This is a genomic window from Halovenus rubra (assembly GCF_026586665.1).
In the GTDB taxonomy this organism is placed as follows: domain Archaea; phylum Halobacteriota; class Halobacteria; order Halobacteriales; family Haloarculaceae; genus Halovenus; species Halovenus rubra.
The window spans coordinates 114,191-157,105 of the sequence record NZ_JAODIY010000008.1; the positions used below are offsets into that span (position 1 = coordinate 114,191).

48 protein-coding genes, 1 tRNA gene and 1 pseudogene (1 of these 50 running past the window's edge) are annotated in these 42,915 nt (G+C 54.3%); 22 read left to right on the plus strand and 28 right to left on the minus strand.

The genetic code is table 11. The features are described from left to right. Nucleotides 1-114, plus strand: partial view of a proteasome subunit beta gene (locus N5098_RS06740; protein ID WP_267636964.1) — the end only. It extends 588 nt beyond the left edge of the window; only the last 114 of its 702 coding nucleotides appear in the window; its start codon lies off the left edge, out of view; its stop codon occupies nt 112-114. Then, complete coding sequence (locus N5098_RS06745) at nt 114-824, plus strand: archaeal proteasome endopeptidase complex subunit alpha (protein ID WP_267636965.1); 711 nt, start codon at nt 114-116, stop codon at nt 822-824. Before N5098_RS06740 ends, N5098_RS06745 begins: the two co-directional genes overlap by 1 nt. Nucleotides 825-854: 30 nt before the next feature. On the opposite strand, the gene N5098_RS06750 is transcribed toward N5098_RS06745, so the two are convergent. The 8 genes from N5098_RS06750 to glmS form a co-directional block, all read right to left on the minus strand. Next, complete coding sequence (locus N5098_RS06750; RefSeq protein ID WP_267636966.1) at nt 855-1,094, minus strand: DUF8151 family protein; 240 nt, start codon at nt 1,092-1,094, stop codon at nt 855-857. 74 nt (nt 1,095-1,168) lie between these two features. Then, the gene (locus N5098_RS06755) at nt 1,169-2,158 is read right to left on the minus strand and encodes an ArsR/SmtB family transcription factor (RefSeq protein ID WP_267636967.1); all 990 of its coding nucleotides are present in this window, start codon (nt 2,156-2,158) and stop codon (nt 1,169-1,171) included. Between the two features lie 72 nt (nt 2,159-2,230). Then, nucleotides 2,231-3,598: a sodium-dependent transporter gene (locus tag N5098_RS06760; protein WP_267636968.1), complete on the minus strand. Its 1,368-nt coding sequence runs from the start codon at nt 3,596-3,598 to the stop codon at nt 2,231-2,233. A 191-nt stretch (nt 3,599-3,789) separates the two neighbouring features. Further along, a complete protein-coding gene (citE, locus tag N5098_RS06765; RefSeq protein ID WP_267636969.1) occupies nt 3,790-4,821 on the minus strand; it encodes an L-malyl-CoA/beta-methylmalyl-CoA lyase in 1,032 nt (343 codons plus the stop codon). Between the two features lie 18 nt (nt 4,822-4,839). Continuing rightward, nucleotides 4,840-5,928 carry a 2-methylfumaryl-CoA hydratase gene (mch, locus tag N5098_RS06770; protein ID WP_267636970.1) on the minus strand — a complete coding sequence of 363 codons (1,089 nt, stop codon included), beginning with the start codon at nt 5,926-5,928 and terminating at the stop codon, nt 4,840-4,842. Continuing rightward, the gene (locus N5098_RS06775) at nt 5,921-7,192 is read right to left on the minus strand and encodes a methylaspartate ammonia-lyase (RefSeq protein WP_267636971.1); all 1,272 of its coding nucleotides are present in this window, start codon (nt 7,190-7,192) and stop codon (nt 5,921-5,923) included. The genes mch and N5098_RS06775 overlap by 8 nt, the downstream gene beginning before the upstream one ends. Continuing rightward, the gene (locus N5098_RS06780; protein ID WP_267636972.1) at nt 7,182-8,684 is read right to left on the minus strand and encodes a methylaspartate mutase subunit E; all 1,503 of its coding nucleotides are present in this window, start codon (nt 8,682-8,684) and stop codon (nt 7,182-7,184) included. The genes N5098_RS06775 and N5098_RS06780 overlap by 11 nt, the downstream gene beginning before the upstream one ends. Nucleotides 8,685-8,729: 45 nt before the next feature. Then, nucleotides 8,730-9,176, minus strand: coding sequence for a methylaspartate mutase subunit S (gene glmS, locus N5098_RS06785; RefSeq protein ID WP_267637030.1), 447 nt, complete (start codon nt 9,174-9,176; stop codon nt 8,730-8,732). Between the two features lie 153 nt (nt 9,177-9,329). Between glmS and mct the strand changes: the two genes are divergently transcribed. Beyond that, complete coding sequence (gene mct, locus N5098_RS06790) at nt 9,330-10,523, plus strand: succinyl-CoA:mesaconate CoA-transferase (RefSeq protein WP_267636973.1); 1,194 nt, start codon at nt 9,330-9,332, stop codon at nt 10,521-10,523. Nucleotides 10,524-10,691: 168 nt separating this feature from the next. Beyond that, nucleotides 10,692-11,684, plus strand: coding sequence for a radical SAM protein (locus N5098_RS06795; RefSeq protein ID WP_267636975.1), 993 nt, complete (start codon nt 10,692-10,694; stop codon nt 11,682-11,684). A gap of 86 nt (nt 11,685-11,770) precedes the next feature. Here N5098_RS06795 and N5098_RS06800 read toward each other — a convergent pair whose 3' ends face one another. After that, nucleotides 11,771-12,730 (minus strand): DMT family transporter, encoded by a 960-nt coding sequence (locus tag N5098_RS06800; RefSeq protein ID WP_267636976.1) that lies wholly within the window; start codon nt 12,728-12,730, stop codon nt 11,771-11,773. Between the two features lie 157 nt (nt 12,731-12,887). Between N5098_RS06800 and N5098_RS06805 the strand changes: the two genes are divergently transcribed. Beyond that, nucleotides 12,888-13,370, plus strand: a complete 483-nt coding sequence (locus tag N5098_RS06805; protein WP_267636977.1) for an Lrp/AsnC family transcriptional regulator — start codon at nt 12,888-12,890, stop codon at nt 13,368-13,370. Here N5098_RS06805 and N5098_RS06810 read toward each other — a convergent pair whose 3' ends face one another. Continuing rightward, nucleotides 13,371-14,045, minus strand: coding sequence for an HAD family hydrolase (locus tag N5098_RS06810; RefSeq protein ID WP_267636978.1), 675 nt, complete (start codon nt 14,043-14,045; stop codon nt 13,371-13,373). It abuts the gene before it with no gap. A gap of 392 nt (nt 14,046-14,437) precedes the next feature. Here N5098_RS06810 and N5098_RS06815 point away from each other — a divergent pair, with 392 nt between their 5' ends. The 4 genes from N5098_RS06815 to N5098_RS06825 are packed head-to-tail and all read left to right on the plus strand — an operon-like array spanning nt 14,438 to nt 15,971. After that, nucleotides 14,438-14,749: a hypothetical protein gene (locus N5098_RS06815; protein ID WP_465261595.1), complete on the plus strand. Its 312-nt coding sequence runs from the start codon at nt 14,438-14,440 to the stop codon at nt 14,747-14,749. A 51-nt stretch (nt 14,750-14,800) separates the two neighbouring features. Then, a complete protein-coding gene (locus tag N5098_RS06820) occupies nt 14,801-15,046 on the plus strand; it encodes a ferredoxin (protein WP_267636980.1) in 246 nt (81 codons plus the stop codon). A gap of 49 nt (nt 15,047-15,095) precedes the next feature. Beyond that, nucleotides 15,096-15,188, plus strand: coding sequence for a hypothetical protein (locus N5098_RS17685; RefSeq protein WP_438267326.1), 93 nt, complete (start codon nt 15,096-15,098; stop codon nt 15,186-15,188). Then, complete coding sequence (locus N5098_RS06825; RefSeq protein ID WP_267636981.1) at nt 15,189-15,971, plus strand: DUF7089 family protein; 783 nt, start codon at nt 15,189-15,191, stop codon at nt 15,969-15,971. A 10-nt stretch (nt 15,972-15,981) separates the two neighbouring features. On the opposite strand, the gene N5098_RS06830 is transcribed toward N5098_RS06825, so the two are convergent. Continuing rightward, the gene (locus N5098_RS06830) at nt 15,982-16,764 is read right to left on the minus strand and encodes a class I SAM-dependent methyltransferase (RefSeq protein ID WP_267636983.1); all 783 of its coding nucleotides are present in this window, start codon (nt 16,762-16,764) and stop codon (nt 15,982-15,984) included. Nucleotides 16,765-16,799: 35 nt separating this feature from the next. Continuing rightward, entirely contained in the window at nt 16,800-17,513 is a 714-nt protein-coding gene (locus N5098_RS06835; protein WP_267636984.1) for a queuosine precursor transporter, read from the minus strand. Nucleotides 17,514-18,035: 522 nt separating this feature from the next. Here N5098_RS06835 and N5098_RS06840 point away from each other — a divergent pair. Next, the gene (locus N5098_RS06840) at nt 18,036-18,812 is read left to right on the plus strand and encodes an HpcH/HpaI aldolase family protein (protein ID WP_267636985.1); all 777 of its coding nucleotides are present in this window, start codon (nt 18,036-18,038) and stop codon (nt 18,810-18,812) included. Nucleotides 18,813-18,817: 5 nt separating this feature from the next. On the opposite strand, the gene N5098_RS06845 is transcribed toward N5098_RS06840, so the two are convergent. Together N5098_RS06845 and N5098_RS06850 are read right to left on the minus strand one after the other, a co-directional pair. After that, nucleotides 18,818-19,945 (minus strand): ORC1-type DNA replication protein, encoded by a 1,128-nt coding sequence (locus N5098_RS06845; protein WP_267636986.1) that lies wholly within the window; start codon nt 19,943-19,945, stop codon nt 18,818-18,820. A 311-nt stretch (nt 19,946-20,256) separates the two neighbouring features. After that, nucleotides 20,257-22,239, minus strand: coding sequence for a MutS-related protein (locus tag N5098_RS06850; protein WP_267636987.1), 1,983 nt, complete (start codon nt 22,237-22,239; stop codon nt 20,257-20,259). A 98-nt stretch (nt 22,240-22,337) separates the two neighbouring features. Here N5098_RS06850 and N5098_RS06855 point away from each other — a divergent pair, with 98 nt between their 5' ends. From N5098_RS06855 to N5098_RS06875, 5 genes are all read left to right on the plus strand, one after another. Continuing rightward, complete coding sequence (locus tag N5098_RS06855) at nt 22,338-22,598, plus strand: DUF7577 domain-containing protein (RefSeq protein WP_267636988.1); 261 nt, start codon at nt 22,338-22,340, stop codon at nt 22,596-22,598. Nucleotides 22,599-22,778: 180 nt separating this feature from the next. Next, entirely contained in the window at nt 22,779-23,465 is a 687-nt protein-coding gene (locus N5098_RS06860) for an RAD55 family ATPase (RefSeq protein WP_267636989.1), read from the plus strand. A 65-nt stretch (nt 23,466-23,530) separates the two neighbouring features. Next, nucleotides 23,531-23,956, plus strand: coding sequence for a DUF8057 family protein (locus N5098_RS06865; RefSeq protein ID WP_267636990.1), 426 nt, complete (start codon nt 23,531-23,533; stop codon nt 23,954-23,956). A gap of 53 nt (nt 23,957-24,009) precedes the next feature. After that, nucleotides 24,010-24,783 (plus strand): PHP domain-containing protein, encoded by a 774-nt coding sequence (locus N5098_RS06870; RefSeq protein ID WP_267636992.1) that lies wholly within the window; start codon nt 24,010-24,012, stop codon nt 24,781-24,783. A 159-nt stretch (nt 24,784-24,942) separates the two neighbouring features. Continuing rightward, complete coding sequence (locus N5098_RS06875; protein WP_267636994.1) at nt 24,943-25,491, plus strand: hypothetical protein; 549 nt, start codon at nt 24,943-24,945, stop codon at nt 25,489-25,491. A gap of 45 nt (nt 25,492-25,536) precedes the next feature. On the opposite strand, the gene N5098_RS06880 is transcribed toward N5098_RS06875, so the two are convergent. The 5 genes from N5098_RS06880 to N5098_RS06900 all read right to left on the minus strand — a co-directional run bounded on the left by N5098_RS06880 (nt 25,537) and on the right by N5098_RS06900 (nt 29,676). Next, nucleotides 25,537-26,376 (minus strand): ABC transporter permease, encoded by an 840-nt coding sequence (locus N5098_RS06880; RefSeq protein WP_267636996.1) that lies wholly within the window; start codon nt 26,374-26,376, stop codon nt 25,537-25,539. Further along, nucleotides 26,376-27,455 carry an ABC transporter ATP-binding protein gene (locus N5098_RS06885; protein WP_267636998.1) on the minus strand — a complete coding sequence of 360 codons (1,080 nt, stop codon included), beginning with the start codon at nt 27,453-27,455 and terminating at the stop codon, nt 26,376-26,378. Before N5098_RS06885 ends, N5098_RS06880 begins: the two co-directional genes overlap by 1 nt. A gap of 177 nt (nt 27,456-27,632) precedes the next feature. Next, on the minus strand, nt 27,633-27,977 hold the full coding sequence (rpl12p, locus tag N5098_RS06890) for a 50S ribosomal protein P1 (protein ID WP_267636999.1): 345 nt from the start codon (nt 27,975-27,977) through the stop codon (nt 27,633-27,635). 3 nt (nt 27,978-27,980) lie between these two features. Then, nucleotides 27,981-29,036 carry a 50S ribosomal protein L10 gene (locus N5098_RS06895; protein WP_267637000.1) on the minus strand — a complete coding sequence of 352 codons (1,056 nt, stop codon included), beginning with the start codon at nt 29,034-29,036 and terminating at the stop codon, nt 27,981-27,983. A gap of 1 nt (nt 29,037) precedes the next feature. Continuing rightward, on the minus strand, nt 29,038-29,676 hold the full coding sequence (locus N5098_RS06900) for a 50S ribosomal protein L1 (RefSeq protein WP_267637001.1): 639 nt from the start codon (nt 29,674-29,676) through the stop codon (nt 29,038-29,040). A 193-nt stretch (nt 29,677-29,869) separates the two neighbouring features. Between N5098_RS06900 and N5098_RS06905 the strand changes: the two genes are divergently transcribed. After that, nucleotides 29,870-29,943 (plus strand) — tRNA-Phe (locus tag N5098_RS06905). A gap of 428 nt (nt 29,944-30,371) precedes the next feature. Continuing rightward, nucleotides 30,372-30,767, plus strand: a complete 396-nt coding sequence (locus N5098_RS06910; protein WP_267637003.1) for a ribonuclease HI family protein — start codon at nt 30,372-30,374, stop codon at nt 30,765-30,767. A gap of 174 nt (nt 30,768-30,941) precedes the next feature. On the opposite strand, the gene N5098_RS06915 is transcribed toward N5098_RS06910, so the two are convergent. From N5098_RS06915 to N5098_RS06935, 5 genes are all read right to left on the minus strand, one after another. Next, nucleotides 30,942-31,637, minus strand: coding sequence for a hypothetical protein (locus N5098_RS06915; RefSeq protein ID WP_267637005.1), 696 nt, complete (start codon nt 31,635-31,637; stop codon nt 30,942-30,944). Continuing rightward, on the minus strand, nt 31,627-31,857 hold the full coding sequence (locus N5098_RS06920) for a hypothetical protein (protein WP_267637007.1): 231 nt from the start codon (nt 31,855-31,857) through the stop codon (nt 31,627-31,629). Before N5098_RS06920 ends, N5098_RS06915 begins: the two co-directional genes overlap by 11 nt. A gap of 169 nt (nt 31,858-32,026) precedes the next feature. Further along, entirely contained in the window at nt 32,027-32,971 is a 945-nt protein-coding gene (locus N5098_RS06925; RefSeq protein WP_267637009.1) for a phage NrS-1 polymerase family protein, read from the minus strand. Further along, nucleotides 32,968-33,621, minus strand: a complete 654-nt coding sequence (locus N5098_RS06930) for a hypothetical protein (protein WP_267637010.1) — start codon at nt 33,619-33,621, stop codon at nt 32,968-32,970. Before N5098_RS06930 ends, N5098_RS06925 begins: the two co-directional genes overlap by 4 nt. A 361-nt stretch (nt 33,622-33,982) precedes the next feature. Next, nucleotides 33,983-34,996: a tyrosine-type recombinase/integrase gene (locus tag N5098_RS06935; RefSeq protein ID WP_267637012.1), complete on the minus strand. Its 1,014-nt coding sequence runs from the start codon at nt 34,994-34,996 to the stop codon at nt 33,983-33,985. 569 nt (nt 34,997-35,565) lie between these two features. On the opposite strand from N5098_RS06935, the gene N5098_RS06940 reads away from it, so the two are divergent. Continuing rightward, complete coding sequence (locus N5098_RS06940) at nt 35,566-36,168, plus strand: hypothetical protein (RefSeq protein ID WP_267637014.1); 603 nt, start codon at nt 35,566-35,568, stop codon at nt 36,166-36,168. 162 nt (nt 36,169-36,330) lie between these two features. On the opposite strand, the gene N5098_RS17545 is transcribed toward N5098_RS06940, so the two are convergent. Together N5098_RS17545 and N5098_RS06950 are read right to left on the minus strand one after the other, a co-directional pair. Then, nucleotides 36,331-37,689, minus strand: coding sequence for a transposase (locus N5098_RS17545; protein WP_267637015.1), 1,359 nt, complete (start codon nt 37,687-37,689; stop codon nt 36,331-36,333). Beyond that, nucleotides 37,649-38,080, minus strand: coding sequence for a hypothetical protein (locus N5098_RS06950; RefSeq protein ID WP_267637017.1), 432 nt, complete (start codon nt 38,078-38,080; stop codon nt 37,649-37,651). Before N5098_RS06950 ends, N5098_RS17545 begins: the two co-directional genes overlap by 41 nt. Nucleotides 38,081-38,300: 220 nt before the next feature. Between N5098_RS06950 and N5098_RS06955 the strand changes: the two genes are divergently transcribed. From N5098_RS06955 to N5098_RS06970, 4 genes are read left to right on the plus strand one after another with little or no spacing between them, the layout of a single operon-like run. Continuing rightward, nucleotides 38,301-38,684, plus strand: coding sequence for a holo-ACP synthase (locus N5098_RS06955; RefSeq protein WP_267637018.1), 384 nt, complete (start codon nt 38,301-38,303; stop codon nt 38,682-38,684). Then, nucleotides 38,674-40,281, plus strand: coding sequence for an amino acid adenylation domain-containing protein (locus tag N5098_RS06960; RefSeq protein WP_267637019.1), 1,608 nt, complete (start codon nt 38,674-38,676; stop codon nt 40,279-40,281). Before N5098_RS06955 ends, N5098_RS06960 begins: the two co-directional genes overlap by 11 nt. Beyond that, a complete protein-coding gene (locus N5098_RS06965) occupies nt 40,274-41,461 on the plus strand; it encodes a formyltransferase family protein (RefSeq protein ID WP_267637020.1) in 1,188 nt (395 codons plus the stop codon). Before N5098_RS06960 ends, N5098_RS06965 begins: the two co-directional genes overlap by 8 nt. Then, complete coding sequence (locus N5098_RS06970; RefSeq protein WP_267637021.1) at nt 41,458-42,246, plus strand: AAC(3) family N-acetyltransferase; 789 nt, start codon at nt 41,458-41,460, stop codon at nt 42,244-42,246. The genes N5098_RS06965 and N5098_RS06970 overlap by 4 nt, the downstream gene beginning before the upstream one ends. A 94-nt stretch (nt 42,247-42,340) precedes the next feature. On the opposite strand, the gene N5098_RS06975 is transcribed toward N5098_RS06970, so the two are convergent. After that, on the minus strand, nt 42,341-42,646 hold the full coding sequence (locus N5098_RS06975; protein ID WP_267637031.1) for a winged helix-turn-helix domain-containing protein: 306 nt from the start codon (nt 42,644-42,646) through the stop codon (nt 42,341-42,343). After that, nucleotides 42,632-42,802, minus strand: a pseudogene (locus tag N5098_RS17550) (DUF4910 domain-containing protein); the annotation flags it as partial. The gene N5098_RS06975 and the pseudogene N5098_RS17550, both read right to left, overlap by 15 nt. Nucleotides 42,803-42,915: the final 113 nt, after the last annotated feature.

A 42,915-nucleotide genomic window follows, 5' to 3' on the forward strand; every position in this document is an offset into this window, starting at 1 on the left:
CTGGCCGCAAGCGAACGAGATACAGCGAGCGGGAACGGCGTGACCATCGCAACTATAACCAGAGAGGGCGTCCAAATCGGTGATGTGACCGATATGAACGGAGGTGCGAGCTGATGGAGCCGAACAACCAGCAGGCCTACGACCGGGGAAGTACGATTTTCTCTCCGGATGGCCGACTCTACCAGGTTGAGTACGCCCGCGAGGCCGTAGAACGGGGCGGACCAACGGTGGGAGTGACAACCGAGGATAGCGTGGTATTCGCGTCGTATGGAAACGCCCGGTCGTCACTGGTGGTGCCAGAGAGCATCGAAAAGCTGCGAGATATCGACGGACAGCTTGGTATCGCGACGGCTGGTCACGTCGCTGACGGCCGTAGGCTTGTCGAGTACGGCCGGCGATTTGCTCACCAAGAGCAACTCCGGTACGATGAACAGCCAGGCGTCGAAACCGTCTCGAAGGCACTCGCCGATTTCGTTCAGGAATCGACACAGGTCGGCGGAACCCGCCCGTTCGGTGCCGCAGTCCTCGTAGGTGGGTTCGTCGAGACGCCACGGCTTTACGGGGTCGACCCCTCGGGGACACCAACCGAGTGGGCAGCAACCGCGATTGGAAAAGACAGCGGCGACATCCGAGAGTCCCTCGAAGCCGAGTACGAGACGGGACTCGACGAGCACTCAGGGCTAAAAGTCGCCGTGCGCGCGCTAGCATCTGAGGACCGCGAGCTGACAAGCGAGACACTCGACGTGGCTGTGACCCGCGAAAGTGGGTTCGAGCCCTTCGGGAGTGAAAAACAGGAAACACTGCTTGAGGAAACAGAGTTCTGACGGTCGCCGAAAACAGGTTGTTTGAGCAGATTAGGAGTGTGCCAGTCCAAGTCGCTGTGTGAGTCTATCTTTGGTGACGCGGAGCGATGCATTGAGAGCAATCAGGCCGACTACGGCCGCCCAAAGCCCGATAAACAGTTTGCCGCCGCTTAGGAACAGGTAGCTTTTGTATTCAAACAGGAACCCGAGTCCGGCAAACAGCGTCGCCATAACAGTGTATAGGCCTGTTAGGGCAAACGGAAGTAGTAAGTCGAATGCTTCTTCGTACATGCAATGATATAGAACAGTTTATCTTTATAACGTTGTTGGCTGCGGTGTCATACAGTCACAATCACGACACAAAGTTAGGCTGCAGCGTCGTCGCCACGCTCACCTGATTCGGTTGGGACATCAGTCGCGTCGGCGGGTGCGCTGGCGTCCTCAGACCGTCGGCGGTGTTCGTGGACGGCTCCGTCACCGCCAATAAACAGTTCGAGCACCTCGTCGTCAAGTTGGGTCTGAACGAGCAGACACCACGGCTCCGTCGAGAGCACGCGCTCGCGCCATTCAGGTCCAGCGTTCCAGACTGGGCGCTCTGTGATGTTCTGTCCATGGTCATCATAGAAAGAGACAACTGCCGGGTGGTCGAGTACCGACAGCGTTGCCGGACAGTCAAAGCTAGCCGGACAGCGGGTACACGAACAGGCAAGCTGTGCTGTCAGGGGGTCCCCGTTGGCCCCGTCTGACCCCACGAGTTCCGGGCTCGTCTCGACAGACCCACCACAGTCGGGACAGACGCCGTCGACAAACGTACGGATACGGTTTCTGTGGTAGGTATCAAGTGCCCCTGGAAGGTCGTCCTCGTCACGGATATGTCCGCTCGGCGGGAACGATAATCGCATCACTGACTCTCCACAGCCACTACAGGCAACCTCTGCAGTACTCCGCGATACCGAAAGCGTCAGTGCCCCTTCGTGACAGAGCGGGCAGGGCTCAGAGAGTGTGACCGCGTCGTGGTCGACGCCACGAGTAAACTCCCCGGAGACGACTGTGCGTGCAGCCTCTCGGCCAGCAGCAGTCAGCTCCCAGCGCTCGTCGGCTCGCTGGCGGACGAACCGGTCGTCGAGTTGCCGAAGGTGATAGGCAAATCCCGCAGAGGTGTCGCTGTCGCTGGCCTCAAACAGTGTCGAGAACGAGCACGGACCGTCAGCAGTCAACAAGCGGAGGATATCCACGCGAGCTTTGTTGCCTAGCTGCTGGAATGCCGCCGCAGGTGTCGGGTGAAGCTCCGTCGCCGAGTCGACACTACTTCCGGGAGGAAGCAGCGAATCATCAGATGCCGGGCCTCCAGTCATTGCAGTAACCTTGGCTTCGGTAAATAAGGATTTGTTGGCTACGGCAGCCTCCGTATCTTGTGGCTATGACCGTTACAACTCGCCCAGCCAGTCGGCGAAGTCGCCAGTAAGGAAATCAACGTAGTCGAGAATGCCAAGCCAGAGAGAGACCAGTAACACGGCGATAACGGGGATACGAACCAGCCAGACCCAGGTTGGCCCGAGCGGTCCAAGGTCGCCGACTCCATTTTCGAGTTCTTCGAGTGCCTCATCGGACCAGCCCCATGAGACATAGACGGAGATAAGTAACGCTCCAAGAATCAGCAAAATCCCGTCCATGAGTCCGTCGTACAGCGAGAGCAGGACGATATCGTAGGCGGGCGCCAAGCCGAGGACAAAAAGCAGTGCACAGACAAGGACCGTCGCCCGGAGTCGCGGAATGTCGTGTTCGTCAACCGCATAAGAGACGACGACCTCGGTAAGGCTAATCGCACTGGACAGCGCCGCGATAATAACTGTGCCAAAGAAGACCGCTCCCGCAACCCCACCAAGCGAAAGGTCGCCAAAGGCCGCTGACAGACTCACGAAAATAGCACCCGGACCGGGTTCGCCGGGGTCGACACCTGCAGAGAACAGAATGGGAAACACGATAAGCCCCACAAGCACCGCAATAACCGTATCAAAGCAGATGATTATCGCGCCGTCAGTGGCGAGATTTCTGTCTTCATCGATATAGGAAGCATAGGTAATCATGATACCAAATCCAAGCGAGAGCGTAAAGAAAGCCTGACCGGCCGCAGCCGGGAGAATCGAGGTCCAGTCAGCCATAATCCGACCGAGGTCGGGCGAGAGATAAAACGAGTAGCCTTCACTAGCCCCCGATAGCGTCGACGCCCAAGCAGCCAGACCGAGCACGATAGCGATGATTGCCGGGACCATCACCTTGACTGCGAGTTCGATACCGCGCCGGATGCCCAAGCCGACGATGGCGATGATAGCGAGCAAAAAGAGGCCATGAAGGGCCATCGCTTCGAGCCCAGACGACAGTTGTCCGAACTGTTCGCCTGCGGCGGCAATATCTGCTTTGTACCCGTCCTGCAGACCAAGCACTGTATAACGAATTGTCCACCCAGCGATGACGCTGTAGTAAGACATGATGACGAACGTCGTGACGACAAACACCCAGCCGACGTACTTCCAGATTCCGTGCCCAATTTCACGCATCGCGCCAACGGGGTTACGGTCGGTTTTGCGCCCGATGACGAATTCGACAAGTATCGCTGGAAAGCCCACGATACCGATGAAAAGCAAGTAGACGAGCAGGAATCCTGCCCCACCGTTTTCCCCTGTGATAAACGGGAACCGCCAGATGTTCCCGAGACCGACAGCACTTCCCACTGCTGCCAGAATAAATGCCACTCTGGTCGACCACCCCTCTCGTTTAGACGGTTGTTCCGACATATTCAGTCGTGTACGGACGGTACTCAAGAAAGTTCCGTAATGAGTCGAGAACGGGACTCATTCAGTCTCACACGGTGCTATGTTTCATCGTGTAGCCCTGTTTTGAATAGTTTCGTATGGGTCAAACAGATTGTACGAGTCGGAGAAATCGTGTGACTTGTCTACAGCCCCTGTGACCAGCGCGACCAGTTCTAGAGTTCGACCGCTCTGGTTCGGTCAAGAAGCGCGGCGTCGTAGTACTCACCGGTCTGCGAGGGGTGTGTATCGTCGATAGCCCGGACCGTCGCGACCGTGTTGGCGAAGTTCTTGTAGGTCGCTTCATCGACCATCTGGCCGTTGATAATGACCGCGCCAGTCCCGTCGCGTTTGGCGTCGTTGAACTGTTCGATATTTCCAACTGCCCGGTCGAGTTCATCGGCGGTTGGCATGTGAATACGGTTTGCCTGCGCGGTCTGTTTAGGATGAAGTGACCACGAGCCATCGAAGCCGATGCGTGCCTCGTGTTCGATCTGGTCGGCGTAGCCGGGTGCATTGTAGTAGGTGACGCCCGCTCGTTTGTCAAACAGTCGGTCAAACGGACCACCAATAGCAACGATTCCACCGGCTGATGCTTCGTTCGATAGCCGTTCAAGCACACCGTTCCAGCGTGGGCGCTCGTTGTCCATCGCCCGCCCTCCAAGGTCCGCCGTGTAGTCGACAGGACCGAAGACAAACGCCCCGAGACGGTCGTTTTCGCCGAGTTGTGCAATCGTATGAAGGTCCGACACCGCGGCCGCCGTCTCGACAATAATCGCAACCTCGATTGACCCGTCATCATAGCCGTGTTCGCGTTCAGCCTCTGCAACGGCACGGTTGGCTGCTTCGACATCAGCTAAACGGCCAACTTTCGGCACAACAATTCCATCCAACTGGTCGCCGACCTGCCCGACAAGCGTCGTAATTTGTTCACGACCCCGCTTTCGTAACCGCTTGCTGTCGTGAGCCCACTCGATTCGTGGCCAGATTTCGCCACCGAATGACGGCGCAAGTGTTGACAGGCGGTCGACGGTGTTCTCGATAGCCTCGGCTTTCATCTCCGGTGCGGTCCCGTCCTCGATATCCGGAACGAGCCAGTCGGGTGCCTCAAATCCCTCAGCAGTGAGGCCAGATTCGAGGTACTTCGCCGAATTCTCCTTGGGAACGGCGGCCGGTGCAGTTTGGAACGTGCGACAGAGTCGTGTCATGGTGTGAAGTTGTCTGTTTCAATCACGGGTACGGTCGATGAGTGCTGTACGAGTCCCCGAGTAAACGGGCCGCCTGTCGCCGGTGAAAGCGACGTGTTCGAACGTGACAGCGCCGGCACGTGGCGGCCCACGGTCACCATCGGCATCGACGACGTGGGTGAACCCAAAGACGGTGTCGCCGGCAGTCACAAAGTCGTGGAAACGCTCGTCCTCGTAACGGAGTTCGTGGTATGTCTGCTCGTCCGAGCGGGCATGGCCCAGCGCGACCGAGCGGGTGACATCACCGTACGCAACGGGTTCACTGGATGGCGAGTCGGCCATCGCGGCTGCGTTATGATGTTGGCGGGCAGTGTTCAGCGTCGCCAGCGGGAGCGTTGCGACCATCACATCATCCATCGTGCGTCCGCGCTCGTGTTGATATGCAACTGTTGCATCCTGGCCAGCGGCACGGTCGAGAGCTTCCTGAAAGTGCTCGAATGCTGTCCCTTTGGGCGTGAGAAACGTCTCTGGGAGGTCGACAACTGAGTCAGCTGTTCGGTCCGACGAGTCAGGGCTATCGTCAGTCGCTCTGGAATCCCCACCGTCGGTAGCCGCCTGCTCACGGCGTGGTATCATGTTCGTCCGTTCGTAGGATACAAGCACTTCGCCGGAGTTGGCGTCGATGCCTTTACTCTCCCAGGTGACAATCCCGTATGCCGGCCGCGACGAGGAAATCTGGGTCGCCGTGACAGTTGATTCGACCCGCAGTTGTGTTCCGGGAGCGACACCGTGTTCGTGATACTGGACATCGTCCCGACCAAGAAAGTATCCGCCTTTCTCGCTCAGGTCTTCGACCGATGGGCCCATCACGCAGGCCAACAGGTAGTCCGGGTGAATCGGCGGTTTATCGAAGCCACGGGTGTTTGCAGCGTCCGGCCGCCAGTAAGCCGGGTCGTGGTTGAGCGTCTGGCTCATCCACTGTTCGTTGCCGTGTCGAGTCAGACGAAGCCCCGGCGTGTGTTCAATGTGTTCGCCCTCATCGAAGTCCTCGAAGTAGTTGCCCTTCTCGCGGACATCGGCACGGTCAAGCGCCGCGCCGAATGTCTCAGGGTCAGTCCAATCAGTCATTGAGGGCTGCCTCCGGACTCTGTGGCTTCTCTCGTGCCAAGGTACGTCGCATCTCGTTTGTGACAATCATGTATCCCTCATCGAAACCCATTCCGGGCTTGGCAAGCAGTTGTGCGGCATTAGTAGCAAGTGCAACATGAGCACAGGCCCGGGCTGAGACCGCCGTTTCGTTGCAGGTTCCGCCTAGGTAGGCCCGTGTGTCAGTTCCCTTACACTCCATGACAGCCCGGGCACTGCGATGGAGGCCACCAAGGTCAGGTGTTTTCACCTGCACTACGTCCGCAGCACCGGCGTCAACGAATGCACAAACGTCTTCGAGGGTGTTACACCACTCGTCGGCTACGATATCCACATCGACTCCAGCAGTCGCAAGTCCCTCACGAAGCTCGGTCATCGACTCGATTTGTGCGGTGTGTCCACCAGCGTCCATTGGCCCCTCAACCTGAAGCGAGAACGGCGCTGCCGCTTTACAGAGACGACCGAAGTAGCTAGTGACTTCAGCACGGTCGTAGGGAGGTCCAAACAGTTCGCCAATCAGACCGTACACATCGACGTGGAACCGAGGATTGTACTCCGCCGAACCGACGTCTCGTGCACGGTCTGAGAGCCACTGGAGGTACTCGACAAGCCCCTCGCCATCTGTCCCGAGTTTCTCCTCACTGTTGAACAGACCATGAGGGAGGACTGGGACGCCTTTCAGGAGCATCTTTTCGGCGTTTTGATATCTGTCATCGCCGGACTGCCCGAAGACGGGTACCGGCTCAGTCGCTGGGTCCACATCAAGTTCGTCGGCGAGAACAGCTGTCGGTGTAACCCGTCGAGCATGAGCAGCCGCGAATAGGAGCGCTTGTGAAACGCCGTACCTGACAGCGGTATGCAATTTCTCACCATCGCTACGCTGGCCCGGTAGTTCCTCAATAGCGGTCGCGTTGTCGAGGAATGCGTCGGGGTCACAGCCGACGAGTCTGTCTGTGACTGTTCGTTCAACGACCGGCACGTAATCAGCGGCACGAAACAGTGGATCACGACCCCCAGTGCCAGAATACTGGACTGCCCCACAGTCACCCCGGATGGCCGTTCCATCCGAGAGTTCCAGTTCTACCAGAAGCGCCTCGCCGGCCTGACGGACAGCATCAAACCCATCAGTAACGGGGTCGCCTGCGTAGCCAAAACCGTCTTCCGATGCGCCGGCCTTGATTGCACGCTGGTCGTCGAAATAAAACCCCGAAACGCCCGGAACGGCCCGAACTGACTCAATCTGCATCACCTTCACCCCCAATTGTGTCGGTACCGTCAGTGGCCCGACCCGACTCTTCAGAGTCACTCTCGCTGGCTGTCGGACGACCAATCAGTTTGCCGTCACTAATTGCGTCGACATCGTCTGCGACCATGCGGAACGAACGCGAACGGCCTTCGGTACGAGCGCGTTCGTCGAGACGAGCGTCGTGGATATCCCTGATTTCTTGGTCGACTGCAAGGTCGCCCCACTGGAGTATCCGGACTCGTCCATCATCGTCACGCGCCGGGAGAACATCAGCCTTGGCGCTGTCGCTGGGTGCGAAGGGAACATCCAGCGCACCCGAGTTGAACGCTGCGACAACACCGCGTGCCACGTCGCCGTCGCCGTGGTCAAAGACTGCGTCTAGCAGCGACCGGGCAGTCCGTTCGATTAGTTCCTGTTCTTTGTCGATGCCATCAATGATTATCTCCTGTTCGGCCATCATATCAATAAGCTGTCTCGTCGTTCGCAAGCCAGCGGCGTTTGCTTCCTGTGTTGGAACCCCCTGGAACTCCTGTGGTGATTTGGTTATCACTTTATCAGGTTGTGCCAGCGCCGCCGTTGCGCCGCCGAGTCCAATGACGCCGTTGGCCCGCGCTTCGTCGGGCGGGAACCCGCCCATCCACTCGTGGAAAACCGTCGTGACGACCACGTCGTTTGGCAGATATTCCTCGCCCAGTTCCCGAAGCGCCCGGAGTGCGGCAACATCTTGAACGACGTTTCCGACTTGGCCATACCCTAGCGTGAGCGAGCGGACGCCCTGTGTTGCCGCGAGCAGTCCTTCAACGACCATCACTGCGATGGCGATAGACGGTGGGACGAGCGTCCCGGTTAGGGGCCCAAACGGTTCGCGGTTAATCCGGACTCCGCGTTTCGTGTACGCGCCACAGAGGCGGTCGATAAACTGCCAGTGTTCGATTGTCTCTTTGAGGTCGTGTTCTTTGGTGTAGGGAATGTTGTACGAAATTGGGCCACCCTCAAAGCTCTGGAACCCCCCAGCAAGTGTGATGATTGCAAGCAGGCGGGCGTCAGGGGTTCCGTGGCGGACCTCAATCGGTGCATCGACTGCCTCAACTAGTTCACGACAAGCTTCGACGCCGTGATTCACCGCGGGGAAACCATTGAGCGTGTCTTCACCGGATTCACGGGCTTCCTCCAGTCCTCGCTGGGCCTTTTCGTACTCGTTGTCCCGGGTATAGGAGTCGATTGTCGTCGGCAATAGGTCTGCACCGCCCTCCTTGTCGAGATACCTGAGCAGTTCGGTCTGGTCGTCAAGACAGGGCACGCCAGCACGCGGCTGAAGAAGTGGCTGGTCGGCCGATTCGAGAGCATCCGCAAATCGTTTGGTTGTCGGGAGTGACTCGTGGTAGGCAATAGCCGACTCGAACTCTGCATCTGCGCCGGTCGGCCATCGCTCTCTCAGCGCTGATTCGACCTCAATCAACTCTTCATCGGGGATGCGTTCGTCGCGAAGCATCTACGCTCCCTCGGGGTTGTGGTCTCCGCGTTCGTCGGAGAACATTTAGCTATTCATCCTGACCCGTTGGGTCTCAGGTTCGGCTGTCCTGTGGTCTAGGTCACGTTCGAGCGCGCTGACGACGGCTGATGGGTCTGTTTCAGCGTCGAACACGCGGTTGAAGCCAAGCTCCCGGAAGTGCTCGCGAGTATCGTCCCAGTCGTCCTGTCCGACCGAGAGGTTGCCACCGATGTACGTGACTGCGTCGCACTCTGTGTCCGCGAGTTGTTTATGAAGTCCCTGACAGTCCTGTCTTGCGTGCCCGTACAGTGACGATACAAGCACCGCCCCAGTGTCGTGTTTCTGTGCCGCCGAAACGAACTCGTCTTTCGAAGTCTGGACTCCCAGGTTCTTCACGTCGAACCCGGCAGCCGAAAGCGCCTGTTCGAGGATTGTGATTCCGACGACGTGGGCGTCGGACCCTATCACACCGAGGATGACTGTCTGTCCCATGTGGGTATCGTATCCGAGAATCTCCACCATAATAAATATAATGATTATTCATTATAGTTTGGTAGAGAGTCTCAAACCCAAACATACAACACTTTCAGGAAATATAATGAATAATAGGGAACTTTTTTTACAGGCCGTGACTGACGGGAATGTATGAGTGCGCTGTCGGACCTGCGGGTTGTTGATTTGACGCAGGTGCTGGCCGGGCCGTACTGTACGATGTTGTTGGCGGATATGGGTGCAGATGTAGTAAAAGTCGAACGGCCGGGTGGTGACCTCATCCGCTCGAACCCGCCGTTTGTCGATAGTTCAGATAACGAGGCCTACGGTGGCTACTTTCAGAGTGTTAACCGGGGAAAGCAGTCCTTGGAACTGGATTTCGGTGATGAAAGTGACCGCGAAGACTTTCTATCACTCGTCGAAACGGCTGACATCGTCGTTGAGAATTACCGTGCCGGCACGATGGAGTCATTCGATCTTGGCTATGAACGACTCCGTGAACGTAACCCACAACTCATCTACTCGTCAATCCGCGGGTTCGGTGACCCCAGAACAGGTGAAACTGACCGGCAGGGACAGCCCTCCTTCGACCTGATTGCCCAAGCATTGGGTGGTGTCATGGAAACGACCGGCCAATCCGACGGGCCGCCAACGAAAGTTGGGCCGGGAGTTGGTGACCTCTTTACGGCCGTGCTCAACGCTGTGGGCATCCTCGCCGCAGTTCATTACCGTGAACGAACGGGTGAAGGCCAGTACGTCGACACTGCAATGTACGACGCGATGGTTTCGATGTGTGAGCGGACAGTCTATCAGTACTCGTACACAGGAGACGCGCCGTCCCGTCAAGGGAACGCCCATCCGACTCTGTTTCCTTACAACGCGTTCGCGACGGCTGACGGTTACGTCGTCATCGCGGCGTTTTCGGATGGACACTGGCGTAGCCTCTGTCAAGAGATGAACCGACCGGATCTGGTTGCCGACTATCCGACCGCATCGGATCGTCTGGCCGAGCGCGACATGTTGCGACGTGAGATTGCAGAGTGGACGCAGTCTCGGTCATCGGCTGCGGTCATCGACGTGCTCAGAGGGACAGTTCCGGTCGCACCCGTCCAAGACACGAGTGATATCTTCGACGACCCACACATCCAAGACCGCGACATGCTCACGAACGTCGAACAGCCGGGGGCCGACCACGAGGTGACTATCGCTGGCTCCCCTATCAAGATGAGCGAGACACCGCCGTCAGTCGAAGGCCGTGCTCCACTTCTGGACGAACACCGCGAAGAGCTCCTCAACTCATTGGAAGCCAAAAACACAGACGCAGGACACGCCGGGAGTGACGACTGAAACGATAGCTAGCATCTCTCATTGCTGTTTATTGAACACTCAAAGCGAATGTTTGTGATTCAACGTGTGGAGACAGTCGCGGCCGAAAACGAATGCAATTCTGTCTCATGACCGGGACTCACACCGTATCGGACGGTTTTTACTCTTTCATCGTGTAGCACTGGTTGAATGATATCGAAGGGCTGTGAACAGTGTGCGGAAGGAGGCAAGATGGTGATGTTTGTCTATGGCTACTGTGACCAGCGCGACTGTTTTTACTGTCCGCTTGGCGAGAACCGCAAGAACGTGACCGACGTGTACGCCAACGAGCGGAAGGTCGAATCCGACGAGGATGTTATCGCAGAAGCCAAACGGATGGACGCACTCGGGACCTCGATAACCGGGGGCGAGCCACAGGAAGTGCTTGACCGAACGTGTCGTTATCTCAGTTTGCTTAAAGACGAATTTGGCGAGGAACACCACACGCATCTCTACACCGGTATCACTGGTGGCCGTGAGAACATGCGCCGCCTTGCAGAGGCAGGTCTAGATGAGATTCGGTTCCACCCGCCCTTCGAGCAGTGGGGCGACCTCCACGGGACAGAGTGGGAAGATATCCTCTACATCGCTCGTGAGGAAGGGCTAGTTCCTGCCTTCGAGATTCCGGGTATCCGCGCCGAAGAAGAGTTCCTACAGTTCCTCGATGAGGGGGCTGCTGACTACTGTAATATCAACGAGTTCGAGATGAGCGACGGTAACTTCCGGCGAATGCAAGAGGAAGGTTTCGAGCGCAAAGAAGGACACATGAGCGCCGTGGAGGGGAGCCATGAAATCCTCGACGTGATGGGCGACCACGAAAAAGTCTACTTCTGTACCTCCGTGTTCAAGGACGCCGCCCAGCACCGCAATCGGATGAAGCGGATGGCTCAAAACGTACGGCGACCGTTCGACGAAGTGACCGAAGATGGTACGCTCGTCTACGGCAAGGCATGGACTACTGCCCAGCGCCTTGACGAACTCGGCGTCCCAGCGGAGTACTACGCTGTCAAATCAGACCACGTTGAGGTTGCCTGGTGGCTCCTCGAAGAGATGCTCGATGATGGCGACATCGACGAAGGCGAAATAATCGAACAGTATCCAACTGTCGATGGGACTGTTGTCGAGCGGACACCGCTGGCGTAGAAACACCGGATAAAACGGAGCGAGGGCCGTGTTTTTGCTGTAGAAGCGTCGAACGTAACTGCGCTGTCTGGTAATCTAAACCGAGTTTACACGTCGATTACCCAGTTAACTCGTGTAACGCCATGGTTTTCTAGCGTACTAGCGACCCTCTCTCGGCTAACCAGCACAAACCCGGTTGCAACAGCGAGGAATCCAAGGACAGTGCTGAAAGCGAGCGTGTGACCGAGAAATAGAACCGAGACCAGCGTCGCAAACACCGGTTCGAGGTAGGCGACAAGTGTCGTCTCGGTCGCCCCCACACGACGGACCAACCCGAAGTAGAGGAGATAGCCAGCCGCACCGGCAGCGAGACTGATGTAAATCAGCGAGCCAAGAGCCGCTGGTGAGAGAGTCGACGGAGCCGGCATCGACTCGCCGCTTAGTATTGACCCGGAAAACAACAGTGTCGCGCCGACGAGCATCGCCCACCCCTGGAGCGCTTCTAGTGGCAGGCCACCCTCGACAAGCTGGATAGTAACGGAGCCGACCGCGAACATAGCCGTCCCACCAAAGACGAGACCGACACCGATGGCCGTCGAAGAAAGCACGTCAGAACCGGGAGCTGGCTGTGCGATAACTACAACCCCAGCCAGACCAAGCACGAACCCACACGCGTCGAGCAATCCGCTAGATTCGCCAAGCAATGGGACGGCAATAACCGCAGCCACGACCGGCGACATTGACACGACGACCGCAGCGACTGCGCCGGAGACGTACTGTGTTCCGATGAACAGCGCGCCCTGATACCCGCCGAACATGAACGTCCCGACACAAGCAATACCGAGAAGTTCACGATGGTCCTGTGGGAGCAGTCGGTCAGTCACAACAGTTGCATAGGCAAGAACAATACAGCCCGCAACGGCGTATCGAATCCCTGCGGCGCCTAGCGGGGGAACTTCATCGACGACCACGTCGATTGCCGGAAACGCAGCCCCCCAAAGGAGACCAACGCCGACAAGGACAAGCGCGGCCGGTAGTTGAAATTGATTCTTGGTTATGGAATACATTTCGGAGTTGATTCAACTAATGGACGGTATTCAAACAAGCTGTCTACTACGGCAGTCTTTCTTCGAGGCGCCCCATATTTCAAAACATATTCGAATAGCCATCAGGGGAGTGTCGAAAAGCTGAATACAGTTCAACTATATATTCAAAAGCAACGTTATGGACAGAAAAGATATACAGATACTGAAATCAGTCGAAGAGCTTGAGACAACGAGTACCGACAAAGTAAGTGAGGCGACAGGAATACCGATTTCGACCGTGCATTATCGCCTCAACAACCTCAGAGATGCGGGTATCATCACAAACGACCGTCTCGATATCGACCTCGACAAACTGGGACTTGATATTACCGTCCTCGTCGAGGTGTTTACCAAAAACGAGCAAGACCACCGAAAAAGTGGCCCGAAAATCGCAGAGATTGAGGGTGTTACAAAGGTATTTTTCACGATGGGAGAGACTGATTTCATGGCGTTGGCTCGCCTCCCAACCAGCGAGAGTGTCGAGCGTCTTATCTCAGATTTCGAGGCCCTCGAAGACGTATCCCGAACAAATTCGACGTTCGTAATTTCACGCGAACTCGACAGTCACTATCCACTCCAACAGTACGACGAGGAAACACTGGAAAGCAAACTCGTTGAATAGTTATAGAATCTCTCGGAGGTCTGTCGGAGATGTGAGTGCGTACGTGGGTTCGGGTTGGGGGTCAGCCGGCGGCTCCTCCTCGGGGACCCACGCGGAGTACATCCCGACATTATTCGCGCCACCGATATCGCCTTGGAGGTTGTCGCCGATGTAGATACTGGTCTCTGGCGACGAACCGAGTTCAGCAAGTACCGTCTGGAATGCCTCAGCGTCGGGTTTGCCTGCAATGTCAGTTTGTGGCCCACAGACGACGGTCGCGTCAAACACGTCAGTGATTCCAAGTCGGTCGAGTTTCGCTCGCTGTGTCTTGGGGTTGCCGTAGGTCAAGAGACCGAGGTCGTCGTACTGCTCGCGGATGTATTGAAGCGTTTCGTGTGTTCCATCTCGAAACACCACGTCGGTCTCGTCGACAATCTCTACGGTCGCTTCGGCGAGGTTACGGTACTGTGAATCAGTAAGGTTCTCTGTGGCTGCCCGATACAGGTTCTCGTAGAATGCGCGGTCAGATGTAGTCGTTGGGAGGTTTGCCGGGTCGACACTCCGAACCTCGGCGACAGTAAACGGTGGCTCCATGGCCACCTGCTCGAACAGTTCCCTGTGAATTTCGTCGTCACTCTGCGTGTTCAGACAAATCGTCGTGTCGAGGTCAAAGACGACAGTTTCGATTGTATTCATTGTTTATCGATACCGAGTGTATCGGATAAAAGCAGGTCGAAAGCAGGCTGCCTCCAGATAAGCGAAAACCCCCACGGCTCGGTCGAGATATGGTCTCTCCGGTGGGAAGTTCTCGTGGGATGTTCGAATCAAGGGTCGTCGCTCACGCGTTGGCTTATCACCTGAGTTTGGGCTTTTTAGGTGCTGGTTCACGAGGTTTTGCTGTTTAGTTTTGGGATTCAAGCAGGCTACGTTGCACACGCTGTACCCCGAGGTTACACGAAACGACGGCTCATAGCGGTCACAGAGCCGGTATTGAACGTGGCGAGTGGAGACGGCCTCTCGGTTGCACACCTCTGACCACGACCGAAGGTGTTTATTGCTTTCACAACAATCGAACGGTAGTTATCGATATGTATCTCTCACATCCAGTGAGACGAATGCGTGAAAACCCGGTTGAAGGCGAGGAAGTAACGGTTATCGTCCGTGTCGCTGCACAGGGTCCCGACGGTGGCGTCGGCGAAGTGACTGATGAAGTTATCACTCGCGTCGCCGAGGCAATAGAGCAGGCTGGGCCGACTGTCGAGGACAGGCTGGAGTTCGGGACACTTCGAGTGCAACTCACACAAGAGAAACTCGACGAGATCTGCACACTCTCCGAAATCGCCTCGATAGAGACCGACAACACCATTGGTGTACTGGGTGACAGCGGCGAGGAGCTTTGATTGTCGCCGGAGGCGTGAGCTTCTTTGTTGTTCCTCACCCAAGGGGGAAGTATGCAAGTAGAATTTGACCGAGACACCTGTATCGGTATGTTTCAATGTGTCGAAGAGTGGGATGTCTTTGAGCCAGACCGCGACGATGGGAAAGCAGACCTTGTCGAGAGCGAGGAACGCGAAGAAGATGTGTTTGTCCGTGAGGTTCCGGACGACGCCGAGTTCGATGCGAAGTTCGCGGCCCGTGTCTGCCCTGTCGACGCGATTGTTATCTACGACGACGACGGCGAACAGCTCGTCCCCTGAGCCACGGAAATCTGGAGGGTTTTTGTCGTTGCTGGCTAAATAGACGGATATGAGTACGCCAACGAAAATCGTGCTTGGGACGATTGGACTCTCAGTTGTCGCTGGACTCGTACTGGCTGTCAACGTCGGGTTGACAACCTGAATGTTCACCGAACGCTCGCTGTCGGATGCAGTCGCTTCGGTTAAAGAGCGCCATGCCCCCGACGCGCTTGTCGTTGATAGTGCCGAGAACTTCGAGACACTCCCTTCGGCACAGGCCGAGGAGTTGCTGCTAGTAACCGATAACATCGACCCAGTAACTCACCCTGATGAGTGGCTGCCGCCCGACACACCGGAAGTACTGAGGCAGTATGCGAGCAGTGACCTGACTGTCGGAATGCCCGGCGATGGGAGTGTCGTCTGGACTCACCAGACTGACCCGGCAGTCGTCATCTGCAAACCTCGGCTAAACGAATCACCGGACGCATTCGCCGACTTCCTGCTAGCAGAGGCACTCGTGGAGGTTGGCCTCAACGAGCCAGAACAGTTCCTCGGGTTTTTCAGTGAAGGGTACCCTCGCTTCGTTGATTCGACGGCTGACTTGCTTTCACCCGTCGAGACATATCAGGTAGCAACAGCCTGCTACGATGGCTTCCTTGGTCTCCAGACCCGCGAGGTGTTTGCCGACTGGGACGGACCATTGTTCGACGCGTGGGCTGATGCCGGCGAACGCCTTGAACCACGTCTCGACACGCTTTCCGAGGAGATGGCCCGAAAGAATACCCGTTTTGCTGATGCAGCCGAACTCGCCTGTAGTGCCATTAAACACGCCGGCGAGTTACCGCCGCCGTTCGAGGCACTCAATACAACCGTCTACCTTGACCACGGCCCAGAGTACGCTATCGAATGGGCAGAGCGGACCGTCGATGCACTAGTCGAAGAGTAACTCGGACAGGTCACGCCGTCGCGACAGCAGACACCCACTTGTCTTTGGTTCGGGCGGTGTTCAGTTCAAATCCCACACTGTTGAGGAGCGTCCGGAACGCGTCGGCCTGATAGTACTCGAAATGCCTGTTTGTCGAATCATCGTCTAGTTGCTCGTCTCGTTTGACTGCGATAAATAGTGTCCCCGCCGGGCGGAGCACGCGATGCCAGTCACGGAGTGTCTGTGTGGCTGCCGACCGAGGGATATGATGGAACGACGCCGACGCCCAGATACCGTCGAATGAGTTATCTTGAAACGGCAGCGAACGCATATCGCCACAGACGAATTCAGCCCCAGAGACGCGTTTGGTTCCCTCACGGAGAAATGACTGCGTGATATCGAGGCCAGTCACGTCGTGGCCGGCCGCGGCAAATACATCGACATCCGGTCCCGGACCACAGCCAATATCAAGTAGCTGTGCGGTGTCACCGGAGCAGGCCGATTCAAGCGCGTCGAAAAACGGGTCGCCATACAGTCGTGCGACTGATTCTGTACTGTATTTCTCGATGTACGAACCAGCCTCCGATTCATAAATATTCCGTGTCTGTGAAACTTCGTCCACGTGGACAACGGTGTCTCCCATCGTGATAACAGCTCGGTATCCAAACAGACCCGTTTTCGACAGCCATTCAGCCAGCAGATTGCCCACCACTACGACAAACAGATCCGAGAGAATGGTCTCGAAGCACTGGCTAAGAATCAAGAGACCAAAGCAAAAGAGCCCGGACAGTTCAACAACCCCATTCTCGAACAAATCAACTCCTGTACCAGTCTGGACAGCCTGTCCCGTTAGGTCGCCACAGGCCGCGCGGACGGAGCCATCCCATTAGCCCGAAGATAGCTGACAATTGTGTACACGACCGGCGTATCAAGCGCCGCGATTCCCAGTTTGATAATATACTGTCCAACGAGCAACTGCAACAGAAGCGAGGCCGAGGATACGTTGCCGATACCGGCAATCTGAGGAACAAGATAGAACGCCATCAGAACGAAAATTGCCGTGTCGATAAACTGACTCGTCGCGGTAGAGCCGAGGTTGCGAAGCCAGAGATGGCGGCCGTCAGTTTTTGTACGGATACGGTCGAAGACAAATACATCCCAGTTCTGGCTAACGAGATACGCGGCGAGACTCCCAACGACAATGTTTGTACTCAGTCCTAGAACGGACTCAAACGTTGCCGGGTCGACACCCTGCTCGGAGCCGGGTGCGACGATTGCAAGCCACACCAGCCCAAGCATTACGAAATTCATCATGAATCCAACATTAACCATCACCGTTGCCTCTTGGCGGCCGTACAGTTCAGTGTAGCAGTCTGAGGCCACAAACGTCACCGCATACGCGAGGACGCCAGCAGGAACGGTGATACTGCTTTCGACGATAGGAAACGAGCCGGGAAGCGAAAACGCCAATAGCTTCACTGCGAGAAGCTGTGCAGTGACCAGTCCTGTAACGAACAGCGCTGCCAGCGCGATTTTTGCCCCGTCAGTCGTCCGCTCACTCATTGTCTCGCCACCATGCGCTGTTTCGTCGCTGCTGACAAATATGTCTGGCACAGCCGTTAATCATATCACAGTATTCCTCACATAGCCCTATAAGCGTATAGACTTGGATTGGGGGATGAAACAGGACCACTCCGTGTGATAGGTAGACACATACTCCTGGGCCCTGTTATCGCCGAAGCTGTCGTGCTAGCTGTAATGTCTCACGGTAGCCGACTTGGCAACCGCGAGTCCGGTGTAGCTCGCGGCTGGGTTCCGCGGTAGCCTGTTTTTAACCGTGTAGTTGACCGCCTGTGTCGGGGACAGACCAACAGTGCCTGAGCCAACCGGCTGGCCACATCGACTGGAGGTGACCACGATGCGACGTAGTGAGGTGCTCTTGTTGCCGAGAGCGACCTGCTGGGGATTCCCTGACCGGTCGTCTGGTATGGCACCGTCGAGGAGGTGACAGAGATTGGTGGTTGAGGTCGCCGCGTAATCGCTCTTCCGCCAGCACTTTGGAACACACTCTCCGAACCAGTGAGTATGGACAACAGTCTACGTACTGTTACACAGGCAGAGTCGACATTGCTCGGGAGTTGGCAGGTTGTCCCCCACCCAGCAGTGGCCGAACTCGTGGCGAGTTTCGGCTACGACTTTGTCGGCATCGATATGGAGCACTCCCCGGCAACAGACGAGACGCTGGCGGATCTGCTCCGGGCCGTCGACGCCGTCGACGGCGAGACCGAGACGCTCGTTCGGGTGGCCGACGACGACCCGACAACACTCCAGCGGACGCTTGACCTCGGCCCAGACGCAGTTCTTGTCCCGATGGTCCACACGGCCGAACAGGCCGAGGCAATCGTCGACACTGTCCGGTACCCACCAAAGGGCAGTCGCGGTGTCGGCCCGGGGCGGGCGGCGACATACGGACGCACGCTCAACGAGCAGGTCACAGCCGACGATGAGGCCTTCGCGACGCATGTCCAACTCGAATCCGAGCAAGCAATCGAAAACGTCGACGAGATTGCCACAGTCGAAGGTATCGACGGCGTCTTTATCGGGCCGATAGACCTCTCGATGGCACTTGACTGTTTTGGCGAGTGGGACACAGAGCAGTTCACCACGGCTGTTGACCACGCGCTGACAGCGGCTCGGGATGCTGACGTAGCTGTCGGCACGTTTGCAGCAAGCGAACAGGACCGAGAACAGCGTATGACGTGGGGAGTCGACTATCTCGTTGCCGGGATGGACCTCTCATATCTGAGCGACGGCGCAACGGCTGCACTCGAACACGGGAAAGCGCTCAGTAAAACTAAATAACAGGTTCAAAGCCGCTCACGGACGGCTTCGGCGTCGTAGTTAAGCGAGAGTTTCCGGGAGCGGCCACGTCCTTCGACATCGGTGTAGGACGCGTCGATGACGCCGAGCTGGTCAAGCTTGTTGATTATCTCAGAGTAGCGGGTGTAGCCGAGGTCTGTCCGGTCGTTGAACGCGTCGTAGATGTTGCCTGCCTGTTCGCCGTCGTGTTCGGCAATGGCAGCAAGCAACTCGGATTCAGAGTCAGACAGTTCGCCCAGTCGACGTGAAAGATGGACGTACTTCGATTTCTCGTAGGACTCTTCGACATCTGCTTTCTCGGCTGTCCGGCTGGCACGCATCTCAGCGTTGAGACCGGCACGGCGGAGCAGGTCGATACCTACCCGAAGATCTCCGCCCTGTTCGACGGTGAGTTCGGCAACCCGGTCGAGTACCTGCGGGCCAACCGCCCCATCATGGAAGCCGCGGTCGGCACGTTTTCGGAGGATTTCGGCGATTTCTGGTTCGTCGTACGGCGGGAAATAGATATCCTCAGGGCGGAAAACGCTCTGGACGCGCCCGTCGAGTTCGGCCATCATATCGAGTTCGAGGTCCGAAGAGATGATGATGACGCCGATACGCGCTCCGCCCTGTTCTTCATGAGCGCGCAGCAGGGAGTACAGCGTATCTGAGGCCTCAGACTCGTAAAACAGGTAGTTGACATCGTCGAGCGCAACGACAAGCACTTCATCTTCTTCGACAAGCCGGTCGGTTACCTGTGAGAACAGCTTCTTGAATGAGATGCCGGACGATGGCGGTTCGTAATCGAAGACACCCTCAAAAAGCTGAGAGAATACCGCATATCGTGTCGAGTTGACCTGGCAGTTTACCCGAATTGGGTTAATCTCAGTCCGCGCGCGCAACTCATCAAACAGAATGTGGACCGCGGTGGTTTTGCCAGTCCCGGGTGGTCCCTGTGCCATGACGTTCAGCGGGCGCGAGCCACGCACAGCCGGTTTGAGCGCGTATTTCAGGTTTTTCATCTGGCTCTCGCGGTGGAGAAACGTCTCTGGTAGATAATCGATTTCGAAGACGCGCTCGTCGCGAAACACGGACTCGTCCCACGATAACATGTCGTCCTCGGGGTCGTCCGCCATTATACTTTCACCGAGCTTTTCGGGCTACTTAACAGTACCGAGGACTCAGTTATCGTACATAAATAATCACAAATGCGACTAGCTTTCACGGAGCAGAAGATATTCTAGGCATGGATCCACTTCGCGTTCGACTCGACACGTATCATCGGCCTGCTGGCGGTCATCAGCCGCTCCGTATTTGACCTGTTGCTCCAAATCGAGAGCACGCTCCTGTTGTCTTTTGTGACTCACAACACGCTGTACTACTGATACAAAACAGTGGTATTAATTCCAGAACCGAGCCCAGAAGGGAGATGTATGTCCGAAAGCAGTCAGAATTTCTCCAGTAAACCCGCATAAAAATCGCTTTCGGCGACGTTTTCGTCGGCCAGCTTTTCGACAATAAGTTCCGGCGTCGAGCGCGCGAGTCGGCCCTTGACCGGTGTCCGGTCAACCAGCAACTCGCCGTCGGCAATACCCGATGCTTCGATACCGTCAACAGCGAGTTCTGTCTCAGCGACTTCACGGATTTCGCTGGCAAGGTGTGAGACGAACACTGCCGTTGCGTCCCGCTCGGCGAGTGCCTCGAGAATTCCGGCCATGATGTTGGCGCTTGCGCCGGGTTCAGTGATGCTTTCGAGTTCATCGACCAGCACAAGCACCGGGCGGTCCTCACTGATACTTGTGGTCAACTCGCCGAACTCTCTGAGCGTCGACTCAAATGCTCCCGCATCCAGCGTTCCCTGGTTTTTGGCGTGATACTGAAGTTCACCGGTACGTGCAACCCGTGCGTGCTCAGCTGGAACAGGCAACCCCATGTGTGTGAGTGTTACGATAAGGGCGACCAAATCAAGCATCGAAGTCTTGCCGCCGCTGTTGACTCCCGAAAGCAGTGTGACACCCGAGACCTCATAGTCGACGGGTTCGACATCTTCGAAGGCGACGTCCAGAAGTGGGGACCGACCGCCTTCGATGGTGAATCCATCACCGCCAACTGTGGGCATCGTACAGTCGAAGTCCCGGGCAAAGCGGGAAATGGCGAGGTCAACATCCAGTTCGAGAGCACACTCAACAAGTTGTTGACAGTCCGTACGCATCCCTGCGAGGTCGCTTGCAAGCTCACGTTTCTGTCGCGTCGCACGGCGGTCGCGGGCGGCTGTCAGCTCGGTCCGAAGGCGGTTGACGACTTCCTCGTCGTGTTCGACTGGGTATGCAGGGTCGTCACCGAAGGCTCGTCGAGCGATTGCCTCCGTCTCTCGTAGGTTGAGTGTCTCCACGAGTGCATCGCGGGCTTGCTCAACGGCGGCGTCATACTCGTCTGCGAGTTCGCGTTGGAGCAGCGAATCAACACCTGCACCACGCTCAACCAACGAGAGCAGGTCGGTGCCATCAATCGTTACGTCGCGTTCCTCGATTGCGTCCCGGAGGTGGTCGTTGGCCACGCGCTCAGCTTGGCTAACAGCTGCGTCAATATCGTTGACAGCAGTTGTCAGTCGGTCGAGTTCCTCGTCGCCACGAACTGCGCCGTCCGTATCGAGCCGGTCCAGCGCAGTTTCGAGTGAGTCGAGGTCACAGGATGGGTCGAGACCCGCAGTACGGTGGACCCGCGCAGCCGCCTGTAGTCTGTCGCGGTTGTGAGCGAAAAAGCCGAGCGTCCGTTCGGGAACCACAGCCGAGGGGTTCTCAAGTGCGTCCGGTTCGATGCGAACGTCTCCATCGACATCCGTTCTGGCAAATGACTCATCGAGGACAACAACAGTCGCGTACCCACGAGCAAGTTCGGAGAGCTTCCGGGCGTTGTCGACAAGTTCGACGCTTACCTCTGGAATAACGTCACGAGCGTGTGCGTATGTTTCAGCGTCCTGTGTAGCAAGACAACGGTCTCGGATACGACGGTCAGTCGGCTCAGAAAGCGGTTCGACGCCGTCAAGCGCATCCAGCACCTCGGCGGCAGGCTCTTTATCCATGGCTTGTCGGGTACGTTCACGGATATCTTCGATGCGAGCGCGGGACGCACTCGGGTACAGTGTTTCGAGGCGGTGTGTCGCATAGTCAGTGACCGTCCGCTCCTGTAGTAATGCGAGTACGTCTTGATAGATTTCTCTCGCGCGCGGTGTTGCTACGAATTCGCCAGGGTCGTCGTAGTTCGCCCGGATAGCACCCCGGGCGATACGAGCGGCGCGCCCTGAACTGATTCCCGGTGCGCGCGCGAGTGTGGCGACATCGCCACGTTCGAGTGCGCGCTCAGGGTCGTCGAGTGCCTGTAGTGCGTCGGCAGTCTTCTCACCGACACCCGGTATCGCCGTGAGTTCCATCTATGTGACCCATTCGAGCCGGGGGTTAAAAATGTAAGTTGGAGAGAGACAGCAGTCCACCCCGAACATCCAAATAGAATGATACCGTATCACATGATATGGCGACTTGGGCTTGGCTGCTCGCATATCTTCTCGGGTTTGCTTTGCTCCAGTTGTACCTGTATCGCTACTTCATGAAGTCGGCGACAGCAAAGTCACCGGAGCGAACAACACCGAGAGTAGAGAGCAGAACGAGAGCATTCAATACGAACGAACGCGGCCCGGATGAGAACCTCGTGGCCTGCAACACCTGTGGTGCGTACAACGAAAGTCACAGCATGTACACGTTTTGTCGGGAATGTGGACAGCGCCTCGCGTAGCATCGCTATGGCCGCTTGGTTGTCGTGGACTCATATAGTTACGTGACAGGGGGTGAGGCACACGCCAGACAACCCGTTCGGGTCGAAAATAGACTGACAAGCAGCTGTAACATTCGAGTAGTTATCAGCGGTGAGAACAAAGAGCAAACAACTATACTTCGAGCCATCATTGTCGGGAGTATGCGTGTTTCCAGTGGCGTCCCCGGGTTCGACCAGCTTATCGAAGGGGGACTGCTGAGCGACCGATTGTACGTTATCAGCGGTCCGCCCGGCAGCGGCAAGACGACATTTTGTTCGCATTTTATCACACAGGGTGCAAAAAAAGGTGAGGAGTGTCTGTATGTAACGATGCATGAGAGCAAAGAGGTATTGCTGAGAGATATGTCTGGCTTTAATTTTGGGTTCGACCGAGCGATACAGTCAGATTCGATTCAGTTCCTCAACCTCGTCACTGAGTCAGGCAAGCGGACGATAACACAGTTTGGGACCGACGGCGGACTGACGAATAGGCTCATCGCGTTCATCGAGTCAAACGACATTGACCGCGCAGTCATCGATTCAACGATGTTGCTCCAACACTTTTTTGCGGACGGGAGCGAGGAAATTACGGGCTTCCTCTCAGCACTCAAGCAGACTGACGCGACAATCTTGCTTATTTCAGAGATGACTGACCCGACGTCGTACTCCGACGAACACTACCTTGCCCACGGTGTCATCTTCTTCCATAACTTCCTCGATTCGGATGGGATGACGCGGGGTATTCAGGTAATCAAGATGCGTGGGACCGCCATCGATAGCAATATTCGACAGCTCTCGTTTTCTGATCAGGGACTGCGAATCCATCCAGACGAACAGGTACAGGGCTAAAATATGACAAATGATGAACGAACAGTTTTCTGGACACCAGACAGGACACATCCCCGGGAACAGCCATGAGTAGATACGAGCGGACCTACGGGACCAGTTGGGAGACGCTAGACGACGAGGAGGCGATGGAACGAGCGTACGCTCTGGGTGTCGCCGCGACGCTAGGAACATACCATCCCGACGAGCTCGATGCAATCCGTGACGAGATGGGGAGTGCTTACCAGCGAAGCGTCATCGACCTTGCGTTCGACGAAGGGAAAACAGAGGCACGCAACCTAGAGAGACCCGAGGATAACAGCCAGAACGACGGCGTCTGGTCGAGCCTCGTCGAAGGTGAACTAAGAGATGTCGATACCGACGATATTCCGACAGGTGGTCGACAGGGGTTACCCGAGGCTGTCGACAGAGCAGACCTTCTCGACCGGCCAGACTTCGACTCAACGGAGGCAGTGAATCTGCCTGAGTTTCTTCAAAAAGATTCCGACGAATAGACAGCCAAGGTGGCAATCACAGCACCCAAACCCCTGGCTAGCGATGGTTGGGTATGACCGTTGCTGACCTCCACGTCCACACAACAAACTCGGACGGGACGCTTACACTTGCGACACTTCCTGGTGCTGCCCGGCGTGCCGGCGTCGAAACGGTGGCTGTTACTGACCATGACCGTCTGCATCCAGCTCTCGACCAACCTGTTACGATGCATGATGGTATCGAAGTTATCCACGGCATCGAACTCCGTGTTGATACCGGGGAGTTTCGGGTCGACCTGCTCGGGTACGGCGTCGAGCAGACAGAAGAGATACGCACATTAGTAAACCATCTCCAGACAGACCGCATCGAACGAGCACGAGAAATCGTTGATCGTGTCGAAGCGGAGACTGGTGTAACTCTCGACGTTACCTTCGAGGAAGGAGTTGGCCGCCCTCACATTGCACGGGCTATCGAGGACAGTAACGCCCCTTACGACTACAAAAGTGCCTTCGAACAGCTCATCGCTGACGGTCGCCCGTGTTACGTCCCGCGTGATATTCCTGACTTCGAGCGAGGCCGTGATATTCTCAAAGATGCTTGTGGTATTGTCGGGCTCGCACATCCGTTCCGGTACTCTGACCCCCCAGCAGCGCTCGAACTCGTCGAGACGCTCGATGCGGTCGAACGATACTATCCCTACGGCCACGAGGTCGATGAGTCACTGCTTGGCGAAACCGTCTCACGGTACGACGCGCTTGTCACTGGCGGGAGTGACGCACACGAAAAAGAGCTTGGGCTTGCTGGACTTGACGACGAAGAATTTGACCGCCTTTCGGCCCACATATAGAGACTGGTTTTGCTGCTTGAGACAGACAGCCGACAACAACGAGAAGCGACCGCACTGGTGGTTGCTACGCGAATACCATTAGAAACCATTTGCTACCATTCAAGTACATCCACCGGAAGATTTATACTCTCAACTGGTGTACTAGAGTATAGAACAACAATGGTAGACTATACGACACCAATCAAAACGGCGTTTGAGCTGCAACGCAAGACAATCGAGCAGAGTCAGCGTGCTATGGAGAATGGGCTTGAGTTCCAGCGCGAGATGGCTAGCGCGACAATCGATACGCTCGATGTTCAGGAGACAAGCCAGCGCCAGGCCGTCGAGTTCCTACAACAGAACCTCCACCAGACACTCGATGCCGTCGAAGGAATGCCCGGTGCAGTCGGAATGACTGACGGGATTCGGACCACTGTCGATGAGCAGTATCAAGAACTGCTCGAAGCCCACGCCGAAGCCTTCGACACCGTCGAAGACGAGCTACACGATGGCATCGATACGTACGACGAGATGACCGAGGAGTACCTCGAAACCCTCAACGAGCAACTTGACATGCTACTAGAAGCCCACGAGGAGTTCGAAGGACAATCCATCGAGGCGACCGAACAGGTCAGCGAGCAAGTCGAGGACCTTCAAGAGCAAGTCGAAGATGTGCAGGCCCAGATTCAGGACGTCTCCGAGCAGGCCGCCGACGCCATCGAAGCCTAAGCCAATTGTATTTTTTCGCGTTCGACACAGACTCCGAGAGTGACGTCAGTACTGGCTCATCAGCCCTTTCCGGCGTGCGCGTCGCTGTGCACGGTGCAGGCAGTAGTACCCTGCGAACAAGTAGACCGTACTGGTGAGCACCAGGAGACCGAGTTCAGACGGAGCAAACTCCCAGAGCCTGACCCCGTCTTCCATCGCCCGCTGGAGGAGATGGCTGCCGTGTGAGAGCGGGAGCAGTTTGAGCGCCGGATACGTTCCCGCGGGGGCCGCGATGAGTGCGATGAAGGCATACTGAAGCAGCTGGAATACCTTCTCGATTCGCTTGTACAGCAGAGCCAACCCGGCAAACAGGAAGCCGATACCGCTGACAGATGCCAGCGTCAGGAGACCCAGCGGCAACACCGTCAGCGGGTCAAGCGTGAGCCACTTGCCTGAAAGGGCCATCATCACTGCGAGCAGGACAAATCCCCAGAAGAAGCTCAACAGGATGTTGACGGCCATCTTCGTGACCATCACCAGCCCGAAACCGTTGGGAGACATGAACAGCCGTTCCAGTGTGCCCCACTGTGCCTCGCGAGTAACACTCCACGCGAGGCTCGAGAAAGCGGTGACTGCGAGCGTCCAGATGAACATCCCGACAATGATGCCAGCCAGCGAGTCGGTAATTGTCGGCCCGGCGACCGCCTGTCCACCGAAGAAAATAATCGCGAACAGGATAGACAGCGTAAGGAACTGCGTCGCGGTGTTCAGCGGGTAGCGAACCATGATGATGAGTTTTTTGCGAAGAACGACCGAGACGAGCGCGAGCCGTGAGGGACTTCTGTCAGCACCCGGCTCGGAGTCGGCCGTGTTCGCACCCTGAGTCGAGCGCTCCGTGGTCGCCATCACTGCACACCTCCGTTGGCGGTCGCCGGGTCGTCGATGACCTCAAGGAACACGTCCTCCAGGTCAAGGTCGACCGACTCCACCTCGTGTAACTCCATCCCGGCGTCGCTCAGCACGTCCATCAGCGCGTAGACGGTATCGCTGTCGGCACCCATGCAGTCGATTGCAACCTGGTTGTCCTCCCGCTTGCAGGTGATATCGAACTCCCGTCGGAGTCGGGTCTCGACAGCCTCGGGCAGCGGTGCCCCGACGACGAAGCGGTAGGACTGTGTTTCGAACAGGTCGACGAGGTCATCAGTGTCGTCGTCGGCGATGATTTTGCCGTCGTTAAGGATAATAACCCGGTCGCTGACCGCTTCGATGATGTCGAGGTTGTGGCTTGTCAGGACGATAGTCATATCTTCCTCTTGGGCTAGCCGTCGCAGTTCTCGGTGGAGGTCGTGTGAGGCCTCAACATCAAGACCGAGTGTTGGTTCGTCAAGGAAGATAACGTCAACATCCCGCGCGAGCGTGCTGGCGAGAGACACTTTTTGTTTCATTCCCTTTGAAAATTCGTTGACAGCCGTGTCTGCCACATCGAGCAAGTCGAGTTGCTCCAGCAACTGGTCGTGGCGGTCCCGGACTGCCGACGGGTACTCTCCGCTAAGGCCGGCAAAGAACTCCAAGTTTTCGCGGGCAGTCAGCCGCCAGTACACGTTCCGGTCGCCTTCGAGCATTGCGCCAACATGACCGTGAGCGCGCTCGGGGCTGCTTGCAACATCGACCCCACAGATTGAGACAGTACCCCTATCAGGAATTACCAATCCAAGCATCGACTTGATAGCGCTTGTCTTGCCAGCACCATTTGGTCCGAGCAATCCAACGATGCTGCCACGTTCTATCTCGAATGAGATGTCGTCAACTGCGGTGACGACATCGTCCCCCGAGCCGTATGATTTTGTCACCTCATCGACAGTAATTGCCACCTCCCCGTCAACTGCGTGCGTGTTATCGATGTTTGATTTTTCTTCTGGAGTCGTTGAATCGGGAACCTCGCTCTTTGTGGTATCGGACTGTTGTACTGGCTTACTTGCTGTCATACATTACTCAAGATGATGGAGGGATATAACACTAAGCAGAATGTCACTTCTGTATTAATTGTTACTGAAAACTCGTTCACCATCGATGGAAGTAAGCGAAAAGCGAGTACCGTAACATGGCGCACACACAGCAGTGGCTAGTAAAAAAGCACGAAAAGAACGAGTTGGTGTTGACGGTTATCCGAAGAGTTCGCCGAGGCCTTCGCCGGCTGCCTCGTCGTCCTCGTCGTCATCGTCGTCGTCTGCTTCTTCGGCTTCTTCTTCTTCGGCTTCGTCGTCGTCATCTGCGGCGTCGTCGCCGCCAGCAGCGGGAGCACCGCCTGCTCCACCAGTCGCGGCGGGAACAGCAGCGGCATCTTCGACTGCTTCGTCGATGTCAACGTCTTCGAGTGCAGCGACGAGAGCTTTGACGCGGGACTGCTCCACATCAACGCCCGCTGCGTCGAGGACGTTCGTCAGGTTTTCTTCGTTGATCTCTTCGCCCGATTCGTTCAGGATGAGTGCTGCGTAAACGTACTCCATGGTTTATCCAAACATTGCTCCGAGAGCGTCGCCGCCGTCTTCATCATCGTCGTCGTCAGCATCTGCATCTTCGTCGACGTCGGCTTCCTCGGTATCGTCAGGTTGGTCATCGCTCTGTTCGTCTTCGGCTTCGGCCTCGGCCTCGGCCTCGGTTTCGGCTGGCGCTTCGACGTCCTGTAGTTCCTCAGGAAGCGCCTCCTCGTCGTCGATGTTCGCTACGAGTGCGCGAACTTGGCCGTCGGCCTTGCTGATGAGGTCCGGCATGACATCCGGGTTTTCGACAGCGCCCTGCAGAGACAGACTCTTGGCCTCGCCGGTGGCCTTCGAAATCTGTGCAGGGAGCGTCTGCGCGGTTGGGAAGCCCGCGTTGACAGCGAGATTACGACCGAACGCTGCGGCCGTCTCGATGTCAGCCCGGTACTCGTCGATGTCGAGTTCGAGGTCTTCGGGTTCGAACAGAACGCCCTCGGCGAACACGCCACGAAGGTCGAGACCGACCTCCTTTGGTTCGATGCCGAGTTCGACAAGTACGTTCGAGAGATCCGTCGAGACTTCCTCGCCAGCGTCAAGCACCGTCGAGTCTTCCATCACTTTGATGGAACCACCGTCGATGCGTGCATTTGCGCCGACACTCTGTAGTTCACCCACGAACGGACCCGGGTCGACACCCGTATCGCCTTCGGGGATGACAATGTCGTTGGGCGCGACCTCGCCCGCCTTGATTGGCGCGGACGTCTTTGAGGCTTCGAGTTGCTGGTAGAGCCCGAACGGATTCTCGTTTGTCCCAATGAGGCCGACCTGACCACTTACGTAGCCGGTGAGGTCGTCGAGACCCTCGCTGGCCTCGTCGAGTGCACGTTCGAGCAACGTGTTGCGCGAGACGCGCAGTTCTGCGGTCCCGTGCAGGTCACGGCGCATGTCCTGAAGCTGCTGGCTCGGAATGCCCGTGATAGCGACGACGCCGATGCTTTCGTAGCGCTCAACAAAGTCGGTAATCTGGCCGACCTCTTCACGCTTCCACTCCGGAATCGTCTCAGTTTTACGTTCCTGTGTACTCATCTCAAGCCACCTCCACAGCCGGCCCCATTGTCGTCTTCACGTAGATAGACCCAAGATTGAGTGGGCCTTTGTCGAGATCCGCTTCAAGACGACGGATGATGACGTCGATGTTGTCGGCGACTTCCTCAGCAGACATGTCCTCCGCGCCGACGCGCGTGTGGAACGTCCGACGGTCACCACTCCGAATCATCACGGAGTTTTTGAGTCGCTCAACCATCTCGACGACATCGTCGTCGGGGCTGATTGGGTCGGGCATTTTCCCCCGCGGACCGAGAACGGTCCCCAGGTAACGCCCGATATCTTGCATTAGACCTTCTTCTGCAAGGAAGAAGTCAGTGTCATCTGCGAGGTCCTTGGCCTCGTTATCATTGTCGCCAAGGTCGGCAAGTTCGTCCGGACTGAGGACATCGTCGGCAACTTCCTCGGCACGGACTGCGGTTTCGCCGTCCGCGAAGACGACAATGTTGGTCTCCTGACCGGTACCTTCCGGCAGGACGACACTCTCATCAACTCGGTTCGATGGGTCGTTGAGGTCAATGTCGCGCAGATTGATTGCAAGGTCCACCGTCTCACGGAAGTTCCGGTCGGGGGACTCGTCGATTGCGCGAGAGACTGCCTCCTCTATCTCCTGATCTGCCATTGTTCACCTCCGTAGTACGCCGTCTGGCTGCTACGGGTCAGTGAAACAGGACTACGCCTGTCTCGGCTGATAAGAAGCCAATGCGACACTTAAAGGCGTCGAACTATTCGGATTATGGCGATTGCGTGACTGTCACATGGGCGCCACGTAATCGTAATTCTTTTTTCGGGTGTGCCCGGATGATGTGATGCGAGCCGCCTTAGCTCAGACTGGGAGAGCACTCGACTGAAGATCGAGCTGTCCCCGGTTCAAATCCGGGAGGCGGCATCCTTTCACCGCTCGAATGATGACCGAGAGTGGTGACGCTGTCCTGCGATTCGGATTCGCCTCGTGCGAAGGCAACCGGTCACTGGACGCACCCCGTCACGTCTGGCGTTCTGCAATTACCGAAACGTATCGGGGAATCTAGAGTCTTTCGGCCCGAAGTCGCGTACTGCTGTCAGTCGAGCGCACGAGCCTTGAGCGGCGTATTTTTATACAGCACGTTGAACGCGGTGTCACAGAAGTGGGCACCCCGACTCCGAAGATTGGTTGGATATGCCATCAGGCATATGCGGTTTCGTGACTGCTTGAGAGTCTCGAATTCCGCCCGATTGTCATAGTATTAGATGGAGAGTGATAATGATGCAATCAGAACCGCAGAGAGCCACGTATCGAGCGAATGACAGGCGAGATAACACAGGTGGGGTATCGAGATGACCACACCGGCTGTCGTGAAGTTCGACGGAGGCGCTCGCCCGAATCCCGGTCCTGCGGCTATCGGGTACATCGTCAAGACTGACGACTGGACCAAGGAGGGGAGCAACCACATCGGAGAATCGACAAACAACCGAGCCGAGTACCACGCCCTCATCCAAGGGCTGGAACTCGCCTCCGAGAAGGGATGTACCGAGGTTGAGGCGAGGGGTGACTCTCAGTTGGTCGTGAAGCAAGTTCGTGGTGCGTGGAGTGTGAACGAACCCGCACTTCGTCCACTGCGGGACCGCGTGCAAGAGTTGGCCGAGGAGTTCGAGGGTTTCGAGATACGGCACGCCTCTCGTGAGGAGAACTGGCAAGCAGATGAGTTGGTGGAGGTTGGCTTCTCGGACTGAGCGGGATTAACTTCGCCAGAGTCGCTATATGGGAAACACCCTTTGGAGCCTACCCATTACCGTGTATCTCGGAGTCACAGTTAACTGCCACAATTGTCAAATAATATTTACTTCTGTGTGGGATAACTATCTATGATTGCATTATTGACCTTTATTAGAAGAATCTACGTATTCTTAGAGAAACCCCTTTTCATCTTCGTTCTCAAACAGTGCTTCTTCTTCACTCTTTAATATAATTTCGTAAGGAGATATAAACTCAACATCATCTTTTGCAAAGTAGTAGCGACTGGGGTATTTTGAAGAATTAGATTCTACATCACCAGACATATATCCACAGATGAGGGCACCCCTCTCAAAAGCATCTTCACCTAGACTATACATAGAACCAATTTCCTTCTTTTCGTGATGGGTCCAGAAGTCTTTCATTTCCAGTTCATACGATAACCTATGTATTTCTGACAGGACTTCGTGAGCATATACATAATTCCCCTCTTCAAGCGCCTCTATGTGTTCTTGGTGTAATCTATTAAATTCCTCTAAAAATTCCTGAACAGGTGCATATTCGTAAACGGGTTCTAACTCTTTTTCTACCTTTTCTGCCCTTCTTTCCAAGATATCAATAAGTTCGCTGGCTCCGTCATTTCCAACGTGTTCAGTTATATCAAGGTCGATATCGCGACCGGCAACCAGTCCAAATATCACGCTCTCCTCAATATCTACAGACCCTGATTCAAGTTTATTTTCAGATTTATTATACATTGGCTCAAGTTCATTTCCATAGTCATATTTCATCATTGTCGTCCATACATCAACCGGGATTTCATCATCCTCTTTCTGACCACTACTTTCATCATCTCCATCATTCGTCATTATCATTCACCTCCTCTGAGACAGTAATATCCCCTCCTGCTACACCGCCGACTACTTCACTGTCTGATATTTCGACAGAATTATTTTTTTCAGGCACCTCATTTTTTCCACTTCTCCTCAAATATGCAATAATAGATGTAATAATTACAACACCTGCCCCGCTAAATAGCCAGTTTTTATTCTGGATAACCCATTGAACCAAACCTTCCACCTCAATCATACGTAGTCTATCTCCGCAGAGATTATTAGGTGTTTTGCGGCCAACTTTCACATCCGAACTCCACCCGATTGTCATAGGATTATATGAAGGGGTTGGGCGAGGAGAACAAGCGGAATATCACAGTAGTAGGGTGTGTGTAGGTTGTATCCACAGGATTGAGTTATCTCTCTTACTGTACGTACCTCCCATCGAACTCCTCATCCCCTCTCCGACAGGCGATTCGAATGTGCCTCTCGCCGTAGGTGTCTCCATTCGAGTAATGCACCTCATCCCACTTGCTTCGCATCCGAGCAGAGGCTCGGAAACATTCGTCTATCAACTGCTGGTCACCCTGACACCAGAAGTACAGTTGCTCGATGAAGGCCATATCCGCCTCGGAGGCAGAGGTCTTCATCCCGTTCTGTCCTCTCCACCAGCGAAGGATACGAGTGTGGTCCACATCTGTATGACTACACTTACCATACTCCTCGATGGTTCGCCGTACCTGTTTGGGAGTGGCGTCCGTTTTGCTTCCGTCGGATTCCTGCTTACTCACAGGCTTCTGCTGACCTGTGAAGGTGAACTTCTGCCGTTCGGGGAGATAGTCATCCTGCACCTCTCGGACGACTGTGGGCTTGCTCTCGACTGATGTGAGGCCATCGTACACGTCTCCGGTGAGGACGAAATATCGACTCTCATCGTACACTTCGAGATGCCCTACCTCCGATAAGTCACCTCGGTGCTTGCGGTCGTCCGAATGGTCGCCTTCTGCGATGACGTGTAATCCTGTTCCCGAACTCGATACCTCGGTGTAGGAGTCGAGGCGTTGCACGATGGTGCGTGCCTCCTTGCTGAACTCGCTGTCTACCTTCACGTCATCGAGGTCGAATCCGGCGAAGGGGCCGCCCTCGGTGAAGCAGAAGCCCACAGTTCCACCGAGTTGCTTGACCTTGTCCTGCGCCTCGGTGAAGGCGAGTTGATTCACCGACTTCTGCCACCCCTCCGACGGAGCGACTGGCTTCTTGTCCTGAGTCACGAGCCACTGGTCGTGTTCCTTCAAGCGAGTGGGAAGACTGTCACCACCACCTGTGTTATCCTCGCTGTCCTGCTGGAAGGTGAAGTCGAATCGACTCATCGGACATCATCTCCGTACTCTCGCCAGACGTACTCCACCAACTTCTCACCATCTACACCGAGCATCTCCTCGGCTTCCTCCACCAGATAGGAGTCCTTCGCCATCTCCACATCGTCGTACTTGTAGAGGGTAGCGAAACCGAGTGCGGCTCCGTCGATGCCCTCGTAGTACCGACTGAACCCTTGCAGGTCTTCCTGCATCACCATCTGGACAGCCCACTCATCGAAGGGGTGGTTGACACCTGCTCGTGAGAGGATGATGTGCGCTCGGTAGAACTTCCAGACGTTTTCTGGACGCACCTTCTGGCCATCCCATCCCTCGCTGTAGTCGTTGGCTCGGCGCTCGGCAGGATGCTGGCGACCGTGTTGCAGGAGGAAGAACACCTCGTATCGCTCCCTCCTATCGTCGTCTGCATCTCGGGAATGAAGGGTGGTTCGGGCGCTCGTGCAGGGCGGGAAACTCGGTCGATGATGGAGATACCCCTTGTCCTTCTCGACATCCTCCCACGATTTCGAGCCTGTGTCGAGGCGCTCGTCTAAAGCGAGCGGTTGCCCTCCATCGGTTACGGCTTCCACTGTGTCTGTATCCACGCCCTCGTTGGACGCTTCCCTGTCCTCCTGATTGCCAGAGGCGTTGCTGTTCGTTGTCATAATTGACTACCTCACAAGTCAGACTCATCGCTCAAGAGCCGTCCTGAACAGTCCCACGACTGCCAGACCCACTGCTCAAACCACCGCTATATGGATACCCTCAGCAGGAGAAGTGGCTACTCAGCGAGCAATACGTTTCTGACTTCCTTACACTATTATTAGTTAGTATTGTATATAAAGGTGGCGGCCAGTTCTAACCCGAATTTCTTGACACAGGAGCGTTATGAGGCCAGTTCTCTAGATGAACGTGGACACCAGATACTCTTAAACCCCACTGTGTTATCTATGCTGTCTGTCATTCAAAGAGGGGTGGTCTACCAGTCCCCTCACCCTCTCATATAATCCTATGACAATCGGGCGGTCACATCGAGTCGAGGTACTCCCTCCGTTGCTCCATCTTCTCCTCCTCGGTCAGCTGGGAGTAGTGCTTTTCGAGGGTTTCGGGCGAGGAGTTCACACGGTCAGATACCACCTGCTTGGGTACGTCGTTTCGTAGCAGGTGGGTGATGGCTCCTCTCCGAATATCGTGAGGCGAGACGCTGGACGGACACTTGCTGGCGTGGGTGTAGGTCGCCGCCTCACAGGAGTTCGGGTCACGACCGTGCGGGCAATCCTGACCGTAGGCACACGGACGAGTTACGGCGTACACCATCTCTCGAATCTTCGAGCGATGCATCCGACCGTACCGAGTCGTGAACAGCGGCTTTCGTCCGTGGTCATCGGTCACGTCGTCGCGAGTCACGTCGATGTAGTCCTGCAACACTTCGCAGACGTCTTCCGAAAGGGCACAGATACGCTCGCCCGACTGCTTGTTCTTCAGGTTGGTTTCGGTGTCGGGCCGATGCCGTATTTCGAGAGCCTGCTCATCTGCGTCGAAGTCGGAGACGTCGAGTGAGTGTGCGGCTCCCATCCGACAGCCGGTGTACCATAGCACGGTGAGGAGTGCGTGTCGCTTCGAGGCGTACTCGTACTTTCCGAGGTAGTCGAGGACTTGCTCTGCTCGCTCGGCTTCGAGGATGCTGTTACTGACCGCTTCCTCGTCTTCGACCGAGGGTATGAGCATCTTGTCGTGCAAGCCCTGCTCGACGCCGTCGATGGATTCGAGGAACTTCACGAACACTCGCAGGGTCGAGAGTTGTCCCTTGAGGGTGATGGTCTTCAGGTTGCCGTCCTCCTTCCGCCAGAGCCGATACTCGTGGAGTGAGCGGGCCGTGAGTTCGTTGAGATTCGTGACGTCCTCTTCCTCACACCACTGGACGAACGGCTTGAGACGGTAGTGATAGCCCTGTAGCGTTGCTTCTGCAACCTCGTCACGCCGTTGTGCGAGGAACATCTCTTTCGCCTCTACGGGAGCGATGGGTTCGAGTTCTGCCATTGTTTGCTCTCCGCAGAACACCGGATTGTGGGTCGGGGAAGCGACGTCCAATCGCCCGACAGCACGTTATTTCCGCGTCGTCTTCCCCCGTTCAAATCGGGGAGGCGGCATGATTTTGCGGTTCGTTGCGCATTGACTGTATAGCGCCAGATTTCGGCAGGTACGCCCCCGCGAATCGCGGGGAGATTTGAACCGGCTCACGAACGCACCCTTCGCCGTCGGGCGTTTCAATACATTGCACGTACCGAGGCCCTTTCAGTCCTTCCCCCTGTTACGGAATGAATTGTAGAGAATTGGCTACTGTGAGTGGCTTTTTCGGGGGATTAGGATTTCAATGGTAGGCGTCTGTCCCGAAGTCAACCGCTCTCGCGTATCGGATGCACGCAAGTATCATGTGTTTCTCGGTCTGCCCTTTGGCGCAGTTCGTCTATGCGTTTGTTGTACTTCCGTTGAATCCGAGTTCCGACGCGGCAGGCACCTCACATCTCTACTGGTAGCAATAGCGCCCGTTTCGGCCATCTCTTTCTTGAGTCCGAAAAGGTATGTTCTTGCTATTTGATTGCCTATTCATGTCCTTTGACTTCTCGAAGTGGATAAACAAGTACGACGCTGTTGCACCCGACGAGAAGATACAGTATCGAGATAGTTCGGGCAATCTGAAAGAGGAAAAAGACCCGAAATTAGGGTCAATATCTCAAGCGTTTCAACAGCGAGGTTACATCTTACGTGAGGAACTTCGTCAAATCGGGCGGTGGAAAGCGGGGGGTCGAATTGACCATCACCTGAAAAAGAACAACCAGACGTTCGTAGAGCGCCGTAGCAAAGTCGCGTTTCAGAGTTCAGCCGACGAAGACAAAGTGAACGCTCTCACTGAATTGAAAGGCGTCCGTGTCCCTGTCGCGTCTACTATCATGACAATGGCCGACCCGACACGATACGCGGTTTTGGACTATCGGGCGTTTCGTGCCCTCGGAGCCGCCATTCCTCAACTGCTGAACCCGCAGAATTATCACCAGTATATCGAGTTCATGGATGGTTTCCAAGACTATGGGACAGACCCGAGTGCTTACTCTTTCTATCTGAATCAAGTACGGAATATCGCACAACAAGAGGGAATAACACCGCGAGAAGTAGATATGGCTCTGTGGGCGTTTGATAAGCACCAGACGTAATCACGTTACTTCTGCGAGCCGGTAGCGAGGCGAGAGACGGCAAGTTGATTTTTCCACGCATTGTTCATAGGATTATGATTCCCTACAATTATCAGTAGTCGCTAGTTGAACTTTTCGTATTCAGATCTATTCCTGAAACAAAACAGGGGTGAAATCAGTAGTTCAGAACCACGGACTCTCGTTGAGTACTTTACTGTGTTCTGATAGGTTCACGACCGACGCCGTTTCGATGCCCTTTGAATCATCGACGATCGAGCCGAGGAAGTAGTTGGCTTCGAAGTACAGATCCTCATCTTCATCGCCCTGCTCATCTGCAATCAAATTCGACACCTGCCACATGTTGTACAGCAGCACGGCGTAGTTGACGATGATTGCCCTGACGTGTTCCTCGGTTGAGGCGCACTGCGGCAGGAATCGGTGCTTGATAACCCGGTATTTTGTCTCCACAACCCACCGTCTACGGTAGTAGGCTGCTAGTCGTTCGGCACCGAACTTTTCAGGATCGATATTCGAGTAGAACGTCGTCCAGTCCTCTCGCGGGTGATCTGGTTCACCGGCACGACGACTCGCTCGCTTCTCTGACGGAAGTACCCACAGGTAATCCTCGTCAGGCCACTCTCCGACGCCCCATTCACGCGATCGGTACGGATCATTGAGGGAGATTGCGGCATCTTTCAGTGTGTCGATCGCATCGGCCTTCTCCTGTGCCTTCATGACAAAACCAACGTCGTAGTCGTCGCAAACCTTCCGAACCTTCGTCTTGTAGAACCCGCTATCCAAATACACCCTGTCGATATCGAATTTCGTGTTCGCGTAGGTGAACAGCTTCCGCATGGCGAGATGGGAGTTCTTCCGCTTCTGTACCGGAATCGCTGCGAGTGTCATCGGCATCCTGTCACCGACAATAGAAAGTGTCGCGTACTGCCACGCATGTGAGAAGTTCCGACCGGGCTTTGTGCCACTGATCCCGCTACTCGCCTCAGGATCACCGTAGGTCGGCCAGTCCGTGATATCGATTGCGACCTCAGTCATCCCGCCGAAATCGACGTAATCCTGTGCCAGCCGATACAACGCCGCATGGCACACGATGAACATCTCCATTACCTGCTTTTTCTCCATCGGCCAGATTCGATAGAACAGCGAGGACGAATCTGCCACGTCTTTACCGTGGTTCCACGGTTTGATTTCCATCGCGTCGGCTGCCTGATTTGGTTGGCAACCCCATCGACCAGCTGCGGCGAGGATCTTCAGGAGATCGTCTTTGGAGTACTTCACGCCTTCGCCACGGTCAAGCTTGATGAACGGGAAGATGTACTGGCGGAGCTTGCGGCTGATCCGCTTTACTTCGGGCAGACCCCCACCGTCAAACGTGACTTGCGGCGGCTCTGCGAACCAGTCTTCGTACTCGGTGCCCTGCATCTGAATTATCACGTCTTGTTTCACGCGAGAAAAGTAGTCTGCCCAACTTGGCACACCTTCCTCAATCCGGTCCCTGATGCGTCCTACCGTGGACTGGCTCACCGAATCGTGGATGTTCAGCGACTCGCAGAACCCGCTGGTGTACTTTGATTTCGTAGCCAGTGTTCGCTGACCATTCGGACTGAGATGCAGATATATATATATAGATGTTCAGGGATTCTATCGGATCGAACTTGTCGGAGAAGTCGTTTTCTGTCCTGATTGACGGCGTGTAATGACCTCGAATTGTTGTTCTGCCGACAACATCTGCTAGCGACTCGCTAAATCTACTGTTGGTCTTGTCAACGAGTATCACTTTGAGCGATGGAATACGCTCAACCTGTAGGTCAAGCCTGTCGTAGAATTCGTCGTAGGTTTCTGGTGCTACGGGGAGATCGGCGAGTTTCAGTACGTCATTTCTCGGCGGCGTTGCGCTCCAGATGTCATGTTTCACGTTTGGCCACCAGCACAGGATGGTTGTTAATAAAATGTAGTAAACTAGGCTGAAAGTGAAAACGATGCAGCCAATGGGCCCGTAGATAAGCACCTAGATGAATTTCATCGGCCGTATGAGCCCGTAGTCCAAGCGGCCTGCCCCAAGCCCCGATTAGGAATTCCCTGTAATTTTTATCGATAGGCGCTTAACTGAGCTATAACACTCATAGGTGACATAGTTGAAATTCTCCGTTGGCGTTGATATAGAAAACACGGAACGGTTCCCAAACAATGATGCGGGATCTAGTGATAGATTTCTAGATAAAGTATTCACAGATGCTGAGTTAGAATATTGTTTTAATAAAGAGAAACCTTCTCAGCATCTTGCTGGGCGATTCGCTGCAAAAGAAGCTGGTTTCAAAGCTTTAGAACAAATTGAATCAGTAAATAGAGTTCATATCACACAGATAGAAGTTATCCAGACAGGGGGTTATGGCCCCCCCGAAATTACCGGTCCTGGCATGAATAGTATAAACAGTTCTCTCAGTATATCACATACTACAGACAAAGCAATCGCATTTGTTATGATGTTTGAACAGGATGGTGAATATAATGCCCGGTGAAACCGAAGTCCTCGGCGAAGGATTTGTTGATTCTTGGCAAAGGTATCCACAACAAACGGCTCTCGTAGTTGACGATGATAATTTCACCTATGCAGACCTTGGAACACGCTCCCTGGCCGTCAAGGAAATACTAAACTCAGAAGAAATCTCTAATACGAAAAATGTCGGTCTGTTAACTGGGAAGAACATTGGTGCGTACGTGGGGATACTTGGTACACTTTTCGCCGGCAAAGCGTATGTTCCAATGAAGCCCGATCATCCAATCGAACGTAACAAGGAGATATTAGAAAACTCCAGTATAGATACGATTTTGATTGATCATGCTGGAGTTGAAAATTTGCAGGCTCTTCTCCGAGAAGTGGATGTCTCTATCACCGTCGGAACTCTACCTTCAGTTGACGACGATCAACGGGAAGACCTTGGGAAATTGACTGATTCTGAAACAATCAACATCGCAATACCCCCAACTACAAATAAGGATCCTGATACAGATATTCTACCTGATATTTCTTCAAAAGAAACAGCGTATATACTGTTCACATCTGGCAGTACCGGTCGTCCCAAGGGAGTGCCTATTACTCATCAAAACGTTAGATCATATTTGAAACACACCTGGAGAACATATGATTTTAATTCGTCTGACCGTTTTTCACAATTTTTTGACCTTACATTTGATTTGAGCGTACACGATATGTTTGTGTGCTGGGGCGTAGGAGGCAGTCTACACGTGATTCCTGAGGAAAACAAAATGGCCCCCGGTCAATTCATAAATGACCGTGAGATAACAGTCTGGTTTACAGTTCCGTCAACGGCAATGTTTATGTCACAATTCGGTCAACTGAAACCGAGCACCTATCCGGAATTGCGCTATAGTTTCTTCTGTGGTGAGGCATTATCGGGCCGGTTAGCGTCCATGTGGCAAAAGGCTGCTCCTAATTCTATAGTTGAAAATTTGTATGGTCCGACGGAAGCAACAATTGCGACGGCACGCTACCGGTGGCAACCTGACGAGTCGATAGAATATTGCGAGAATGGAATCACACCTATAGGAGAGGTATTCCCACATCAGCAGCGAGAGATTGTCAGTCGAGATGGCGATATTGTTGAGCAAGGAAAAGAAGGCGAGCTCTATATTGCTGGCCCTCAAGTGTTTGATGGGTATATAGAACGTCCACAAGCCAACGAAGAATCGTTTACCGAGATCGGTGGAACTAGATGGTACCGGACAGGCGATTTAGTTAGAAAAGATGACGACGGCCGCCTCCACTTTATTAGTCGAATCGATAATCAGATTCAAATTCGAGGCCACCGAGTAGAACTTCTGGAAATTGAAGCCACGATCCGAGATATTGTTGAATCTGAAATGGTGGCTGCCGTCGGTTGGCCTGTTGAGGAGGGGATCGCCCAGTCAATTCAAGCATTCATTGTTCCAGAGGAAGAGATTAGTCCTAAAGAAGTAATCCAAGAATGCGAAACCGAACTGCCGGATTATATGGTTCCGAAAGAGATCCATCTTATTGAAGAAATGCCTTTGAATGTAAACGGGAAGATTGATAGAACACAGCTAAGGACTAGTCTTTCAGAAAGTCATGAGTGAGTATTCGATTGAAAAATTCGTACACGATACAATTGACACAGACGAACAAATAGATGATGATACTAATCTGATTGAGTCTGGTTTATTAGATTCGTTAGATTTCCTCAAGCTTATTTCAGCAATAGAGGCAGAGTACGGGATTACAGTGGATTTTGATGAGATTGACCCTAACGAACTAACTCGTTTCGATAACCTTGTAAGTAGTTGCGAGAGATTGGTTACTGAAAAATCAGAAGTGAAGACTAAGAAGGTATCTTCCAGTGAGGATATTGCCGAGATAATATTCATCGGAAATGGGAGGCCGATGCGAAAGGTATTATCGGAAGTGGAAGACAGGCCTGAAATTCAATTCACCGAACTTTACACCGATGAGAGTAGCGATTCAGAAATTGTTCAATACGCAAATAGTTTAGATATAGAGGTGCAAAATACTCAAAATCTACTATCTTCCGGTCCCGATTATTTTAGCAGTCCCCCAGACTACATTTTTAACGTGAACTCAACCGTTATATTTCCAGAAGAATTGCTTACTGAGCCTAAAGAAGGTTGTGTCAATTTACACCCGGGTAGGCTACCAGAGTACGCTGGACTACATACACATCAGTGGGCATTGATAAACGACGAAGAGGAGTTCGGAGCGACTCTTCATTGGATGACCAAGGAGATAGACGCAGGAGATATAATTTATAGGGAGACATTTCCTATTGAAGAAGACGATAATGGACTCAAATTATTTTTAAGGTCAATCGATTCTGGAACGGAACTCGTCAAGAGAGCTCTTAAGCAAATCGAAAAAAACGAGAAGCTACCAAGTCAACCACAGGACACTAGCCGGAGACGGGTGTATCGGTCGAAAGATATTCCCGACGGAGAGATCGACTGGTCTCTAAAGACACGTGAAGTGTATAATTTTGTCCGAGCAGCCGACTACGGACCTTTTCAGAGTCCAACGTATGATCCCTACACACAGATAGACGGAACAGAAGTAATTATGCGAAATGTCAAGACTGCGAATATAGATGGGCTGCCTCCGGGCCAGATTCGAATCTTAAGAGGTTCACTGTATATCGGAACAGGAGATGGAGCAGTTGAAATCATCAAGACAGAAATTAATGGTAATTCGATGGCTGGAACTGATGTTACAAATAAACTGAAATTAGAGTCTGGGATGGAAATATGACTGCTCCAACACGGACCGATTTGTTACAAGCACTCCAATCAGTTGGCATTAGAACGGGAGATATTATATTTGTCCACAGTTCGATTTACAGGATGGGAAAATTGGCAGATACAGCAATTGACGACATCCCTCAAGCGGTTACCTCTATTCTGATTGATCTGCTTGGACCAAGTGGTGGTTTATACGTCCCGACATTCACGTATAAGTTCTGTGACGGCCAACCATTTGATATCCGGTCAACTCCGTCAGAAATGGGCGTACTTACCGAGTATATAAGAAAACAGGAAGAGAGTGTAAGGAGCCCCCATCCAATGCAATCAATAGCTGGGATGGGACCTAATGCCGTTGATGTGTGTAACCGTGATACTCGAACCACATTCACTTCTGGAGGTCCTATCGATAGGCTCTACGAACTCGATGCAAAAGTCCTGTTACTCGGAGCGCCCTTCCAGAGCACCTCTCTTATCCATTATGTTGAAGAGAAATGTGATGTTCCATATAGATGTTGGAAAGAATTTGAAGGGGAATATACAAATCGTAATGGAGATACTGATCCGGTCACTTATGAGATGTACGTCCGTAACTTAGATCTCAATCCGAAACTCGATCTCTCAATTATAGAGCGTGAACTTTCTGAAGGACCTATCCAGAAAGCACAGGTGGGATCTGCTGGGGTAACCTCATTTAATTTTGAGGATTTTGTGGAGGAGGCGGTTAAATTAGTCCGCAAAGACCCATTTGCAATTGTTGGTGAAATGGACAAGTCTTTTGCTTCAGATAAATAGGATTCTTGCCTTGTTTCTCTTCGTCTTCGGTATCTCTTGATGACGATAATCTGGTTCATTTTTCGCTTAAAGAGTAACGAACACTATCGAAAAATTATATATTCTTTCGATATTTTGGGGTATGTTCTCTTGGTTCAAGTAGTCCTGTACGACACAATTGCTCAATGGCCAATTTCATCTCGCCAACTGACATATCATATAATTCTGCAATATCAATAGCAGAGTAGTCCCCATCGCTATAATTAAGTACACGCATCATAATTTGAACGAGATCCTCTCTCGTTTCTTCGGGATCATTAATTGTTGGATATAGGTTTCTTTTGCTCATCATAGGTTCTCCATAAGGTTTCTGATTGGAGTAGTAACCCGCATATTCGAACGTTTGTAAAACCTTCTCAATTGTATTTGTACTCTCTACCAAGGATTCGATCTGTACGAAGTCCTTGTTGTCCAGCGAATTATGATATTCGTTGTATTCACCATAGACTGTTCTAGCGAACTGTCCCATTGGGAGGTTGAAGCCAGGTGAACAATACTGGCGCTCGTCGGATCCCTTAGTGTCAAAGGGCCGTGTTTAATCGCTAGACAGCATCGGATCAGGTCGTCAGAGTAAGGGAGTTGAAGCGGGAGAGTCGAAGTTGTGCAAACTACAATTTCCCGCTTCACCGA

Bases quoted from the DNA above. Each gene is read 5' to 3' on its own strand.
- N5098_RS06860 (WP_267636989.1), top strand. From the start codon at position 22,779: ATGCGTGTTTCCAGTGGCGTCCCCGGGTTCGACCAGCTTATCGAAGGG.
- N5098_RS06880 (WP_267636996.1), bottom strand. From the start codon at position 26,376: ATGGCGACCACGGAGCGCTCGACTCAGGGTGCGAACACGGCCGACTCC.
- N5098_RS06915 (WP_267637005.1), bottom strand. From the start codon at position 31,637: ATGACGAATGATGGAGATGATGAAAGTAGTGGTCAGAAAGAGGATGAT.
- N5098_RS06910 (WP_267637003.1), top strand. From the start codon at position 30,372: ATGACCACACCGGCTGTCGTGAAGTTCGACGGAGGCGCTCGCCCGAAT.
- N5098_RS06930 (WP_267637010.1), bottom strand. From the start codon at position 33,621: ATGACAACGAACAGCAACGCCTCTGGCAATCAGGAGGACAGGGAAGCG.
- N5098_RS06970 (WP_267637021.1), top strand. From the start codon at position 41,458: ATGACTGCTCCAACACGGACCGATTTGTTACAAGCACTCCAATCAGTT.
- N5098_RS06775 (WP_267636971.1), bottom strand. From the start codon at position 7,192: ATGCAGATTGAGTCAGTTCGGGCCGTTCCGGGCGTTTCGGGGTTTTAT.
- N5098_RS06805 (WP_267636977.1), top strand. From the start codon at position 12,888: ATGGACAGAAAAGATATACAGATACTGAAATCAGTCGAAGAGCTTGAG.
- N5098_RS06850 (WP_267636987.1), bottom strand. From the start codon at position 22,239: ATGGAACTCACGGCGATACCGGGTGTCGGTGAGAAGACTGCCGACGCA.
- N5098_RS06940 (WP_267637014.1), top strand. From the start codon at position 35,566: ATGTCCTTTGACTTCTCGAAGTGGATAAACAAGTACGACGCTGTTGCA.
- N5098_RS06780 (WP_267636972.1), bottom strand. From the start codon at position 8,684: ATGCTTCGCGACGAACGCATCCCCGATGAAGAGTTGATTGAGGTCGAA.
- N5098_RS06845 (WP_267636986.1), bottom strand. From the start codon at position 19,945: ATGGCGGACGACCCCGAGGACGACATGTTATCGTGGGACGAGTCCGTG.
- glmS (WP_267637030.1), bottom strand. From the start codon at position 9,176: ATGGGACAGACAGTCATCCTCGGTGTGATAGGGTCCGACGCCCACGTC.
- N5098_RS06960 (WP_267637019.1), top strand. From the start codon at position 38,674: ATGCCCGGTGAAACCGAAGTCCTCGGCGAAGGATTTGTTGATTCTTGG.
- mct (WP_267636973.1), top strand. From the start codon at position 9,330: ATGAGTGCGCTGTCGGACCTGCGGGTTGTTGATTTGACGCAGGTGCTG.
- N5098_RS06895 (WP_267637000.1), bottom strand. From the start codon at position 29,036: ATGAGTACACAGGAACGTAAAACTGAGACGATTCCGGAGTGGAAGCGT.
- N5098_RS06840 (WP_267636985.1), top strand. From the start codon at position 18,036: ATGGACAACAGTCTACGTACTGTTACACAGGCAGAGTCGACATTGCTC.
- citE (WP_267636969.1), bottom strand. From the start codon at position 4,821: ATGACACGACTCTGTCGCACGTTCCAAACTGCACCGGCCGCCGTTCCC.
- N5098_RS06760 (WP_267636968.1), bottom strand. From the start codon at position 3,598: ATGTCGGAACAACCGTCTAAACGAGAGGGGTGGTCGACCAGAGTGGCA.
- N5098_RS06755 (WP_267636967.1), bottom strand. From the start codon at position 2,158: ATGACTGGAGGCCCGGCATCTGATGATTCGCTGCTTCCTCCCGGAAGT.
- N5098_RS06745 (WP_267636965.1), top strand. From the start codon at position 114: ATGGAGCCGAACAACCAGCAGGCCTACGACCGGGGAAGTACGATTTTC.
- N5098_RS06900 (WP_267637001.1), bottom strand. From the start codon at position 29,676: ATGGCAGATCAGGAGATAGAGGAGGCAGTCTCTCGCGCAATCGACGAG.
- N5098_RS06875 (WP_267636994.1), top strand. From the start codon at position 24,943: ATGGTAGACTATACGACACCAATCAAAACGGCGTTTGAGCTGCAACGC.
- N5098_RS06885 (WP_267636998.1), bottom strand. From the start codon at position 27,455: ATGACAGCAAGTAAGCCAGTACAACAGTCCGATACCACAAAGAGCGAG.
- N5098_RS06935 (WP_267637012.1), bottom strand. From the start codon at position 34,996: ATGGCAGAACTCGAACCCATCGCTCCCGTAGAGGCGAAAGAGATGTTC.
- N5098_RS06820 (WP_267636980.1), top strand. From the start codon at position 14,801: ATGCAAGTAGAATTTGACCGAGACACCTGTATCGGTATGTTTCAATGT.
- N5098_RS06925 (WP_267637009.1), bottom strand. From the start codon at position 32,971: ATGAGTCGATTCGACTTCACCTTCCAGCAGGACAGCGAGGATAACACA.
- N5098_RS06870 (WP_267636992.1), top strand. From the start codon at position 24,010: ATGACCGTTGCTGACCTCCACGTCCACACAACAAACTCGGACGGGACG.
- rpl12p (WP_267636999.1), bottom strand. From the start codon at position 27,977: ATGGAGTACGTTTACGCAGCACTCATCCTGAACGAATCGGGCGAAGAG.
- N5098_RS06865 (WP_267636990.1), top strand. From the start codon at position 23,531: ATGAGTAGATACGAGCGGACCTACGGGACCAGTTGGGAGACGCTAGAC.
- N5098_RS17685 (WP_438267326.1), top strand. From the start codon at position 15,096: ATGAGTACGCCAACGAAAATCGTGCTTGGGACGATTGGACTCTCAGTT.
- N5098_RS06825 (WP_267636981.1), top strand. From the start codon at position 15,189: ATGTTCACCGAACGCTCGCTGTCGGATGCAGTCGCTTCGGTTAAAGAG.
- N5098_RS06810 (WP_267636978.1), bottom strand. From the start codon at position 14,045: ATGAATACAATCGAAACTGTCGTCTTTGACCTCGACACGACGATTTGT.
- mch (WP_267636970.1), bottom strand. From the start codon at position 5,928: ATGACTGATTGGACTGACCCTGAGACATTCGGCGCGGCGCTTGACCGT.
- N5098_RS06855 (WP_267636988.1), top strand. From the start codon at position 22,338: ATGGCGACTTGGGCTTGGCTGCTCGCATATCTTCTCGGGTTTGCTTTG.
- N5098_RS06800 (WP_267636976.1), bottom strand. From the start codon at position 12,730: ATGTATTCCATAACCAAGAATCAATTTCAACTACCGGCCGCGCTTGTC.
- N5098_RS06965 (WP_267637020.1), top strand. From the start codon at position 40,274: ATGAGTGAGTATTCGATTGAAAAATTCGTACACGATACAATTGACACA.
- N5098_RS06795 (WP_267636975.1), top strand. From the start codon at position 10,692: ATGATATCGAAGGGCTGTGAACAGTGTGCGGAAGGAGGCAAGATGGTG.
- N5098_RS06750 (WP_267636966.1), bottom strand. From the start codon at position 1,094: ATGTACGAAGAAGCATTCGACTTACTACTTCCGTTTGCCCTAACAGGC.
- N5098_RS06920 (WP_267637007.1), bottom strand. From the start codon at position 31,857: ATGATTGAGGTGGAAGGTTTGGTTCAATGGGTTATCCAGAATAAAAAC.
- N5098_RS06815 (WP_465261595.1), top strand. From the start codon at position 14,438: ATGTATCTCTCACATCCAGTGAGACGAATGCGTGAAAACCCGGTTGAA.
- N5098_RS06835 (WP_267636984.1), bottom strand. From the start codon at position 17,513: ATGAGTGAGCGGACGACTGACGGGGCAAAAATCGCGCTGGCAGCGCTG.